Genomic DNA, 57671 nt, shown 5'->3' with positions numbered 1-57671 from the left:
CGGCGATCAGGTGGTGGCGGGCTGCGGGGACGCGGCGAGGACGCAGCGGTTGCGGCCGGCCGCCTTCGCGGCGTACAGGGCTTCGTCGGCGGCGTGCATGAGGGACTCCGGGTCCGGGTGGGTGGTGGTGGCGGCACCGACCGAGACGGTCACCGACAGAAGGTGACCGCCGGCGTCGACGGGAAGACCGGCCACCTCGGTGCGGAGGCGTTCGGCGAGAGCGTGCAGGTCTCCGGGGCCGGTGTGCGGGGCCAGCACGACGAACTCCTCGCCGCCGTAGCGGGCCACCACGCCGCCGGCCCGGCTGGCGGTGGCGAGCCGGCGGGCCACCTCGCGGAGGACCTGGTCGCCGGCCGGGTGGCCGTAGCCGTCGTTCACCTTCTTGAAGTGGTCCACGTCGATGACCAGCAGTCCGACGCCGTGGCCGGCGCGGGCGGCGCGCCGGCATTCGACGGCCAGCGCCTGGGTGAAGTGGCGGCGGGTGTGCAGGCCGGTGAGGCTGTCCGTGACGGCGGCCCGCCGCTGGGCCGCGACCAGGCCGTACATCCGGGCCAGCACGAGCAGGAACATGATCGCGCAGGCCGCGCTGATCAGGGGCACGCTGACCGGGTCGCCGCGCAGCCATTCGATGAACTGGACGCCGGGCGCCATCAGCACGGCGACGGCGAGGACGCCGAGCCGGGCCGGGGACGCGTCCGGCAGGGCGGTCTCGCTGCGCTGGTCGAACCGGCGGATGCCGGGGTGCAGCGCGGCCGCGCCCAGCAGGCCGAGCGAGATCATCCACATGGCGTCCAGGTAGGCCTCGAAGACGGCGCCGCCGTCGGCGATGCCCTCGACCGCGTAGGCGGCGTCGACCGCCAGCATCGTGGTCAGGCTGCCGAGGACCAGGTAGAGGACCGGGCCGCGGGTGCCGGTGCCCATCACGAGGCGGACCGCCAGGATCAGCACCATCAGATCGAGGACCGGGTACGCCGACTGCGTGAGTTTCGCGTTGAGTGGCAGCTCCGAGTCGGCGGTCAGCGGCTGGAGCACGTAGATCCAGCTGAGCAGGCCGGCGCTGATGGCCACGACGAGCGCGTCGACGGCGCTGGGCATGTCCCAGCCGGGGGTGCGGCGGCGGATGAACATCAGCACGGCCGCGGAGAGCAGCAGGTAGTACGCGAAGTACATGAGGTCGGCCGGCGTGGGTTCGAGGAAGTCGCCGAGCCAGCTGTCCCGGACGGTCATGCCGTCCGCGATCGCGTAGAAGACCTGGGCGGCGGCCAGCAGGAACCAGCCGGACCGGTGTGGTGGCCGGTGCCGCATCGTGCCGATCAGCACGGCGACCGGGGTGCCGGCGCTGACCAGCATGTACGGCGCGACGGTCACCAGGTAGGAGGAGTCCGCCGCGCCGAGGCCCACACGCAGGGCGACGCAGATCGTCAGCACACCCAGCCAGGCGAGGCCGGCCCAGAGATCACGTCGCACTCCTGGAGCGTGCCGGGCCCCGGTTGCCGTCCGGGTGCGGATCGAGGGCTCCCGGGGTGCCGGTCCGGCCGTCACCGGATCGGGAGCCCTGTGTCTCAGATCGCGGGACGCCGGGTGGGGTCCGGCGACGATCAGATGTCCGTGGCGCTCGCGGGTTCGCGGTTCGCGGACGGTTCCCACACGGTGCCCGCCGGCACGTCGGGCACCGGCCGCTTCCGGGGAGTGCGGGCGGTCGGGTGAGGACCGAAAGCGATCATGATCATGATGAAGCCCGTGGATCGGTACGGCCTTACACACTTGACACATCAGCGTGACAGTCTCAGTGTGATCGACTCCGGAAGCTGATGTCGGGTTATGGGGGTGGGACGGACGTGTCGGAACGCGTACGCCTCTCGCAGGCCGATTCCGGGGAACGGCCGTGGCGCGCGTGGGGCCCATACCTCGCCGAACGCGCCTGGGGCACGGTCCGCGAGGACTACAGCGAGCACGGCACCGCGTGGGACTACTTTCCGCACGACCACGCGCGCTCCCGGGCGTACCGGTGGAACGAGGACGGCATGGCCGGGCTCTGCGACGACCGGCAGACGTTCGCCTTCGCGCTCGCCCTGTGGAACGGCAGGGACCCGATCCTCAAGGAGCGGATGTTCGGCCTCGGCGGGGACGGCGGCAACCACGGCGAGGACGCCAAGGACTACTGGTGGTACCAGGACTCCACGCCCACCCACTCGTGGATGCGCTGGCGCTACCACTACCCGCAGGACGAGTTCCCCTACGACGAGCTGGTCCGGGTGAACGGGCGGCGCACGCGCGAGGAGGGCGAGTACGAGCTGGTCGACACCGGCGTCTTCGACGGCGACCGGTTCTGGGCGGTCACCGTCGACTACGCCAAGGCCGGCACCCACGACGTCTGCATCGCGGTCACCGTCGCCAACCGCGGTCCGGAGACGGCCACCCTGCACGTGCTGCCCACCCTGTGGTTCCGCAACACGTGGTCGTGGGGGCTGCCCGGCCGCCAGGCCCCGAAGATCATCGGTACGGCGGGGCGGCTGGCCGGCCGGCACCGCTCACTCGGCCACCTCACCCTCGACGGGCAGGGCACACCGCGCCCGCTGATGTGCGACAACGAGACGAACGCGCAGCGGCTGTGGGGCCTGCCGGGGCGCAGCCCGTTCCCGAAGGACGGCATCAACGACCACCTGGTGCTCGGCATGCCGACGGTGAACCCGGCCGGGACCGGCACCAAGGGGGCGCTGCACTACCGGGTCACGCTGGGGGCGGGGGAGAGCCGTACGATCCGGCTCCGGCTCACCCAGAGCGACCGGCCGCTGCCGCCGGCCGACCTCGGCGACGGCTGGGCCGCGGTGATGCGCGACCGGCTGGCCGAGGCCGACGAGTTCTTCGCCGAGGTGCTGCCGGAGACGGCCACCGACGACGAGAAGGCCGTGGCCCGGCAGGCCGTCGCCGGTCTGATGTGGGGCAAGCAGTTCTACCACTTCGACGTCAAGCAGTGGCTGCACGGCGATCCGGGCAACGCGCCACCGCCACCGGGCCGGCGCCACGGGCGCAACAACGGCTGGTGGCACATGAACAGCTTCGACGTCATCAGCATGCCCGACCCGTGGGAGTACCCCTGGTACGCCGCCTGGGACCTGGCCTTCCACTGTGTCAGCATCGCCCGTGTCGACCCGGGGTTCGCCAAGTCGCAGCTCCTGCTGCTGCTGCGCGAGTGGTACATGCATCCCAACGGGCAGATCCCGGCGTACGAATGGTCGTTCTCGGACGTCAATCCGCCGGTGCACGCCTGGGCGGCGCTGCAGGTGTTCCGCATCGACGGCTCCCGCGACTTCGACTTCCTCTCCCGGATCATCCACAAGCTGCTGCTCAACTTCACCTGGTGGGTCAACCGCAAGGACGTCGGCGGCAACAACGTCTTCGAGGGCGGCTTCCTCGGCCTGGACAACGTCGGCCCGTTCGACCGGTCCGCCGCGCTGCCGGTCGCCGGTGTGCTGGAGCAGTCCGACGGCACCGGCTGGATGGCGATGTACGCGCTCAACCTGCTGGACATGGCGATCCTGCTGTCCAGGCACGACCGGGCCTACGCGGACATGGCCACCAAGTTCTTCGAACATTTCACCTACATCGCCGAGGCCGCCTACCGGCAGGGGCTCTGGGACGACGAGGACAGCTTCTTCTACGACGTGCTGCGGCTGCCGGACGGTCACAAGGTTCCGCTCAAGGCGCGCTCCATCGTCGGCCTGCTGCCGCTGGCCGCCACCACCCGGCTCACGTCGGAGACCCTCAACCGGCTTCCCGAGATCAACGCCCGGGTCCGCTGGATGCTCCACCACCAGGGCGAGTTCGGCGACGTCATCGGCGCGCGGCGTCTCGGCGGCGCCGAGCGGCGCCAGCAGCGCCTGCTCAGCATGGTCGGCCAGGACCAGCTGCTGCGGATCCTGCCGCGGCTGCTGGACCCCGAGGAGTTCCTTTCACCGTACGGGCTGCGCACACTGTCCCGGGCCCACCTGGAGAAGCCGTTCACCGTCTCGCTCGGCGGCTCGGACTTCACCGTCGGCTACGAGCCGGCCGAGAGCACCAGCGGCCTCTTCGGCGGCAACTCGAACTGGCGCGGTCCGGTGTGGATGCCGGTCAACTATCTGCTGATCCAGGCGTTGCGCGAGTTCGCCGAGTTCTACGGCGAGGACCTGAAGGCGGAGTACCCGACCGGCTCCCAGCGCAAGGCCGGGCTCACCGAGATCGCCGACGACCTGTCCCGCCGCCTGATCGGGCTGTTCGTGCCGGACGCCGACGGACGCCGGCCGATCTACGGCGCGACCGAGTTGTTCCAGACCCACCCGGACTGGAAGGACCTGGTCGCCTTCCCGGAGTATTTCAACGGTGACGACGGGGCCGGGCTCGGCGCCTGGCACCAGACCGGCTGGACCGCCCTGGTCCTCGATCTGATCTTCAACCTCCGCGGCCGGCCCGCCTCGCCGTAGATCGCTCAGTGTGCCTGGGCGACGATCACCTCGGCCACGTGGCGCAGTTGCCCGTGGTCGGGGTGGAAGCCGGCGGCGATGTCCGGGTGCAGGCCCGCCCTGGCCTGCTCCAGCAGCATGCTGGTGACCTGTTCGACGCTCTCCCCGGCGTAGTGCTGGCGCACCTTCACGGTCGCGGCCTGCAGGGCGGAGCTGAGCTGGTCCTCCAGCGGACCGCGCAGTTTCTCCTCCACCGGGTTGAGCGTTCGCGGGTCCAGGGTCACGTGCGGCTCGGACAAGGTTTCCTCCGGAGGTCAGCTACGCCGGCCGGATACCCCTACCTCCGGCGACGGTAAACCCGGCGAGGCCGGCTCCGCCCGCGATTCACCTCCGAGAAGTAATCGATCTCGGCGGTGGGCCGCACGTTGAGCGATCCCCGGGACGGGTCGGTGGTCCAAGGTGAGGCTCTCGATCACCTTGGACCACCGACACCTGTTCGCTACCCCGGTACGGCCGGGCTAACCACGTCGGACAGAAGCGGCGGAAGAAGTTCCCGGAGCACGTCGACGCCGTCGCGGCTGAGGACCGACTCGGGGTGGAACTGGACGCCCGCGAATCCCGTCCCGCGCAGCGCGTGGACCGTGTGATCGGCCGGGTCGACGGCCAGCTCCACCGGACCGTACGGCGACGGCGTCACGGGCCGTGCCGACACCGCCGAGAAGCTGGAGTAGAAGCCCACCCGCCGGACCGTCCCGAACAGCTCGACCTCCCGGGCCAGCCCCTGATAGGGCGAGTCGCGCCGGGCCAGTGACAGCCCGAGCAGCGACGCCAGGATCTGCTGCCCGAGACAGACCGCGAACAGTGGCCGCCGCTCGGCCAGCGCCGCGCCGGCGAGACGGCGCAGCGCCGCCATCTTGGGATCGCCGGGATTCGACGGGTCGCCCGGGCCCGGCCCGAACACCAGCAGGTCGGCCTCCGGGAGCGTGGCCACCTCGGTCCACGGCAGCAGGCCGACCCGCAGGCCGAGCGCCTTGAGCTGGTGGGCCAGCATCGCCGTGAACGTGTCCTCGGCGTCGATGATCACCGCGTGCCGCCCGTCCAGCTCCGGCACGGTCAGCGCGCCGGGCGCCCGGGAGTCGAGCCAGAACCGGGCGAGTTCGTCGTTGCGGGCCGCCAGCAGGGTGGCTACCTCCGGTGTCTGCGCCGTTCCGCGTACCCGGAAGGGCTGGGAATCGACCGCGCCCAGCGCGGACAGCAGGCCGGCCGCCTTGGTGTGGGTCTCCGCCACCTCGCCCGCCGCCGTCGAATGGCGGACCAGCGTGGCCCCGACCGGGACGCGTAGGTCACCGTCGGGGGAGATCTCCGCGGTCCGGATGAGGATCGGCGCGTCCAGGGTCTGCCGGCCGGCCTCGTCGTGGTCGAGCAGCGCGAGCACGCCGGCGTAGTAGCGGCGGCCGCGGCGCTCGTGGCGGGCGATGACCCGGCAGGCGTTCTCGATCGGGCTGCCGGTGACGGTGGGCGCGAACATGGTCTCCCGCAGCACCTCGCGGACGTCCAGTGAACCGTGCCCGGCCAGCAGGTACTCGGTGTGGGTGAGGCGGGCCATCTCCTTGAGGTAGGGGCCCGCCACCTGGCCGCCGTGCTCGGCGACCGTGGCCATCATCTTGAGCTCCTCGTCGAGGACCATGTAGAGCTCCTCGATCTCCTTCGGGTCGCGCAGGAAGCCGAGCAGCCCGTCGTAGCCGCCGTCGTTACGGTAGGTGCCGCTGATCGGGTTCATCATGGTGATCCCGTCGGCGACGCTGACGTGCCGTTCCGGGGTGGCGCCGACCAGGATCCGGTTGCCGGTGTCGACCAGGAACGTCCAGTAGGTGCCCTGCTCGCCGGTGAGCAGCCGGCCGAAGGCGGCCCGCGCCGCGTCCAGCGGATCGCCCGCCACGGTCGCCCGGTACGTCCGGTGGATGACGAAGTTGGCGCCCTCGCCGTGCCCGATCTCGTCGCGCAGGACCTCCTCGACGACGCGGCCGTACTCGTCGTCGGACAGGTCGAAACCGCCGTCGCGCAGCGTCAGCGGCCCGGGCGGGAACGCGCTCAGCGGCTCCCGTCTCGTCGACCGCACCAGCAGGCATTCCAGCGGGGCGCCGTCGTCGACGCAGTCGAAGCCGCGTTCGCTGATCTGCCGGTAGGGGATCACGGCCAGCACCGGCGTGCCGGGCCGCAGCGGGATGTCGGCGAGCGTGGGGACGGTGACGACGTCCCCGGCCAGCACCTCGACGTGGTCGGCGCCGTCACGGTGCAGCAGGGCGAAGGGCATCTCGGGTCCTCTTTACGGTCGAGGACCGCCGGCCGAGGACCGGCCCGACGAGAAACGGCCGCCTCGGGGAGGCGGCCGCGGTGGTTACGCGCGGGAAGTGGGCCGCCGGTCAGGCGGGCCACCACATGGTCATTCTCGCGCGCATGCCGGGAAGCTTACGGCCGGGCGGACGGCCGCGCCAGCCCCTCACGCGTACGGCGTACGCGTGAGGGTCGGCGTTCACGCGGCGAAGGCGAGGCGTACGGCGTCGCGGGCCCAGTTCATCCGCCCGATGGCACAGTCCGGGTGCTCGCCGTACTCCTGAGCGACGAGTTCGGCGCAACCGGTCTCTCCGAACCGGTCGACCATGGCCCAGACCGCCCTCCGGATCACTTCCGCAGTGGGCTCCTGGGAGCGCTGCAGGTCCGAGGCGAAAAGCGCTTCACTGCGTACGTCGTCGATCAGTGCGTTCATCGGATCCTCCCAGCCTTGGGGTTGCGGGGTGGTTGTCTTGTGAACCAGCACACCGCTCTCCGGATGCATCGCGGGCGCGTCCCGGTTGCGGGAGGGTTGCGCCGCATTCCCGCGAGCCCGCCACGAACACCGGGTCATCGGGATATGGTCCGAGCACAGACCGAGGATCGGGGGAGCCACGTGACGACCGTCCTGGTGGCCGACGACGACGCCGACATCCGCGACCTGGTGGCCTTCAAACTGGAACAGGCCGGGCTGGAGGTGCTCGCGGTCGGCGACGGTCAGGCGGCCGTGGAGACGGCACGGACCCGGAATCCCACACTGGCCGTGCTGGACGTGTCGATGCCGGGGCTCTCGGGCATCGACGTCTGCCGGATGCTGCGGGCCGACCCGGCGACCGCCGGCATGCTGATCATCATGCTCACCGCCCGGGTGCAGGAGCAGGACGTCGAGGGCGGATTCAGCGCGGGCGCGGACGACTACGTGACCAAGCCGTTCAGCCCGCGCGAGCTGGTCTCCCGGATCCAGGCGCTGCTGACCCGGGCGCGTACCTGACCCGCCGATGCCGGGCCTCCTCGCGATCACCGTCGCCGTCCTGGCCGGCGTGGTCGCTGTCATCGCGTCCGCCATCGTCGCCGTCCGGGTGCGCCGAGGCTTCCGGCGCCGCCGCCGGGACCGGATCGGGGCAGCCCCGCGCCGGGCGCTGCTCGCCTTCGTCGCCGACAACGGCGAGCGGGGCGCCGACGAGCTGATCGCCGTGCCCGAGCCGGCCTGGCGGGCCGCCCTGCCCAGCGCCCTCGGCCTGCTCGGCAAGCTGCGCGGTGACGCCCACCGGGCTCTCGTCATGGTCTTCCTGCGGCGCGGCATGGCCAGCCGGGCGCTCGCCGACCTGACGGCGCGCGGCTCGGTGCGCCGGGCGTCGGCCGCCCAGCTGCTCGGCGACCTGGAGTTGCGCCCTGCCGTGCCCGGCCTCTGCGGGCTGCTCACCGACCACAACCACGAGGTACGGGTGGTGGCGGTGCGCGCCCTGGGCCGGATCGGCGACCCGGCCGCCGCCTGGCGGCTGATCGCGAGCCTGGACCGGCCCGACCCGGTGCCGTCGCTGCTGGCCACCCACACTCTCGTGCAGATGGGGCCGGACGCCGAGGTGACCCTGTCGGCGGCGCTGGACCATCCGGAGGCCCGGGTCCGGGCGGTCTGCGTGGACGCGCTCGGCCTGCTCGGCGCGACCGCCTCGGCCGGCCGGATCGCCCGGGTGCTGCACGAGGACCGGAATCCGGACGTACGCGTGGCGGCCGCCGCCGCCCTGGGCCGGCTGAGCACCCGGACCGCCCTGGACCCGCTGATCGCCGAGCTGGCACCGGACCGCCCGGCCGGGCTGCGGGCCGCGGCCGCCCGCGCGCTCGGCGACCTGGGCTCCCCGGCCGCCGTCCCGCACCTGGTCACCGTGCTGCGCGACGGCGAGTTCTGGGTGGCGCACGAGGCCGCGCACAGCCTGCGCCGGCTGGGCCCGGCCGGGCTGACCGCGCTGCGGGAGACCCTGGAGGTGGCCGGCGTGGACACGGCCGGGCACTGCCACGAGGCCCTGGCCCTGGCCGCGATCCTGGAAGCGGCCTAGCCTTGCCTGTCCTCGTCGACGTCCTGCACTGGGCCGACCTGGCCGTCTTCGCCTACTTCATCGCCCTGAACTCGAGCTACCTGGTGCTCATCCTGATGGCCGGGATCGAGTTCGCGAAGCATTTGCGGCGGGCCCCGTTCGCCGGCTCCGACGACATGTTCCGCAGCCCGCTCACCCTGCCGGTGTCGGTGATCGTGCCGGCCTACAACGAGGGCGCCGGCATCGTCACCGCGGTGCAGGCGATGACCGCGCTGCGCTACCCCCGGTACGAGGTGGTGGTCGTCGACGACGGCTCCACCGACGACACCTTCGCCAAGCTGCGGGAACGGTTCGACCTGGTACAGGTGCCGCGGGTGGTGCCGGGCGAGGTGCCGTACCGGTCGACGGTCCTGGGGGTGTGGGTGGCCCGCGGTGACCCGGAGACGCTGACCGTGGTCCGCAAGACCAACGGCGGCAAGTCGGACGCCCTCAACGTCGGCATCAACCTGGCCCGGCATCCGCTGATCTGCATGGTCGACGCGGACTCGGTGCTCGACCCGGACGCGCTGCTCTCGGTGGCCAAGCCGTTCGGCGACGACCCGCTGCGGGTGGCCGCGTGCGGCGGGGTGGTCCGGATCGCCAACGGCTGCAAGGTCGTCGGCGGGCGCGTGGTGGACGTCCGGATGCCGAGGCGGTGGCTGGTCCGGATCCAGATCGTCGAATACCTGCGGGCCTTCCTGATGGGCCGGACCGGCTGGTCCCGGCTGGGCGGCCTGGTGGTGATCAGCGGCGCGTTCGGGATCTTCCGGCGGGACCTGGTGGTACGCGTCGGCGGGATGTCCCACGACACCATCGGTGAGGACGCCGAACTCGTCGTACGCCTGCACCACTACCTGCGTGACCTGCGCCAGGACTACCGGGTGATCTTCGTGGCCGAGCCGGTGAGCTGGAGCGAGGCGCCGGCCCGGCTGCGCACCCTGGGCCACCAGCGGCGGCGCTGGCACCGGGGGATCGCCGAGATCCTGTCCAAGCACCGGCACATGATCGGCAACCCCCGGTACGGCCGGATCGGGCTGCTGGCCCTGCCGTACTACCTGGTGTTCGAACTGCTCGCCCCGTTCGTCGAGCTGGCCGCCCTGGTGCTGGTCCCGCTCGGGGTGTGGCTGGACGCCATCGACTACGGCTTCGCCCTGCGGTTCGCCCTCGCGGCGTACGGCTACGGTCTGCTGGTCAGCCTGGTGTCGCTGCTGATCGAGGAGATCTCGTTCCACCGCTACCCACGCTGGGACGACCTGCTGCGCGGGGTGACGGCCGCGGTCCTGGAGAACTTCGGCTACCGGCAGGTGCTCGCGATCTGGCAGGTCCGCGGCGCGCTGAGCGCCTGGCACGGGCGGCAGGCGGTCTGGGGCACCATGCACCGCGAGGGCTTCGACACCCACGAGGGCGCGCCGCGGATGGAGACCGTCGGCGCGCCCCGCGGGAATCCCTAGCCGTTCGCCGCCTCGACCAGCTTCTCCAGGTCGCCGGCGTTCAGCGGGCTGCCCGGGAACGCCGCCATCCGGCTCAGCGGCAGGCTGCCCAGCATCATCAGCACCTCCGGGTTGGCGGCCATCCCCGACATCGGGCCGTCGCCCGCCGCCTGCGCGAACGCCGCGCCCAGCACCTCGGCGCCGCGCGGGTCGGCGAACCACTCGCCGACGCTGGACTCGGTGGTCAGCGGCACCCGGTCCGGGTCGCCGGCCACGTGCACGGTCACCGACGCCCGCACGTCCCGCGACGAGGAGCCCACCTCGACCAGGTACTCGCCGCCCTCGACGATCCACCGGCCCAGCCGGATGTCCCAGTAGGCCAGGTCGTCGCGGTCGACGGTGAGGACGGCCTCGGTGGTCTCACCGACCGCGACCGGCACACTCGCGAACGCCTTCAGCTCCCGCGGCGCCCGGCGCACCCGCGAACCGGGCAGGCTCACGTACACCTGAACCACCTCGCGACCGTCGCGCCCGCCGGTGTTGGTCACCGGCACGCGGACCTCGACACCGGTCGCCGTAGCGGTCGCGCGTGCCGCGCCGTAGCCGAAGGTGGTGTACGACAGCCCGAACCCGAACGGGTAGGCCACCTCCTGCCCGCGCGCGTCGAAGCCCCGGTAGCCGACGTGCAGGCCCTCGCCGTACCGGACGTGGCCGTGCTCGCCCGGGAAGTCCAGGTACGACGGGTGGTCGGCGAGCTTCACCGGGATCGTCTCGGCGAGCCGGCCGGACGGGTTGACCCGCCCGAACAGCACGTCGGCGATCGCGCTGCCACCGGCCTGGCCGAGCAGCCAGCCCTCCACCAGGGCGGGCACCGTCTCGTCCCACGGCTTGGTGGCGATCACCGCGCCGTTGGAGAGCACCACGACCGTTCTCGGGTTGGCCGCCGCGACCCGCTCGATCAGCGTCACCTGCACTTCCGGCAGGTCGATCGACGTGCGGTCGGCGCCCTCGGTCTCGTGCACGCTGCCCACGAAGACGATCGCCACGTCGGCCTCCCGCGCCGCCGCGACGGCCTCGGCGAGCAGGCCCTCGTCGGACTCGCCCCGCACCGTGTACCCGGCCGCGAACCGCACCTCGCCATCGGCCGCCGCGGTGATCTCGGTGAGCGCGTCGTCGAGCCGGGTCGGCGTGATCTGCGAGCTGCCGCCGCCCTGGTAGCGCGGCGTCCGCGCGAACTCGCCGATCACCGCGAGACGGCCCGTGCCCGGGGTCAGCGGCAGCAGACCGCCGTCGTTCTTCAACAGGACGATCGCCCGTCCGGCGATCTCCCGGGCCAGCGCGTGGTGCGCTTCGGCGTCATAGCCGCCGGCCGGTCGCTTCCCGGCCTTCACGATCATCTCGCGTACGCGTTCCGCGCTCTGCCGCAGCAGAGCCGGATCGAGCTCGCCCGCCTCGACCGCGGCGACCAGGGCGGCGTCGCCGTCCGCGTCCGGCCCCGGCATGGTCAGGTCGAGCCCGGCCGCGACCGACCGTACCCGGTCCACCACGGCGCCCCAGTCCGACACGACCAGGCCCTCGAAGCCCCACTCGCCGCGCAGCACCTCGGTGAGCAGCCAGTGGTGTTCGCTCGCGAACACCCCGTTGATCCGGTTGTAGGCGCACATCACGGTCCACGGCTGGGCCCGGGTGACCACCCGCTGGAAGGCCCGCAGGTACATCTCCCGCAGCGTGCGCTCGTCGACGTCGGCGCTGATCCGCATCCGGTCGGTCTCCTGGCTGTTCACCGCGAAGTGCTTCAGCGACGCGCCGACGCCCCGGCTCTGCAGGCCGCGCACCCACTCGGTGGCCAGCACCCCGGTCAGGAGCGGGTCCTCGGAGAAGTACTCGAAGTTGCGGCCGCCGAGCGGGGTGCGCTTGAGGTTGACGCCCGGCCCGAGCAGCACCGCCACGTCCTGCGCCCGGCACTCGTCGCCGAGCGCCTCGCCCATCCGGCGCAGCAGCTCCGGATCCCAGGTGGAGGCGCTGGCCACAGCCGGCGGGAAGCAGGTGGCGGGCACCCCGGCCAGCATGTCCTCATCGGAGGCCTGCATCCGCACCCCGTGCGGGCCGTCGGTGACGGTGATCGCGGGGAGGCCCGCGGACTCGACCGGCGACGTGTGCCAGGAGTCGCCACCGGAGGTGATCGCCGCCTGTTCCGAGGTGCTGAGGTCCATCGAGCCCGCCTTCACTGATCCATTGCTTACTGAGTACCTACTAGGTATTAACTACTCCGTAACATAGCCAGGTCAGAGGCGGTCCGGCAAGAGGCTGCTGGTAGGAAAGACCTGTGCAGACCTCCTCACCGTTCCGGCGTGACCGCGCCCGGTTGCCCGCCGCCGAACGGCGCCGGCAGATCCTCGAGATGACCACGCGACTGATCGCCGAACGTGGCTTCTGGGGGCTCTCCATGCAGGACGTCGCGGACGGCTGCGGGCTCACCGTGCCCGGCATGCTGCACCACGTCGGCTCCAAGGACAGCCTGCTCGTGGCCGTCCTGGAATACCGCGACGAGGAGGACGCCCGCTCACTCGCCGAGAAACTCGGCCTGCCGGTGCACCAACTGTGGGCCGAGGGGCCGCGTCGCGTCACCCTGCCCGAGGTCTGCTCGGCACTGGTCCGCCGCAACGCCGAACAACCCGAGATCGTCCGGCTCTTCGCGGTGCTGGAGGCCGAGTCGCTGGCCCCCGGGCACCCGGCACACGCCTACTTCAAAGCCCGGCAGCGGCGCACCCTGGACCAGTTCACCGCCCTGTCCGACGGCGACGTGGCCGACCCGCGCGAGCTGGCCGTCCAGGTGGCCGCCCTGATGGACGGCCTGCAGATCCAGTGGCTGCGCGAACCGGAGACGATCGACCTGGTCACCGCCTGGGAGGCGGCCGCCGCGCGCCTGTTCCGCGTGCCGGGCTGAGGCGCGACCCGCGCCGCAACTCAACACGCTGCCCAGCTTCCGCCATTTTCGTGTGTTGAGTTGGGGTGCGATTCGGGCCGTTACTCCACACGCTGAGTCCGGCCTTCCGGATCGCCCGCCTTTTCGGTGTGTTGAGTTGGGGTGCGATTCGGGCCGTTACTCCACACGCTGAGTCCGGCCTTCCGGATCGCCCGTCTTTTCGGTGTGTTGAGTTGGGGTGTGTTTCGGGCCGTTACTCAACACGCTGAGTCCGGCCTTCCGGATCGCCCGCTTTTTTGGTGTGTTGGGTTGGGGTGCGATTCGGGCCGTTACTCAACACGGTGGGTTCAGGCTTTCGGGTCGGGCGCGCCGAGCCAGGAACGGACCTCGGCGCACTCCTCGTCGGTCAACGCGATGGCGGCCGCCTCGGCCCGGTTCAGCACGTTGTCGGCGAACGCCGTCGCGATCTCCTCGGCGTCCGGCGGCGGCTGCCGGTAGAGCGGGGCACCACCGAACGCCGTGCCCCGGGTGACGAACGCGATCGCCGACCGGCTCACGTCCACCCCCTGCCCGGCCAGCGCGTCCCGTGCCCAGCGGGTCGCCTCGGTCAGGTTGAAGTGGTGGCTGGCGGCGTAGTCGGCCAGCGCCCGGTAGACCGGCGGCCACATGTCCCGCGGCAGCCGGGGCAGGCCCAGCGGCGCGCTGAGCCGAACCACCGGCTCGGGCGCCGAGGCGGCCCCGCCCGCGGTCTCCGGCGGCCCGTGCCGGCTGTCGTCCCACACGAAATGGTTGGAGAACCGGGCGTGCGGCAGCCGCAGGCTCTCCAGCGCCCGGACGAAGCCCCCGAAACCGAACCAGTTCGACTCGTCCACCCCGGTGCCCAGCTGACGGCGCAGGTCGTGGGCGAGCGAGGCCAGGTTGAGCGGGCCCGGCGCGGCCGTGAACCGCCAGGTGACCAGGTCCCGGAACTGGTCGAACGAGGCCGGCGACTCGGGTTCGCCGGGCGTCGACACCACCGGCTCCTCCTCGCTCTCCACCGGCTCGCCCTGCACCAGCTCCAGCAGCTCCTGGCTGGTGATCAGCCGGTCGGCGACCGAGGTGAAGGCGAGCGCCGCGTCCGCCGGGGAGACGATCGTGGTCCGCCGGTCGGCCCGCCGCAGCCGCACCAGCAGCGGCGTCATGTCCGAGTCGCCGGACGCGATCACGAACTCGTCGTGCTGCACCGGGTCGCCGAGCGCGTCCACCGCGTCGACCACCATCCGGATGTCGGCGGCGTTCTTCGTGTGGGTCAGCCGCGGGCAGTCGATCACCTCGAAGCCGGCGTTCACGAAGTACGGCCGGAAGCGCGAGTAGTAGAGCCGCTGTGTCCCGGCGCCCGGATCGGGATGCGGCACCCAGCCGCCCGGATTCATGTAGCACCGCAGAATCAGCCAGCGCCGGGGACCCTCCACGGTCAACGACGTGGTCAACCGGGACAGCCAGGCGCCCGGCTCCTCGGCGAACTGGATCGCGACATCCGGGTCCTGCCTGATGAGGGCGCTGAACACGTTGTCGAAGTCCAAATACAGTGCGGCACGTACGCGAGCCATGCCGGAAACCTACCGCGCGTCGCACAGCGCGGGCGGCGGGGCCGGTCCGAAAGGCGGTTGACTCCGGTCGAAGCCTTGACGATCGGAGCACTCCGTTGCAGCTCGCCCAGGTCCTCGACGTTTTCGAGGCGCTGTTCCGGGCCGCCGCCCACCCGGAGATCGAGGCGGTGGAACGCTTCGGCTCGGACACCGCCCCCGGCGGCCCGTCACCGGCCGGCGTCCGGATCCGGTACGCCGACGGCGCTCTCGCGTACCTCTGGGGCGCGGTGTGGCCGGGAGAGACCGACCTGCCCGTGCCCGGCGTGCCGCCCCCGCCGGCGCGACGGCGGCCGGACCGGGCCCTGGTCCTGGCCGTGCGGCTGCTGGAGGCCGCCCGCCCGGCCGCCTTCCGCTCCTGGCAGCTCGTCGCGCTGGCGAACCTCGGCCCGGACGGCGAGCGCGGCAAGGCGCCCCGGGGCATCCGTGTCGTCGCCACCGACGGCACCTCCCTGCTGCTGCGGGCCACCGCGGCCGGTGGCCCCGAGCGGGCCCCCGAAGTGGAGCCCTACCCGGACTACCGGATCCCGGACGGCCTCAGCGCAGACTGAAGACCTCGCCGCGCGGAGTGAACGGCAGCCGGGCGCCGTGCGGCATCAGGTAGGCGTGCGGGCGGCGGATCCGCAGCACGTCGCACTCCCCGTCGGTGATCACCAGGATCGGCCCCTCGCGGGGGAAGTCCTCGGCGCGTTCCAGCAGGTTGATCGCGGGCTGGAGGACGGTGCCGCCACGGCCGCGCACCCGCACCCGGCCGGCGATCCCGTCGACCGGCAGGTAACCGGCGTCGTAGGCGGCCGCGTCGCAGAACACCACACGTGCGGCCGGCACGTCGCGGGCGGTGGCGTACGACGCGATCGCACCCAGCGCCTTGCTCAGCGACCGGTGGCTCATCGAGCCGGAGGTGTCCACCACCACCCCGAACGTGTGCCTCCGCAGCAGCTCCTCGGGGTAGCGGCGGCCCGGGCGCGGGATGTCCGGAGTGGCCGCCTGACGACGGGACGGGCGGGCGTACGTGCGGACCGGCTCGACGGCCGGCACGTGCTCGTCGAACCACCGCGCCAGCCGCACGTCCCACGGCAGCGGCGGCTGCTCCAGCACCCGGATCTCGGCGACCAGCCCGGACGGCAACTCCCCACGGCCGCTGCTCTGGTGGTACGCGAACCCGGTCAACAGCGCGCGACGGCAGTACTCGTCCAGGTCCACGCCGCCGGCGCGCCGCCCGGCCCAGGGCAGCGGCTCGCCCAGCATGTCCCCGGCGCCCGGCCCGCGCAGCGTACCCAGCCGGCGCATCCGGCGCAGGTCCCCGGCGATCCGGTCGTACACCGCCTCGGCGGAGGCGCCGGCGAACCCGGGGTCGTGAAGCGCCCCGTCCGGCAGCACCCCGACACCCATCTCCACGAGCCAGCCGTTGATCACGAAGTCGCAGGCCACATTCCACAGGTACGGGTCGCGGCCGCCCACCCGGTCGGCATGCCGGAGCGCGACGTGCAGCAGTTCGTGGGCCAGCACGAACCGCCACTCCGGCTCGCTCAGCGACCGCCACGGGTTCACGTAGATCTCGCCCGCCTCGGCCGACACCGCCGCGATCGAGATGCCCTGACTCTGTGCCAGCACACCGTCGGCGACCAGCGTGAAGCCGGCCGCCACCCCGCCGAGCAGCGGGTACGAACCGATGAACCAGCTCATCGCCCGCCCGTACGGCCCCCGGCTGACCGGGCTGTCGGTGATCGACTCGCGGGCGCCGCCGGCCACCTCCACCCCGGCCGTGGCGGCGGCCGACAGCCCCAGCGCGAACCGCTCCGGCCAGGACGGCTCCGTCCCGGGCCGGAACCGGACCGGGGTGCGGTCCAGATCCGGCGGCCCGGCCAGATCCGGCGGCACGCCCTCACGGCGCCAGCGGGCGGCCAGTGCGGCCTCCTCGGCCGACGGCAGCGGGTGCGGCAGCGGATCCGGCTCGCGGCCCAGCTTCACTGCACGCTGGAACCGGGCCACCGCCACGCAGGCCGCCGCCTGATGCGCGGCGTCGTCGCGAGCCTCCGGATCGAGGTGGCCGAAGCCGAGGTGGAGCAGGCAGTGGGCGAGCACCCAGCGCCACTCGTCCGCCTCCAGCCGCCGGGACCGGCTCGCCGTGATCCGGCCGTTCACCCCGACGCGGGCGATGCCCGGGACCGGCGCGCCGACCAGTTCGAGGCAGGCGTCCCGGCGCGGGTATCCGCCGCCGTGCGTCATCGGCGCGAACAGCGGATGCCCGGCCAGCTCCCGCCAGGCCTGGTGGCAGGCGAGCGTGTTCGGATCGGACTCCGGCTGCGGCGCGTGGCGGACCATCTCAGGCCCGGGCCGCGACCAGGCGCGGCAGATCGCGGCTCACCTCGACCAGGAACCAGCCGGGCAGCACCGGGTTGCCGTCCGGGTCCGGCGCGATCACCAGCCGGCCGCACTCCAGCGACAGTTCGGCCAGCTCGACGAGCATCGCCTTGGCCCGGTGGGCGAACTGGCGCACGTTGGCGGACGCGTGCGTCTTGCTCGCCGGCAGGTCCTTGACCAGCCGGGCGCGGAACGCCTCGGCGAGGAAGTACAGCAGGTCCCGGTCGGACGGCGCGGACGGCCAGCCGGCATCACCGCGGACGATCGCGTCCAGCCCGTACCGATGCCGGATGATCTTAACGTAGCCGCCGAAGGCGGTGGCGTGCGCCGGGCTGAGCGTGCCCGCCGCGAGCAGGGTGAGAATCTGTTCGCTGATGCCGTCGCCGTAGGAGGACAGCGCGTCGGAGAGCATGTGCCAGCTGCGCGGCGTGGAGAACGCCTCCTCCACCTTGGGCGGCGCGGACCACAGGTGATCCGGGCGCTCGGTCAGATAGCCGGTCACCCAGCGGTGGATGCCGGTGTCCGTGGCCCACTCCAGCCAGTCCGCCCAGGATGCTCGCAGGTGGACGTGAACCAGGCGGTTGACCAGCGCCGACGCCATCGGGCGGGCCAGCGCGTTGTCGCTGGAACGGTTGCCGGCGCCGATCACGATGGACCCGGCGGGCAGCTCGTAGTCGCCGATCCGGCGGTCCAGGATCAGCGAGTAGAACGCCTTCTGCACCTCCGGGCTCGACGCGTTCAGCTCGTCCAGGAACAGGCAGTACGGCTCGTCGCGGGCGATCGACTCGGGCGGCGCGAACCGGCTGCGCCCGTCCCGCAGCTCCGGGACTCCGATCAGGTCCTCGGCGGCCAGTTGGGTGCCGACGAGCGTGACGCACGGCAGCCCCAGCGAGGCGGCGAAGTCACGGACCAGCGAGCTCTTGCCGATCCCGGGCGCGCCCCACACGAAGACCGGCCGCACGACGGCCACGTGGAGCAGCAGGCCGGGCAGCTGGGCGGGGGTGACCGTGATCGCGGAGTGCATGCCGGACAGTGTGGCCGCGCCCCCGATCGAGGGCCATCCGTTTTAGGACCCCGCCATCGAGGCCCCGATCCCGTTCGACGTGGTCAGATAGTCGGTGCCGGGCAGCTCGGCGGACCCCGTCCGGGCGCCCTCGGCGACCCGCGGATCCACCGAACGGAACGACTCCTCGGCGAAGCCGGGCACCTGCCAGCTGTTGTTGTTCGGCTTGGCGGACGCGGACAGCCCCTGCTCCCCCTGGCCGTTGCCGATCGCCGCGTTGTTGCGCAGCACCGCCGGGGCGGTGGTGATCGCGAAGCCCAGGCCGGTGTTGCGGAACGCCGTGTTGTTGCCCAGCTCGATCGCCCCGGTGTTGCCCTCGTCGACGAAGCCGTGGCCGTTGTTGCCCCAGGCCGCGTTGTGCCGGACCTGGTGCGCCGCGCGCACCCCGGTCCCGCCGCCGACCGCGAGACCGTTCGCCCCGTTGGCGTACGACCAGTTGTACTGCACCGAGACCCGGCTCCGGAAATCGCCCAGGTTGATGCCGTCGCCACCGTTGCGGAACGCCCGGTTGCCGCGCAGCTGGTTGCCGTCGCCGGCACCGAACTGCACCGCCAGCCCGGAGCCCCGGTTGGCGTAGAAGTCGCTGTCCAGCACCCGGTTGGCGGCCGTCCCGTCGTCGCGCAGCATCAGCCCGGAACCGGCGTTGTCGTGCACCGACAGCCGCTGGTAGACGTTGTTCGTGCAGGCCCGGCAGGTGTAGGCGGCGTTGCGGGCGCCGGTGATCTCCAGATCGCGCAGTGTCCAGTAGGACGCCTGCTGAGTGATCGCCCACTGGTCGGCCGGGATCGCCGAGGCGTCGATGACGGCCCGCTCGCCGCCGTAGCCGCTGATCGTCACGCGCTGCCCGGCGGTGCCGCTCGTGGTGATCGAGATCGGACTTGTGGGGCGGTAGGTGCCGCCACGCAACGCGATCGTCTGACCCGGCCTCACCACCGCGGCGGCCTTCGCGATCGAGGCGTACGGGCGAGCCAGGCTGCCGTCGCCGTCGTCCGAGCCGCCCGGCGCCACGTAGATGTCCGCCTTCGCCACGCCCAGGCCGGTGACCGGGCGCGCGGTGGCGCTCGCCTTCGCCGACGGCGCGGCGCTCGCGGGGCCGGCGCCGCCGGTGGGCCGGGCCGGGACGGAGACCGGCGGGGAGGCGGTGATGGTCAGCGCCGGGCCGACCGCGGCGGGACGCTCCGGCTCGTACACCACGGCGTAGGTCATGCCGCCACCCACCGCGACCGTCGCGGCGACCGCGGCCGCCACCAGGCCCTTGTGCGAGGCGAGCGACTGCACGTGCGCGACCAGCGAGACGCCGGACAGCGCGGACGGCGCGACCGCCGCCCCGCCGGTGGCCGCGGCCTGGATCCCGGCCCACAGCGCGACCGGCACCGGCAGCGCCGCGACACCCAGCAGCAGCCGCTCCGGCGAGACCATGCCGGCCTGGTGGACGCGGCAGTTCGGGCAGTCCCGCACGTGCCGGGCCAGTCGCTTGCGCCACACCGAGTCGGCGCCACCGTCCCAGAACCGGATGGTCTGCCGCAGCTCGGGACACATCGGCTTGGCCCGCAACGCGCGAACCACCCCGCGGGACAGGTCCAGCTGCGCCTTCATCCGCTGCACCTTGACCGCGGCGTGCTTCGGGCTCAGGTCCAGGGCGGCGGCCAGCTCGGCCCGGGACAGATCGCCACGGGCCTCCTGCCACCAGAGCCCGAGCAGCTCCCGGTCCCGGTCCTCCAGCCAGCGTGTCGCCTCGGCCAGCTCCCGCCGCTGCTCGGCCACGACCAGCTCGGCGGTGGTGCGCTCGGCGAAGTCACCGACCGGGTCCGGCACGTCCACCGGCTCCGGATGGTGGCGCATCAGGGTCATCTTGCGCGAGCGCAGATGCATCTGGACCCGGCGGTACGCGATCGCCACCAGCCATGACCGGAAACGGTCAGGATCGCGGAGGGAACCCAGGCCGTTGATGGCCTGGAGCATGGTGTCCTGCACCAGATCGTCGACGTCCGGATGACCGTTCAGCGCCCGGCCGATGATGTTGTAGATCAGCGAGAGATGCCCGGTGATCAGCTGATCCCGGGCGGCGGCACGGCCGCGCTGGGCTTCGCGAACGAGGTCCGCTATGTCGTGCGCGAATGCAGTATCACTCTCCGTCACCGTCTCGCTTCTCTCTTCGCAGTGGTGCCCGGCATGCCGGCGGATATCGGAGTTCGTGCCTACCCTTGATCGAGTTCGTGCCCGCTAGCTGCGGCGATGTGCGACTGCTCGTGATCGAGCCGTATCGTGACACAGGCTTTTGAAAGCTGTAAAGCCGACCTTCGCGAGTTTTTGTTATCGCTCCCATGCCGCGGCATCTACTCTCCGCCACCTTCCGTGAGAGGAGATCCCCATGTCCGGAGAGAGCCGGCGCCCGCTCGTCTCGGCGGTCGCCGTGGCGGTTCCCGGCGACCTGATCGCGTCCCGAAGTCCCGGCGTTTCCGGGCCGCGTGATCGTGTCCCGTGTCCCGCCGTTTCGGGGCCGCGTGATCGCGTCCCGGCCTCCCGGCCTCCCGGCGTCCCGGCGTCCCGGCCTACTCGGTCCCGTGATCGCGTCCTGTGTCCTGCCGTTTTCGGGCCGCGTGATCGCGTCCCGCCGTTCCCGGCCGCCGCCGGCCCGTTTCCCCGGGACCGGCGGGGATGTCGTACCCGGCGCATAGTCTGCGACCGTGAGGGCGGAGCCGAGCATCCTGCACGTCGACCTCGACGCGATGTTCGCCGCGGTCGAGCAGCGCGACAAGGTCTCGCTGCGCGGAAAGCCGGTGATCGTCGGCGGCGTGGCCGGCCGCGGCGTGGTGTCCACCGCCTCCTACGAGGCTCGCGCCTACGGCGCCCGCTCAGCCATGCCGATGGCCCAGGCCCGGCGGCTCTGCCCACCCGGCACCGCCTATCTGTCGCCACGGTTCGCGGCGTACAAGAGGACCAGCACCGTCGTCATGGAGCTGCTGCACGGCGTGTCCCCGCTGGTCGAGCAGGTCTCCATCGACGAGGCGTTCGTCGACCTTGCCGCCGGTGACCACGACCTCAGCCCGCCCGCCGTCACCGAGCTCGCCCTCCGGCTCAAGGCGGAGATCGCCGAGGCCACCGGCGGTGTCACCGGCTCCATCGGCGCGGCCTCCAGCAAACTCCTCGCCAAGATCGGCTCCGACCTGCACAAACCGGACGGGCTCACCGTCGTCGCCCCCGGCGAGGAGCTGGCCTTCCTGCACCCGCTGCCGGTCAAATGGCTCGGCGGTGTCGGCCCCGCCACCGAGCAGCGCCTGCACCGATCCGGCGTCCGCACCGTCGGCGACCTGGCCGCCGTCCCGCTGGACGACCTCGTCGACTGGTTCGGCACCGCCCACGGCACCGGCCTCCACCGGCTCGCCCGCGCCGACGACAGCCGCCCCGTCATCAGCGAGCGCGAGGCCAAGTCGGTGTCGGCCGAGGAGACCTTCGACGTCGACCTCACCGATCCGGTCCGGCTCAACCGCGAGCTCGACCTGCTGTCCGCCCGCGTCGCCGGACGCCTCCGCAGCAGCGGCCTCACCGGCCGGACCGTCAACATCAAGGTCCGCTCCCCGGATTTCACGACGGTGACCCGTGCGTTCACCCGCGACCAGCCCACCGATGACGGCCGCCTGCTGGCCCAGCTGGCCCGCCGCCTCCTGGCCGAGGTCAACACCTCCGGCGGCGTGCGACTGCTCGGCGTGGGCGTCTCCACCCTGGCCGACTTCGCCCAGGACGACCTGTTCTCCACGGCGGACCTGTTCTCCACGGCGGACCTGTTCTCCGCGGCGGACCGCTTGTCCGCGGCCGACCTTTCCTCCGCGGCGGACCTCCGTACCGCCCCGACCGGTCCGGCAGCCGCCCCGGCGACCCGCTCTCTCGCCGACGCCGACGCCGACGCCCAGCCGCCCGCCGCTTCGTCCGATGGCGCCCTGGACCTCACCTCGCCCACTACTGTCGGCCGCACCGATTCCCCACCCCCGCCCGCCGCTGATCTGGCCGTGTCCGGGGATTTGGCTTCCCGTTCCACTGATCTGGCCGTGCCCGGGAGGTTCGCCTCCCGTCCTGTTGACCTGATCGGCAAGGACCCGTCCGCGACCGATGACCTCGTCATCGGCCCGGGCGAGACGGTGAACCCGGCGCCGCTCTGGCGGCCCGGGCAGGACGTCCGGCATGACGATCACGGCGCCGGCTGGGTGTGGGGGAGCGGGCTGGGCCGGGTCACTGTCCGTTTCGAAGGCCCACACACCCCTCCGGGCCCGGTCCGGACCTTCGCCGTCGACGATCCGCACCTGCATCCCGCCGACCCGCCCGACTGGACCGCGCCGTCCGCTGATGGCCGGTCGCCCTGACGGTCTGCTGGGCCGGGGTTCGCCGGCCGGTCTTGTTCGGCTGGTTGTGGGTGCTGACCCTGCTGGCCAGATCACCCGGCCCGCCCGCCCGCCTGCACGCCCGCCGGGCAGCGCACAGCGCACCGACGGTGTGCCCCGAGTACCGCTGTGACGCTCGTGAGCGGCCGCGCAGGGCCCTGCGTGCGTGCCGAATTGCTCGGCCCGGTCTGCCCGCCGGGCAGGCGCCCACAGCGCACCGACTGCGCGCCCTGTCGCCCTGTCGCCTTATCGTCCTGGCGTCCTGGCGTCCTGGCGTCCTGGCGTCCTGGCGTCCTGGCGTCCTGGCGTCCTGGCGTCCTGGTGTCCTGGCGTTCTGGCGTCCGGTGGGCGGAGGGCCGGCGTGCGGGGCGATGTGCGCTCGGAGAACGTGACACCCGTAGTGGGTGTGACGACACCCGTTGCGGGTGTCACGTCTGCGGAACACAGATAGCCGAGATCCGTGTCCCGCGTCTCCCCGGACGGGGATCCGTTCCTGCGTGCGCTGCCAACCGGTGAACGTGGCGGTGGTTCTGAGTAGCGGCCGGCCGATGCCACACGCTGGAGTCCACGGGGCAGCGTCAGCGGCGGTCGCCGGGAGCCATCACCGGCCGGCCGGGTCGCTTCGCCGGTCCTGCCCAGCGACGAGCACACCGTTCACGCCATGCCGTCTACATGCGCAACCACCGCAACGGACGAGTCTTCACCGGCCTTAGCCCGCCGATCGCCGTCGGCGTCGCCGGTCATCGAATCCCTGATCCAGGTCCGGTTTTCGCTACCCGGCACCCGCGTCGTGAGGCATGGCAAAGCAGGGCCGGATCGGATATGCCCTGGTAGCGAGCCTTCATTGACAAGCCAGCAGGGTCGGTGCTGTTGGGGTGGCGCCCAGCGCCAGCCGTACGGTCCCGGGGCGGTTGTGGCTGGTCGTGGGTGCTGCCTCGAGCGCTCGGAGAGGATGCCCCACGACCAGCCGGACACGCATCGCCGCCTGAGAACGGATACACCCGCAGGCGGCGCACCGTGGGCGGGTCAGCAGAGGGTGGCGACGGTGAGCCAGTCCGCCGAGCGGGGCCGGTAGCCGTACCTGATCAGGCCGTGGACGATGGCGGGCACGTGGCCCGCGCCGTAGACGACGGCGACCTCGATCTGCTCGTCGCACCGTTCCTCGTGGAGGCGGTAGAGGGCTTGCAGCAGCATCGCGTCGCGGTCGCCGACGAGGGCGTCGTGCAGGTGCGGTTGCTGTTCGGCGAACGCCTCGTCGAGCGGCGTGGGCAGGTCGTTGAGTTCCAGGGCGCGGGACCAGACGGTACGGGCGCCGCCGAACAGCCGCACCACCATCACGACGGGCAGCGCCATCCAGACGTACAGCCGCTGTTTGAGGGGTGCCCGCCGCCAGCCGGCCGTGAACTCGGCCGTCGTCGCGTCCGGGCGCACGATGTCGGCGCCCGACGACCCGTAATCGATCTCCTGCCGGACCAGCCCGGCCCGCCGGTTGAACCGCAGCACCGCATAGCTGAGTGTCAGGGCGCGTCCCAGGAGCGAGAACCCGCCGTCACCGCCGATCCCCTCGGTGACGATCACGTCAGCGGTCCGGAGCCGCCGGGACACCGCGGCGAAGAACGCCGGCTCCGCCATATGGATCATGGGATAGACGACGAAGCACATCGGTGTGCCGGTGCGCCGCAGCCGTACCACCGCGGATCGCACCCCGAAATCGCTGACTTCGATGATTTGCATGACGGCCCCCGAAACCGCGCATCCACATCCTGGCCGTCAGGGTGGCACTCCCGCTCAACCGGCCGCTGCCAGGCGAATGTCACCGGCGGGTGTGGAACGAGGATCGATGGGTAAGCCGCCCGGGCGATGGCGGCCGCCGGGATGTGCGGATGGTGCACGGCCCGGGGGTTGATCCGTGTTGATGGATGTGACCCGGGTTGGCAACCCGGTCGCCGGGGAGTACGAACGGTCCAGGGAGGGCATCCACATGACCGCTGTTTCCCCGCGTCCCGTGCAGACGCGGCCGTGGCCGGCGCGGCGTCAGGTCAGAGGTTCCTGGCTGGCCCGGACCATCCGCACCACCGACGCCAAACAGATCGGCATCATGTATCTGGCCACCGCGTTCGCGTGGTTCGTGCTCGGTGGCCTGATGGCGCTGCTGATGCGCGCCGAGCTCGGTCGCCCGGGCATGCAGATGCTGTCGCCGGAGCAGTACAACCAGCTGTTCACCATGCACGGCACGATCATGCTGTTGTTCTTCGCGACGCCGATCGTGTTCGCCTTCGCCAACTTCGTGGTGCCGATCCAGATCGGGGCGCCGGACGTGGCGTTCCCACGGCTCAACTCGTTCGCGTACTGGCTGTACTTCTTCGGCGGCATGATCGCGTTCGCGGGTTTCCTGTTTCCCGGTGGCGCCGCGGATTTCGGGTGGACCGCCTACACGCCGCTGAGCACCGCCGACCACTCCCCGGGTCTGGGCGGCAACGCCTGGGTGGTCGGGCTGGCGATCTCCGGTGTCGGCACGATCCTCGGCGCGGTCAACATGATCACCACGATCCTGTGCCTGCGCGCGCCCGGGATGACCATGTTCCGCATGCCGATCATGACGTGGAACATCCTGCTCACGAGCGTACTGGTGGTGCTGGTCTTCCCGTTCCTGGCGGCCGCCCTCTTCGCGCTCGCCGCCGACCGGGTGCTGGGCGCGCAGGTCTTCAACGTCAGCACCGGTGGGCCGATGCTGTGGCAGCACCTGTTCTGGTTCTTCGGCCATCCCGAGGTCTACATCATCGCGCTGCCGTTCTTCGGGATCATCACCGAGGTGGTGCCGGTCTTCAGCCGCAAGCCGGTGTTCGGGTACAAGACGCTGGTCGCCGCCACGATCCTGATCACCATGCTGTCGATGAGCGTGTGGGCACACCACATGTTCGCCACCGGCCAGGTCCTCCTGCCGTTCTTCAGCCTGCTCAGCTACCTGATCGCGATCCCGACCGGGATGAAGTTCTTCGTCTGGATCGGGACGATGTGGCGCGGTCAGCTGACCTTCGAGTCGCCGATGCTGTTCGCCGTCGGGTTCATGGTGACGTTCCTGCTCGGCGGCCTGACCGGGGTGCTGCTCGCCTCGCCGCCGGTCGACTTCCACGTGACCGACAGCTACTTCGTGGTGGCGCACTTCCACTACGTACTGTTCGGGACGATCGTGTTCGCGGTCTTCTCCGGCATCTATTTCTGGTTCCCGAAGATGTTCGGCCGGATGCTCGACGAGCGGCTGGCGAAGGTGCACTTCTGGCTCACCTTCATCGGCTTCCACGCCACCTTCCTGGTGCAGCACTGGGTCGGCAACGAGGGCATGCCCCGGCGGTACGCGGACTATCTGCCCGGCGACGGCTTCACCACGCTGAACATGATCTCGACGGTGGGCTCGTTCGTGCTGGGGGCGGCCACCCTGCCGTTCATCTACAACGTGTGGAAGTCGTACCGGGTGGGCCGGGTGGTGACAGCCGACGACCCGTGGGGGCACGGGAACTCGCTGGAGTGGGCGACGTCGAGCCCGCCGCCGTTGCGCAACTTCGACCGGATGCCGCGGATCCGTTCCGAGCGGCCGGCCTTCGATCACAAGTTCCCCGAGCTGGCGGCCGGTGGGCAGTCGGCGGCCGGACCGCCGGAGGGCGGGGCGAGACCGCTCACCGAGGAATCCTCCGGGGGTGCGACCTATCCGGAGGACCGCACCGATCGTTGAGATACACAAGTTAACAACCATCTTTCCGGAAATTTCGGATAAGACGGTGCGTGCGGATGGTGCGGAGTGCTCTAGAGCCCCGTAGCCCGCAAACCGCCCCAGGCGATGAGAGATCGGACAACTCCCCCCACCCGGAAGGGTTCTCATGCCGATCGCCCGCCGCCGCACCGCAGTCATCCCCGCCGCCCGCAACGGCCGGGTGACGGCCACCGCCGGGGCCGTCTCGCTGGCCGCCGCGCTCGCCCTCCCGGCAGTGCCCGCGACAGCCGCCGCCCCGGCGTCCCCGGCCCGCGGCTGCACCGTCGGCGGCCTCACCGTCGGCGACTTCACCGCCCGCGCCGAGGCCGGGCTCGTCAGGATCGCGGTGCTCGACCCCGGTCCACTGGTGAAAGGCATGCCCGCGCTCGCCGACGTCCGGCTCGCCGTCGCCGACGGCACCGCGAACAGCGCGGGCCGGCCGTTCAAGACGGTCGCCGGTGGGCGGCACGCCGACGCCCGGCTCCTCGGCATCCCGGGCGACAGCACCGGGGCACGGCACCTGGCGCCCAGCGGGCAGACCGGACCGGTCACCGCCGAACTCGCCCAACTCCAGGCGGCCGGGCTGGCGACCGTGAAACTCGGCAAAGCCACTGCCGAGGCGACCTGGGACGAGGCGTACCGGTGCGGAAAGACCGGACCGCTCACCCGGTCGGCCACCATGCTCGGCGGCCTGTCCCTCCTCGACGGAACCGGGCCGGTCCCCGCCATGCACGCGGACCGTCGCCGGACCGGGCTGCTGCGGGTCGGCCCCAGCGGATCCGCCCAGACCGCCACGGATCTCGTCCGCGTCGGAAAGGGCCGCATCGGCGTACGCTCCGCGGCCGGCGCCGCCCTCAGCGACCTGAGCCTCTTCGCCGGCACCCCACAGGAGATCTCGATCAAGGTGGTGAACCAGCCGCGCCTCGAGGTGATCGCGGGCGGCGACCGGGCCCACTCCAAGGTCACCTACCGGCCCGCGGTGCTGTCGGTGACCATGGCCGGTCAGCCCGCGCACCTGCTCAAGAACGCCGGCGCCGGCGTCTCCCTCGACCTGCTGGGCGCCATCGGCAAACGGAACCCGGCCGCCCTCCGGGTCCGGGTCAGCCTCGGCGACCTCAAACAGCAGAACGGTGGCCGCCAGGTGCGCGCCGAGGCGGCCACCGTCCGCATCGAGGTCGAACTCGGGCACGCCCCCGTTCTCGACGTCGCGCTCGGCTACCTGTCGGCGGCGGCCTGCGCCCCGGCCCCGGCCCGCGACGGCAAACCCTACGGCGAGCACCCGCGCCCCCGTACCTCCAGCTCACCGGCCCCAGCCGTCCCCGCCGCCGAGGTCCCCGCCTCACCGCCGGCTCCCACGTCACCGTCCGCCTCGCCTTCGGCTTCGGCCCCGTCCTCCGGCGGTACGGGCGGAGGCGCGCTGGCCCTGACCGGTTCCGACGTGACGCCGTACGGCTTCGGCGGCGCGGCCCTGGTCCTGGGCGGTCTCCTGGCACTCCTGTTCGGCCGCCGCAGCCGCCGCCACTGACCCACCGGAACCGTTCGGCTGACTGGCGGCGGGTGTTGTCTCGAGTGTGTTGAGGCAGCCCAGACCCTGCTGGCTTATCAATAGAGGCTCGCTACCAGCGCATGTCCGGTCCGGCCCTGCTTTGCCAGGCCTCACGACGTGGGTGTCGGGTAGCGGAGACCGGACGTGGATCAGGGCTCCGATGACCGGCGGCGACGGCAACGGCGGCGGCGTTCGGCGGCGGCGTTCGGCGACGGCGATCGGCGGTCCAAGGCCGGTGAAGATCCGTCCGTTGCGGTGGTTGTGCATGTGGACGGCATTGCGTGGACGGTGTGCTCGTCGCTGGCCAAGACCGGCGAAGCGACCCGGCCGGCCCGCGATGGCTCCTCGGTGATCGCTGTTGACGCTGCCCAGTGAATTCCAGCGTGCGGCACCGGCCGGCCGTCGCACGCCATCACCGTCACGTTCACCGGCTGGCAGCGCACGCAGAGACGAGTCCCCGTTCGGGGAGGCGGGACACGGATTTCGGCTATCTGTGTTCGGCAGACGTGACACCCGCAACGGGTGTCGTCACACCCACTACGGGTGTCGTGTTCTCCGAGGACACATCGCTCTGCACGCCAGCCCTCCGCCCACCGCCCACCGGACGCCGGGACGCCAGGGTGCCGGGTCGCCGGGACGCCAGGGTGCCGGGACGCCAGGGCGCCGGGACGCCAGGGCGCCGGGACGCCAGGGCGCCGGGACGCCAGGGCGCCGGGACGCCAGGGCGCCGGGACGCCGGGACGCCGGGACGCCGGGACGCCAGCGTGCCAGCGTGCCAGCGTGCCAGCGTGCCAGGCGCACCGTTGGTGCGCTGTGTGTGCCCGCCCGGCGGGCAGACGGGGCCGAGCGATTCGGCACGCACGCAGGGCCCTGCGCGGTCGCTCACGAGTGTCACAGCGGTGCCCGGGGCACACCGTCGGTGCGCTGTGCGCTGTGCGCTGTGCGCTGTGCGCTGTGCGCTGTGCGCTGTGCGCTGTGCGCTGTGCGCTGTGCGCTCCCGCCCGCCCGGCCGGCGGGCGTGCAGGCAGGCGGGTGATTTGGTCGGCAGGGTCAGCCCTCCCGGCCAGCCGTACAAGACCGGGTGACTGAGCGGACTGCCTCGACGCCGGTGAACGAGGCGTTTGCCGCGGAGCCGGTCAGCTCGTCCTGGTTGAGCGGGTCTCGCTGAGGAAGTCCGTCAATGTGCGGCGGGGTGTCCAGCCCTGTGCGCGGGCCCGGCTGATGTCCAGGATCACGCCGCTGGTCAGTTGCTGTACGGCGTACCGAGAGAGGGTGGCCGGGAGTCCGGTGACGTGGGCGATGGCGGTCGCCAGGGTCGCCGCGGCGGTCGCCAGCGGGATCGGCAGGTGGCGCACCGGGACGCCGCAGACCGCCTCGACGACCTGATCGCGCTGGTACGGCTCGGCGTCCGCGATGTTGTAGGCGCCCGCCGGCCAGCCCATGGCTGTCTCGTCGGGGCGGCCCGCGTGGTTCTCGTGTCGCCGGCCCGGAGCCGCCGCGGCCGGCAGGCCCGCTTCGCTCGTTAGGCCCGCTTCGCTCGTTAGGCCCGCTTCGCTCGTTAGGCCCGCTTCGCTCGGCAAGCCCGCTTCGGCAGGCAGGCCGGCGGCGGCCAGGCACGCGTCGGCGAGGTTCTCCACCGCGGTCAGGCTGAGCGGGACGTCCGGGCCGGGCAGCAGAGCCCGCCCGCCGCGCACCGCCCGCCGCAGCCTCGGCAGCAGATGCGGGTCGCCGTGACCGTAGACGGCCCGTGGCCGCAGCACCACCGCTCCCGCCGCCAGGGCCAAGCGCTCCCCGGCGGCCTTGGTCCGGCCGTAGGCCGTCATCCCGGACAGTGGGTGATCTTCGCGAATCGGGTCGGGCCCGGCCGTGGCGTAGACGCTGGCGCTGCTCACCCACACCGTCTTCCGGCTTTCGGCGGCGGCGAGAAGGTGGGCGGCGCCGTCCACGTTGACCGCCCGGAAGGCGGCTTCCGCGGCGCGGCCGGGCGGTGGGTCACCCACGGCCGCGGCGAGATGCAGCACGATGTCGGTCCCGGTCAGATCCGGCGGGGTACGGGCGGCCGCATCCCAATACCGAAACTCCCCGACCGGGCCGGGCCGCCGTCCGAGGCAGATCACGTGGGCCCCGGCCGAGGCGGCGGCGAGTGCCGTCACGCCCCCGCAGAATCCGCTCGCCCCGGTGACCGCTATCCGTACCGTCATCGGGCTGCCGCGATGTGTGTCACCTGGCTGGGCTGGGTGTGGTTTGTCCGGGTCACCGTCGTTCGTGGCGTCGTCGGGTTGCCGGGATGGGTTGTGCGGCTGGGGTGGGCACGGTTTGTCCGGGTCACCGCGGTTCGTGGCGTCATCGGGCTGCCATGAGGAGGGCCGCCCAGCCGGGCAGGGCACTGCGCCGGTCGGGGCGGGCTTTCCGCACTTCGGGGCGGTGTGGGGCCAGCGCCGTTAGGGTGTCGGTCAGCTGGGCTCGGGCGAGTCGCGCGCCTGGGCAGGCGTGCGGCCCGGCGCCGAAGACGAGCTGGGAGATCTGGGGCGGCGCCGGGTCGGCCGGATCCGGATCCCGGTGGTGTGCCCCGGCGGCGTGGCGTGCCACCAGGATCAGCCGGTCACCGGTTCGCACCGGGCAGCCGTCGACGCTGCCGGGAGCCGCCGCGACCCGGGGTAGCAGCGGGGTGGGCGCGGTCACCCGGAGCAGTTCGGCGGTCAGGGCTTCCGGCGCCTGCCCGGCGTGGTCCCACAGGTCCGCGTCGGCACACCAGGCCACGGCCCGCGGCAGCCCGGCGACCGTCGTGTTGATCGCGGCCACCGCGAGCATCGCCGCCAGCCCGTCGCCGTCCGGGCCGCTGCCGAGGAGGACGTTCAGCCGGGCGGCGGCGTGGCGGGCGGCCCGGCGGTGGTGGGGGAGCGTCACGCCGGGCAGGTGTTCGCGGGCGGCGGCTGCCGCGGCGGTGCGTGCGGCCGTGGCGAGCGCGCGGCCGTCGACGTCGGCGCCGAGCAGGGCGGCGGCTGTGGCGCCGGAGAGTTCGGCGGCCACGTCCACCACGTCGATCGTGCGGCCGGCGGCGAGTGGGGCGAGGCGGCGGTCGAGGACGGCGCGCCAGATCGGGCGCAGCCGGGCGACCCCGTCCGCGCCGAGGGACTCGGCGAGGGCACGGCGTGAACCCCGGTGGGCGTCGCCCTCCTGATCGAAGAGGAGGCCGCCACCGGCCAGCCGGCCGGCCGCGCCGCCGGTGGTGCCCTCCGCGGTCCGGTCCAGGGGGACGCGGGTGAGACCGTCCAGGTAGGCGGCGGGGGAGTGGGCGATCACGGTTCCGCCGAGCCGGAGCACCGGACGCCGCCGGGTGGCCGCGAGCAGCGCGAACAGCACCGGGTGACTGCGCAGGTAGACCCGCCGGTCGCGGCGCCGCGCCAGATCATGGTTCACCGGACGTGGACCTCGGCGGAGGTGGGCGGGCGCCAGCGGCGGTCCCAGTACCAGAGGAGCGTGCGGCGGGCGCCCCACGCGCGGAGGCGGCGCAGGCTGGCCTCGACGACCAGGTCTTCGGCCCGGACGATGCGGCTGGTCTCCCGGCGGGCGCGGTTCAGCATGGTGACGTCCTCGGAGCCGTCCTCGAGGCGTTCGCGGGCGGTGCCGCCGCAGCGCTGGTACAGGTCGGCGGTCAGGGCCAGGTTGTGGCCGTGGACCAGGACGTACGGGGTGCGATAGACCGGGTTCCGGTGTTCTTTGCGGTAGCGGCCGTACAGTGCGGCCAGCCGGACCGCCGCCGGGAAGACGTGGCGTTCCGGCCAGGTGGGGTTCTCGTCGCGGCGGGGGACGCTGCGGCCGCAGACCATCTCGGCGCCGCCGGTCAGGTGGGCGCGGGCGGTCGCCACCCAGTCGGGGGCGGGGCGGCAGTCGGCGTCGGTGCGGGCCAGCAGGGTGGCGCCGGTCGCGACGGCGTGCCGGAAACCGGTGTCGGCGGCGGTGCCCGCGCCCGGCGACGGCTCGGGGACCACCTCCACCGGGAACGGCGCGGCCGCCGCGAACCGGCGCACCACCGCGGCGGTGCCGTCGGTGGAGGCGTTGTCGACCACGACCAGCCGGAAGTCCCGGTCGGTCTGCGCGGCGAGCGCCTCCAGCACGACATCGACGGTCCCGGCCTCGTCGAAGGCGGGAACGATCACCGCAAGCCCGCTCACCGGGTTGTCTCCGAGTTGCGGGTGGGGGTGGTCGCCGTGGGTCCGTTCATCGGGTTGTCTCCGAGTTGCGGGTGGGGGGTGGTCGCCGTGGGTCCGTTCATCGGGTCGTTTCCGAGTTGCGGGTGGGGGTGGTCGCCGCGGGTCCGTTCATCGGGTCGTTTCCGAGTTGCGGGCGGGGACGGTCGCCGTGAGTCCGCTCATTGTGCCGTCTCCGGATCGAGAGAGATCGCCGTGAGTCTGTTCATCGGATCGTCTCCGGGCCGAGATCCGGGACGGCCACCCGGGCGGCCCCACCCGGCGCCGGGCGCGGATCCGGGGCGGACTCCGGTGGATGGCAGGAATCGGGTGCTCATCCGCGTACCCCCGGGGGTTTTCTCTGATGTGGAATGCCGGCGGCGAGCGACGCGGCCGCACCCCGGTCGGGTTTGCGGGACCGGCCCGAAAGGGGGACCGGCGCGAAGAGCACGCGGTCCGGGCGGGCCGCGCCCATCCGCCGCAGCGGCTCGCGCAGAGCGGCCTCGACGGCGGGGCGGCTGGCGCCCGGCGCTGTTTCGACCACCGCGACCACGTGTTCGTCGCCGTCACCGGCGGGCACGCCGACCAGGACGGCGAGGGCCACACCGGGTACGTGCAGGGCCGGTTCGTAGAGGCCGGGATAGATGTTCTCGGCACGCCGCAGGATCATGTCCTTGCAGCGGCCGGCCAGTACGACGCGACGGCCGTCCACGGCCGCCACATCACCGGTGGCGACCCACTCGTGCGGGTCGGCGCCCAGGTAGCGGTCGCAGACGCCGGCTCCGGCGAGCAGCAGTTGGCCGGTGTCGTCGAGGCGGGCGCGGACGCCGGGCAGCAGGTCGCCGACCAGGTCGCCGTCCCCGTCGAAGGCGGATTTCTCGGCGGCGGAGACGGCGGCCGCCGGGAACACCTCGGTGAGCGCGTAGACGCCCCACGCCTCGTCGGCACCGGCCGCGACGACCCGGTGGAGCAGGTTCGCCGAGACCGGGGCGGATCCGCTGTAGACCCGGCCGGTGAACGGGACGCCGGCGTCCAGGGCGGCCCGGATCTGCGGCGGCGTCAGGTAGGTGGCCTGCGGGCGCAGGGTGGTGACCTGCTTGGCGAGGGCGCGCGGGCGGCGGGCGGGCGCGGCGACGGGTGCGCCGGCGGCCAGCGACGGAACCATGACGAAGAAGGTGCCGCCGAGCACCGGGACGCCGGGGCGGGGCCGGACCAGGTCGTGCACGGCGTGCAGTCCGGTGTCCAGACCCGCGCGGGTGTGCACGACGGCCCGGGGGCTGCTGGTCGTGCCGGAGGTGAAGATGACGACCGCGTCGCCGTCGCCGTCGTACGCCCGGGGGACGGGACCCGTTCTCAGGGAAAGCGAGGGGGCGTTGCCGGGCAGCCGGGGACCCACCGTGACCGTTTCGGATATGTCAGGAAAATTAGGGAGCGCCAAGCCGATTCGCCGTGCCAAAGGAGCCGCCCAGCCCGCGACCGCCTGCGCCGGGGCGTCCGCGATGATCAAAGAAGGGCGCGCGAGCGACAGCCGCGCCCGCAGCACGTCCGGTCCCGCGGTCGGATCCAGAAGAGCCACCCGGACCCCGAGACGGTACGCCGCGAGCACCACGGCCAGGGCGCGCGGCCCGGGGCGGATCGCGATCCCGAGCGTGTCCCCCACGGTCAGGCCACGTGCGTGCAGAGCGGTGGCGTACCGGTCCCGCAGCACGGCCAGATCGCCACGGCTCACCCGGTCCACGATCGCCGGCCGGTCGTCGCCGGCCCGCAGACCCGCGTTCAGCTCATCGAGCAAGTGGGCTCCTCAACGTGGATCGGGGGTGTGCGGGCCGCTGCCACGGTCGAGGTACCAGCGGGCGGTCCGCAGCACCCCGTACGCGCGCAGCCGCCGGGTCGAGTTCTCCACCACCATCGACCGGCAGTGAACGATCGATGAGGTGGTCCGGCGTACCCGATTGAGAAACAGCCGGTCGGTCGGTGACGGCCGGCGCGGCATCCCACCGCACGCCTGGTAGAGCGCGGCCGTGATCGCCATGTTGTTCCCGGCGTGCATCCGGTACGGCGCCAGGAACCCGTCCTCGCGGTGCGCCGGCCGGAGTCGCCCGAACGCCGCGGCCAGCGCCACGAGCAGCGCGAACACCGCCCGCCCGGCCGGGCCGTGCTCGTCGTGCCGGGCCGTGATCCGGCCGCACACCATCGCGGCGCCGCCGTCCAGGGCGGCCCGGGCCGCCGCCACCCAGCCGGGCCGGGGCAGGCAGTCCGCGTCGGTACGCGCGAGCAGGACGGCCCCGGCCCCGATGGCGTGCCGGAACCCGGTGTCGACCGCGCAGCCGACCCCCTTCTCCGGTTCGGTGATCACGTGCACCGGGAACGGGGCGCACGCCGCGAACGCCCGGGCCGCGTCCGCCGTCGTGTCGGTGGAGCCGTTGTCGACCACGAGCAGGGTGAAGGCGGTGTCGGTCTGGGCGGCCAGGGCGTACAGGGTGGCGCTGATCCGAGCCGCCTCGTTGTAGGCGGGCACCACGACCCAGAGGCGGGTCACGATCGTTCCCACACCATCGTCATGATGCTGACGCCGCCGCCGAGGCCCATGAACAGCACCCGATCCCCGGGTACCAGATCCGGAAATATCCTGGCGAGCTGGACGCCGAGCGTGGCGCTCGCCATGTTGCCCAGATCCGTGACGGTGATCTCCAGCCGATCCCGCGGCACCCCGGTCACCTCGATGAACCGTTCCAGGTACGGCAATGTCACCTGATGCACCAGAATCCTGGCGTAGTCGGTGAACTCGAACCCGGTCCGCGCCCGCACCCGGTCCAGGATGCTGGCCCCGATCTTCTCGAACACCCCGCGCAGCTTGTGCCCGTCCCCGGTGAAATAGGAGAACTCGTCCCCCCGCGGATGCCGCGACCCGCCGCCCGGGATGCCGCCGACCGTCCAGTGCTCGGAGAACGTCTCGGTGTCGATGTCCAGGATCCCGCCGCGCCCCACCGGCTCCACCACCACGGCCGCGCCCGCGTCACCGAACGTGAATCCGGCGAACGACCGTCGCGCCTCCGCCATGCTCGCCACCCGGGGCCGCATCACCCGGGTCGGCGTCTCCCCGGTCACCACCAGCGCCCGCCGCGCCCGCCCGGCCAGGATCATCGACCGGGCCAGGTCGATGCCGTTGACGAAACTGTTGCAGGCGTTCGTGACGTCCAGCGCGTGCGCCCGGCTGCCGAGCGAGTCCTGGAGGATGTGCGCGGTGGCCGGTTCCACCATGTCCCGGCTGGCCGAGGCGAACAGCAGCAGGTCGACGTCGAGCGGGTCCAGCTCGGCGGCGCCGAGAGCGGCGCGGGCCGCGTGCAGTCCGAGGGTGGAGGCGTACTCGCCGTCGGCCGCGATCCGCCGCCGCTCGATGCCGGTGAGCCGGGCGAGCAGGCCGCGGGGCAGCCGGCCGATCCGGTCCTGCAGCTCAGCCGTGCCGACCTCACGCTCCGGCAGGTGAGCGCCCACCCCGGTGATCCCTACCCGCACTATCCCCCCACAGACGTCGCCGGACCTCAGCATGACGGTTCAGTGTCCGGCAGGACGACCACGCCGGAACAGCTCTTCCTGCCAGGCAACCCGCCACCATGATCACCTATGCGGCCGTCGCGGCGCCCGCCGGAGTTCTCTTCTCCCGGTACGCGTGACGCCGCCCCGCCCGATTCCGACGGTCCCGTCCGTGCCGCGCGCCCTTCACCCGTAACCCGGCCCGTGCCACGCCCGCAGACGTTTCGGCACTCACTGGCGTCAATGAAATGAATCACCACCTCGAAAAGCTCAGACCGAAGCCTGGAATGAGCTTGAAGAGAAGAGGATCGCGAACTGATTCACCTCATTTGACGGTCCCTCTCGCATCGCCGACGGTCCGGCCGGCGACGCGAGAGGGTCGGATTCTGTAGTACCGTCCGCACGGACTTCGGCCGGTTGGATCATCGAAGAGCTTAGGTTGAGCATCATGTCGGTGTTGCGCTCCTGGTTCTGGAACATGCTGTTGGTCGCCGCCATGGCGGTGATGGGTTTCATCTCAACCTCCGTCGCCGTGTCGGGTATCGACTCGGGCAGCCACATCACAGTGGTGATCTTCGGTGGGATGGCGATCGCGTTCTGGGCAGCCGTGGTCCGGGGCGCGATGCTCGGCGTCATCTTCCATCCAGACAGGATCGTGGCGCGTGGACTGGGGCGTACCACGGTGATTCGCTGGGAGCAGATGGAGCGGGTTGAGGCCGACGGGCTTGTCGGCGGTGCCGCCGCGTTCGGCAGGGCCATCACCCCGGTGGTGTATTGGAAGCGCCCAGGGGACTCCGATATCCGGCGGACCGAGCTGAGCATGCTTGGCGGATACGTTTTCGGATTCCGCCGCCCGACCCGTATGGAACGCAACGCGACCGAGATCAACGAACAGCTGACTCGATGGCGCGAACAACATGTCCGAAAGGCGAACGGGGACTGAAAAACAATCGGATGGTGGGCGTACCCATCACCATGCGCGCTATCCAGGGCGTGTCTCCTGGATCCTGGGTTGCCGATTCGATGGATAGACCAGCTCACCCAGGTAGGTTCCAAGTCGCCGAGAGGACACTGCTCGCTGGGTGAGGAGACCACAGCGGCGGAGGAGAGTTACGCCGGCGCTCTCAACCTCATCGAACAAGCTGTATATTCTGCTGCCGGGCTGAGGGCTTTCACCGATCTGCCGGCGGCGGTGGTGGGGCGCGCCGGTTCATCGGCTTCATCGCGTGGTGGGGCCGGCTGAGATGAGAGTGGGGCAATGATCGACGCGGATCGTTACCTGGCGGATCTGGAGAAGCGGCTCGTCGCGGACGGCTGCGAGGTGTCTCACGAGAAGTCGGGCATGGTCGGCTACAAGGCACAGCTCAAAGCCCTCACCCGGACCCACATCTTCCTGGTCGCGGCGAAGGCCGGCGCTGTCGACCGGAACCAGTTGGCAGACTTCTCCGCCGATGCCGTCGGACTGGCCGTCCAGCGCAAGGGCCGCTGGGGAGGGTTCCAATCCGGTGTGATCGTGCTGCCGGTCCTGGTGGCGGAGAGCGCCGATGCGGGTGCCGTGGCCATCACCCAGCGACCGCTCCGGCTCAACCAGGGCGGTTTCGCGGTGCTGGCGCAGCCGTCCCTCGTGGACCTGGCGGCGGCGAAGGCCCACTTCTTCCGTGGCACCCGCATCTGGGGTTACGCCTTCAACGCCCTCATCAAGAAGAAGCTGGCCGGCTACCTCCCCGACCCGGCGTGAGCGCCTGAATCGGGCCGCGGCCACCGCTGGGAAGCCTGCCGTCGGTGACGTAGCGTTCGACCGGCCAGACCGGCCAGACCGGCCTCCTGCCCCCTATGGAACGACGTCATCTACGGTCTCGGCGGCGACGACGTGTTCTACGGTGGCCGGCGGGCAGGCCGGTGACCATTGACCTCCCGCCGTTCGGGTGTCCGGTAGGAGTGATCGCGGTTCCGGAGCGTGGCGTGCGTGCTTCGTGAGGGCTCACCGCGGGGCACGTGCGGGCCGTGGTGCCGCGCGCGGGCGGTGGGCTGTCAGCGTTGGGGGGCGAAGGAGGCCAGCACCACGGTGAAGCGGGACAGTTCGGAGGCCCAGACGGAGCGGGGGGTTCGCCACTCGATCATGTAGGACCGGTTTCCGCTGCTGGTGATCCGGCGCAGGGCGCGCATGGCGGTGCCGTCCGGGCCGCGGAAGGTGTACTCCCAGACGGCGCTGAACGGCTCGGGCAGCGGCTGGAGGCGCAGGCGGCGGTAGTCGTCCAGGTCGGCGGCGCGTTCGGCGTCCTCCAGTGGGGCGACCACGTCGCTGGGTGGGCGGGGGAGCGGTGTGATGCCCAGGACGCTGCGGCCGCGTTTGCCGCCGGTGAAGGTCAGGCCGCCGGTGGCGGGAGCCGCCTGCCGCCAGGTCGCCGGGACCGCGATCTGGAAGCCGCTCGGGTCGATCCACCAGGTGAAGCCCTCGGGGGCCGGTGGTGTCGAGGACGCGACGGCGGGTGGGCTGGTGGTGACCGCGTACGGCGTACCCGAGCGCTCTCCGCCTTGAGCGTTGGCGGCGACGGCCGTGAGGGTGGCGGCCAGCGCGACCGCCGCGGCGATCGCCGGAACCCGGCGGCGGAACCGGGAACGCGGCCGGCGCCGGCCCGCCTCGGCGACGAGGATCCGGTCCAGGCGGGCCGCCACTTCGGACGCGGGCATCCGCCGGGACGGCTCGCGGTGCAGCAGCGCGGACAGCACCGGCGCGAGCGGGCCGGCGCGGCGGGCCGGAGCCGGGCGGTCGCCGCCGACCGCCCGCAGGATCTCGGTGGTGGTGTCCCGCTGGAAGGGTGGCCGTCCTTCGACCGCGTGGTAGAGGGTGGCGCCGAGGGACCACAGGTCGGACCGCTCGTCGGAGACGTGGTCGAAGACGCGTTCCGGGGCGATGTACTTGGGGGAGCCGAGGATGATCCCGGCGTCGGTGAGCCGCCGGACGCCGTCGGGGGTGACGGCCGGCCCGAAGTCGGTGAGGACCACCCGGCCGTCCGTGCCGATCAGCACGTTGCCGGGCTTGACGTCGAGGTGCAGCACCCCGGCCTGCCGGGCGGCGCGCAGGCCGGCCAGCACGGCGAGGCCGATGGCGGCGACCCGGGCGGGTGGCAGCGGACCCGACTCCTGGATCACCTGGTGCAGGGAGCGGGACGGAAGGTACTCCATGACCAGCCACGGCCCGTCCCAGGAGGCGATCACGTCGAGCACCCGGATGACGTTGGGGTGCCTGACCCGCGCGGCCGCCTCGGCCTCGGGCAGTGCGAGCCGGCGGAGGAGCTCGTGCTGCCCGGCCGGCAGCCCGGCCGGGACGACGCAGTGTTTGACGACGACCATCTCGGGGCGGCGCTCGGTGACGTGCTCGCCGGACGGACCGTAGGTGGCGCCGACGCGGCCGCCGGACTCGTCGGCGGCGAGCCAGACCCGGCTCATGCCGCCGGACGCCAGCGGGCGGACGAGACGGTAGCGCCCGGCAACGACCTCTCCCACCGTCGCCATGCAGTCACCTCGGAATGCGCCTGTTCGGAAGCAGTCTCGACGCTACCGCTGAGCCGCCACCCGAAAGCCCGTGACGTAACTCTCAGGAGTCGTCTGGTCATCTACTGTGACCAGGAGGGCGGTCTCCTTCCATGTGCCACGCGGGCGGGCGGAGACGGTGTTTACCCGCATCCCGGGTGATGGGGCGAAGCGGGCAACCGGCCGGCATCCCGAGTGATGGGGCGAAGCGGGCAACCGGCCGGTCGGCGACAACCGTCCCATGGAGAAATCGATCTACGGTACGGGCAGCAGCGTCCACTGGAGGTTGCCGGCCGCGTCCTTCCAGGTGATCGCCCCGGCGGTGGGCACCGCCGCCGGGTCCGGGCCGAAGTGCCGGATCCGGACCGCGTCGGCCGCGCCCCGGGCGGACAGCAGCAGATACCGCACACCGTGGGCGGCCGGGTCGGCCAGAACGGCGGCGAAGTCCCGGTCCGGGGTGATCACGAACTGCTTCGGGTCGTCGCTGGCCAGCACCACCCCGAACGCGTACGCCGCGTCGGTGAGGACCGCGCCGTCCGGCAGCCCCATGGCGTCCAGGTCGGCGGCCACCTGACGATTCACCAGAGCCAATCCTCGGGTACGGGCGGCGCCGTCCGCCGTGAGCCACTCCGACTCCTCGCGGGCCAGTTCCGGCCGGTTCAGCGTGACGAGCGCCGCCGGAACGGCCACCAGTGTGCACGCGAGCGCCGCCACCACGGTCGCCCGGCGCGGGAACGCGGCGATCAGATGCCCGGCCAGCAGCACCGACAGCGGGATCACCGTGATGTGGAACCGCAGCCAGCCGAACGACGTGCCGGACAGGAACGCCAGCGCGTCGAACGCCAGCACCGAGCCGAGCACGGTGACCGCCGCCAGCACCCGCGGATCGCGGCGCAGCCACGCCGCGGCCAGGGCGGCGACCAGCAGCACCAGGAACATCGGCGACAGCCCGGCCATCTGCTGAGCCCAGTAGCCGATCCGGGCGGGCAGGTCGTCGCCGGTCACCGAGCCGATCCCGGCGGCGTTCGCGGACACCTGGGCCGAGTTGCCGTACCGGCTGGAGAAGGTGGCGAACCACTGGCCGACGATCAGCTTCCCGGCCAGCGCCCACAGCAGCACCGCCAGGACACCGGGCAGGCCCGCGATCACCGCGTCGGTACGGGCGAGCGCCGTGCGCCTGGGGCGTGCTCCGGGCGTACGCAGAAGGGTGGTCAGGAAGACGAGAAGCGGAACCGCGGCGACCGGGGCGAGCGCCTCGTAGCGTGCGCCGTAGGCGAGCCCGATCGCCAGGCCGAGCGGCACCAGTGACTCGGTCCGGCCCTCGGCGAGCCAGATCATCAGCGCCCGCACCGCCAGCATGAGGCAGAGCAGGAAGCAGGCCTCGCTCATCCCGTTGCCGGAGTAGACGACGATCATCGGGTGCAGGGCCAGCGCCGCGGTCAGCACCAGCCGCGGGACGCGGGGCACGTCGGCGCGGCGCAGCACGTCGTGGGTCACCGCCACGGTCAGCGTCATCAGCGCCGCCGACACCAGCACCACGAGCAGCCCCTGCTGGGTGAACGCCGGGACGAGCAGGCCCAGCGGCAGCAACGGCAGCAGGATCAGCGACGGCAGCGGGTTCCAGACGAAACCGATCGCCGCGAGGTGCGGATCCCGGCTGAACAGCGTGTAGTAGGCGTTGGCGACCCGGCTCGTGGAGTCGCCGGGAACGAGATCGCTCTGCCAGAACCACACGGCGATCGCCAGATAGACGAGCCCGTAACCGAGGATCGCGCGGTTCCGGACGGAGACCGGGGGCGCGAGGACATCAACCGACATCGGCGGACTCCTTGGGAAGGTGCAGCCCGTGGGTGGTCTTCTCCCAATAGGACGGTTTGAACAGCAACTGCCACGCCGCCTTGGCCCCGGCCAGGCTCATCATGGCCCAGTACGCCGGCGACAACAGGGCCGTGCCGAGCAGGTCGGGCCGGTCCATGGTGCGGGCCGACAGCACGTTCAGGTAGATCACCGTGGCGTTGCCGAACACCAGGCAGATGACGCCCAGGTAGTAGAACGGCGGCACGAAGATCTCCTCCATGACCGGCGGCCGGTCCAGGAACCACAGGATCGTGGTGGCCCACAGCACCGCGTTGAGCAGCGCCGCGAGCGGGGTGCCACCGACGAACAGGTTGAGGCAGAGCAGACCGCGCCAGCCCAGCTGCCGGACCGTGGCCCGCGGCGAGCGCAGGTGCACCAGCCAGGTCATCAGATAGCCCTTGTACCAGCGGCTGCGCTGCTTGATCCAGTTGATGAAGTCGGAGTTCGCCTCCTCCAGGGTCACCGAGCGCAGCACCCCGACCCGGTGACCGGAGCGGGCCAGCCGCATCCCCAGATCGGCGTCCTCGGTCACGTTGTACGGATCCCACGCCCCCAGCTCCCGCAGCTCCCGGGTCCGGAAGTGGTTGCTCGTGCCGCCCAGCGGGATCGGCATCCGCAGCGCCACCAGACCGGGCAGCAGCGAGCGGAACCAGGTGGCGTACTCCAGCGCGAACCACTTCGTGATCCGGTTCTGGTCGACGTTGAAGTAGCCGAGTTCGGCCTGGAGGCAGACGTACTCCGTACCGAGCCGGCGCAACGCCACCACGGCCCGGCGCAGCTGCAACGGATCCGGGATGTCCTCGGCGTCGTAGATGGTGACGAACTCGCCGGTCGCCTGCTCCAGACCGACGTTGCACGCCTTCGGCTTGGTCTTCGGCTGCGACTCGGGAACCACCAGGATGCGTACGTGCGACTCGGCGCCCACCTGGGAAGCGGCCTCGATGGTCTCCCGGTCGTCCTCCTCCAGCAGCAGGATCACCTCGAGCCGGTCACGCGGGTACTCCAGCGCACCGAGATGCGACATGAGCAGCCCGATGACGCTCGGCTCCCGGTACGCCGGGACGAGCACCGTGTACACCGGCAGCTCCTCCCCCGGAACCGCGCGGGCCTCCTCGTCGGACACCGTGACCAGGTGCTCGCCGCGGGACGCCGCCCACACCAGCACCACCCGGAAGACGATGGCCGCGCCGTACGCCACGGTCACGATCGCCACCACCGTCTGCACCACCGTCATCGGCCGCAGCACCGCCCACACGGCGATCAGGACGAGCGCCACGATCAGGCCGGCCCGCTGCGCCCGGGACAGCACGGTACGCGCGGAGAACTCGTTCACCGGGCACCGCCCGCGGAGATCCACTCGACCTGCGGCAGCGTCTGCGCGCTCAGCAGCACGGCCACGGCCAGCAGCGCGACCAGGACGAACCGCCCGCGCGGCAGGTGCTGCCGTCCGGCCCGGGCCGGGACCGGCGCCCGATCCGGCGACCAGCGGGCCACCGTGACCGCGACCACGCCGGCCAGCAGCAGGTCGGTGAAGACCGGCAGCGCGGCGATCCGGAACGCCCCCGGCCCGAAGAGCCGGCCCACCAGCAGCACCACCAGGACCGCGCCGACCGTGGCCGCCGCCAGCACCGCGACGGCCGTGGCGGCCCGCGACAGCGCCCGCCACCGTCGGCCGAAGATCACCAGAGCGCTGATCACCAGGCAGGCCGCCCCGCCGGCCAGCGCGAGGCCGGGCAACTGGGATGCGGGCAGCAGCAGCTCGGTGCCCCGATAGTCGGTGACCAGGCCACCGTCGCTGCTGGTCGGCCCGGCCGGGCGGCCCAGCAGGGTGACGACCTCGCGCAGCCCGGAATCGACGACGGCCGGTGACACGCCACCGATCGCCAGCAGCGGCAACAGCAGCGCCCATCGCAGCCGGGCCACCGTACGGGTGCCGGCCAGCAGGATCGCCGCACCACCGAGGAAGGCGAGCGCCGCCGGGACCAGCCAGCCGGGCGACGGCTTGAGGGCGAGCAGCGTCCCGGACACGGTCAGCAGGACCGCGGCGAGCAGCCCGTCCACCTGCCGGTCGTGCACGTCCGGTTCGGAGTGGCCGGGCCGGATCCGCCGGGCGGCCAGCGCGGCCCCGGCGGCCACCGGGATCAGCAGCGGCACCGCCTCGCCGCGGGTCCACAGCTCGTTCCAGGCGATCGCGACGAGAGCCGGGAACGCCACCGCGGTGAGCAGCGCCGCCAGCAGCAGCCGCGTCGGCACGGCCCGGCGCAGCGTGCCGGCCACGCCACTGGGCGGGGCGCCGTAGACCCAGCGGCTGGTCACCGCGTACCGGAGGGTGAACACCACCACGATCGCCAGCACGTTCGCCGGCAGGTAATGCAGGCCGCCCCACTGCACGAGGGCGAACAGCAGACCCAGATGAACCGGGGTGAGACTGTTGTTGAGCAGCAGGAACCGGCCGAACCGGCGGCGCCGCGGATGCGCGCCCGGCGGCATCACCAGGTTGTCGATGACCGCGAAGTTCCAGACGATCGCCACCTGTACGGCCAGGAACGCGGCGAGCAGATAGGGCAGCCCGGCCACCTCGCCGAGCGCCCACAGCGCCGCCGAGTTGACCGCCGTCCCGGCCGCCCCGGCCAGCGCGAACCCGGCCATCCGGCCCGCCGGCGAACCGGGATGCCGGGTCGCGGCCAGCCGCAGCACACTCAGATGACGCAGGTAGCGCAGCCCCTCCCGCAGCGACGCCTTGCTCTCTCCGGCCCGCCGGGGCGCGAACGTGTAGGGCACCTCGGCGATGTTCCGCATCCGGCCGCGGACCAGCACCTCCAGCAGGATCTTGTAGCCGTACGGGCGCAGTGCCGCGGTGTCCAGCGCGTCCCGGCGTACCGCGAAGAACCCGCTCATCGGATCGGTGACCGCGCGCAGGCGTACCGGAAAGAAGATCTTGGCGAGGGTGCCGGAGGCGCGCGAGACGAGCCGCCGGAACGTGCCGCTCAGCCCGTCGGCCCGGCCGCGACCGCGGTAGCGGCTGGCCACCACCGCGTCGGCCCGGTCCACCTCACCGGCGGTGAGCAGCTCCGGCACCGTGCCGGGCGGATGCTGCAGGTCGCCGTCCATCACGACGACCCACGGCGCGCGGGCCGTCGCCAGCCCGGCGGTCACCGCGCCACCCAGGCCACCGGTCCGCTCACCCACGGCGCGATGCACCAGGCGTACGCCCTCCGGGTCCTGTTCGGACAAGGCGGTGACGGCCGCCGGGGTGCCGTCGTCGCTGTCGTCGACGAAGACGATCTCGCTGGGGGTTCCGCCGAGCGCGTCCTTGAGCTGCTCGACCAGTGGCTGTACGTTCTCCGCCTCGTTGCGGGTGGGCACCACGACGGTGACCGCCGGCGGTGCTTTGAGCCGAACTGGGGCTACGTCCGCCATTAAAGGGACTCCCTCTCGGATGTGAATCGTGCGACTGCTCCGCCGCCGGCCTCGTAGTACTCGACGACGACGGTGTGCTCACCGCCGGCGACCTCGACGTCGGCGGTGAAAGTGGTGGGCCCGTGGTCGGACCAGCCGTCGACGACCGTGACGCCGTCGAGCAGTACCCGGATCCCGTCGTCGCCGGTGGCCGCGAACCGGTACGTGCCGGCCTCGTAGGTGGCCGTCCTGGTCCAGCGGGCGGAGAACCCGTCCGCCGGGACGCCGGGGGCCGGGCCGCCGTCACCCCAGTCGAAGGCGACCGCGTCGTCGGCGCGGGTCACCGCGGGCGTGCCGGCCAGGTCGCGGTTCGCGAAGTACTCGGCGTTCCAGGCGTCGACCGGGCCGACGTCGCCGACCCGCTGATAGCCGAAGCGGGCGATCGCGCCGCCGCCGTTCTCGAAGTACTCGACCCGGATGGTGTGCGGGCCGGCCAGGACCAGCCGGTCGGTGCTGAACGTCTCGTTCTGGTTGACCCACCGGTCGACGATCGGAACCCCGTCCAGGTGGACGCGGACCCCGTCGTCGCTCTGCCCGGCGAACCGGTAGACGCCTGCCGGGAGAGTGTCGGTGCGGGTCCACCGGGCCGAGAACCCGTCGGCCGGAAGCTGCGGGCCGGGCGAGCCGCCACCCCAGTCGAACCCGATCGTGGTGTCCCGCCGGGTCAGTGCCGGCTCGCCGGCCAGATCCATGCCGGTGAAGTACTCGGCGTCCCAGTCCGGCGGATCCGGCGCCTCGGCGGTCTGCCGGTAGGAGAGCTTCGCGACCGCGTCGCCGCCGTTCTCGTAGTACTCCATCACCACCGTGTGCGGGCCGCCGCCGAGCAGCGTCGTCGCGGTGTGCGCGGTGACGCCCGAATCGGCCCAGGCGTCGATGATCCGCAGACCGTCCACGGTGACCCGGACACCGTCGTCGGCGGTCGCGGTGAACTCGTACTCGCCGGGGGCCAGGCTCAGCGTCCGGGTGTACCGGGCCGCGAAATGGTCCGGGGTGATCGCCGGGTCAGGGGAGCCGAGCGCCCAGTCGTTGTCGACGTTCGGCTCGGCCCGGGTCAGCGTGGGCGCCGACGCCGGCACGGTCGGGGCGGACCCGGCGCCGGGGGTGTTCCAGTACTCGGCCGTCCACTCGCCGGACGGCTGGTCGAGAGCGGCCGCCCAGTCCAGCTTGGCCATGGCGTCGCCGCCGGCGTCGAAGTACTCGAGGGTGACGGTGTGCACGCCCTCGCCGAGGTCGCCGATCCAGTCGTACGCGGCGCCGGACTGCCCCTGCCACCTGTCGAGCACCAGCTGCCGGTCGACATAGAGGCGGACGCCGTCGTCGGAGACCGTGGTGAACCGGTAGCGCCCGGCCGGGAAGTGCTGCTTCTTGGTCCAGCGGGCGGAGAACCCGTTCGCCGGCACCGCCGGATCCGGCGCCGCCTCGCCCCAGACGAAGTCGATCCGCGGGTCGGAGCGGGTCAGCACCGGCGTCCCGGCCAGATTCGTGTTGTCGTAGAAGGTGGCGGTGAAAGCCGGCGACGGCACATAGGTGGCGGTGTAGGTGGTGTCCGCCTCCGGTGTGGTGACGGTGTGCCGGATCGCCTTCCCGTCGGACCAGCCCTGGAACCGGTGAACGATGCCGTCGGCGGCGACCGCGGTGGGCGGGGCGTACAGCTCCCGCCGGAAGCCCTCGACGCCGAGCACCTCGTGCGGGGTCTCCACCGGCACACCGTCCAGATAGGCGGTCAGCCCGGGCGGGCTGGTCGCGACCGTGAACGTGGTGGTGACCGGCCGGATCTCGATCGACTTCGAGGTGCTCAGCCCGTTGGCGTCGGTGGCCGTCACCTTGATCTCGTACCAGGTGTCGGCCGAGGACTCTCCGGTGTCCGGGATGGTGAACTGGCCGGCCCGGCCGGTGAGCGGCCCGGCGAACGGGTGGATGTGCGTGTGATGGTGCAGGATCACCGAGGTCCGGATGCCGTTGTCGTCCAGGTCGAACCCGGCCGCGTCCTGTGCGAACGCGTTGTAGGTGATGACGTCCCCGGCCCGGTAGCCGGACCCGTCCGCCGGCACCGCGATGGTCACCGTCGGCGCGATCCCCACCTGGATGATCAACGGTACGGCGGTGTCGCTGTTGCCCTCGCCGTCGGTGACGGTCAGGGTCGCGGTGTAGACCCCCACCTCGTCGTACGTGTGCGCCGGGTTCGCCTCGGCGCTGCTGTCGCCGTCGCCGAAGTCCCAGGCGTAGGACAGTTCGTCGCCGTCCGGGTCGCTGCTGCCGGCGCTGGAGAAGCCGACCGTGAGCGGGCTCAGTCCCTTGTCGACGTCGGAGCCGGCGTTCGCGGTCGGGGAGTGGTTGCCCAGACTGTAGGTGACCCGGTAGAGCCGCCCCGGGATGTAGGTCAGGTAGTAGAGGTCGCCGTCCGGGCCCACTTTCAGATCGACGACCGCCCCGGCCCGCGCGTCGAAGTCGTGCACGGCCGTGGCGTTGCCGTCCGCGTCCAGCACGGCCCGGCGGATGAACCCCTTGGCGTAGTCGGCGAAGAACAGGTTGCCCTGGTACTCCGGCGGGAACAGTTCGCCCCGGTAGACCGGTCCGCCGGTGGCGGCCGCGCTCTCGCCGTCGTGGGCGTACACGTGGATCGGGTCGACGAAGCCCGCACAGTTCGCGGTGCACATGCCCTCTTTGAGCGGCCATCCGTAGTTGCCGCCCTTGACGATGTGGTTGACCTCCTCCCAGGAGTAGTCGCCCACGTCGCCGCCGTACAGCTTCCCGGTGCTGGAGTCGAACTGGAACCGCCACGGGTTGCGGAACCCGTACGCCCAGATCGCCTGCTCCTTGCCGGCCTGCCCGTAGAAGGGGTTGTCGGTGGGGATGGAGCCGTCCGGATTGATCCGCAGGATCTTGCCGTGCGGATTGGAGAGGATCTGCGCGTTGCTGGAATAGCCGTTGTCGCCGACCGCGAAATAGAGCTTGCCGTCCGGACCGAACCGGACGCTGCCGCCGACGTGCAGATGCTGGGAGAGCGACTCGGTGCGGAAGATCGTGTACGGCCCGTCGGTGCCGACATCCCCGGACGCGTCGAATCGGACCAGGCGATTGTGCAGGTCGAGGCCGGTGTAATAGAAGTAGACGAAGTGGTTGGCGACGCCGAATCCGGGGTCGAAGGCGATGCCGATCAGCCCGCGGTCACCGGTCGGCTCGGAGGGGAGCACGGCGAACGGCTTGGCCAGCAGATGACCGTTCTTGAAGATCTTGACGGTTCCGGCCCGCTCCAGGATGAAGATCCGGCCGTCCGGGGCGATCTCGAAACCGGACGGCTCGTCGAGATCGCCGCCGACCACGAGCGAGGTCTGGAAGTCCGGTGGCGGGGCGGCGGCCGCCGGTGGCGGCGCCAGAAGCGCCGCCACCAGGACAGCCGAAAGCAACAAGATCAATCGCGATTTCACATGGACTCCCCAGATCGTCCGCGAATCCGAACCTAGGGTCCGATCGTTGCCAGACGAGAGCCCCCGGCTAAAACCGCAATGACGCTCGTGATTCCACTGTGTTTCCCAGTCCGGCCAACGGTTCCTAAGCGGACGGTGGCATGGGAATGGCTTCCGTGAAATCGAGGATGATGACATTCTCGTTACCGACTAGTAACGTGACTCGTCGGTAGCAAGGGGGCGCGAGTGATCTACGGAACCCCGGCAGCACGTCGCCGTGACGCCCAGCGCAACCGCGCGGCCATCCTCGAAGCAGCGAGCGAGGTGCTGGCCCGCGACGAGCCCGGCCCCCTGATGCCCGAGATCGCCCGCCGGGCCGGCGTCGGCCAGGCCACCCTCTACCGGCACTTCCCCGACCGCACCGCGCTCACCGTCGCCGTCCTCGGCCACCAGCTCGAACTGCTGGAGAACCGGATCGCCACCCACGCCACCGAACCGGCCGGATTCCGCCACCAACTGCGCGAGGTGCTGCACTCGCTGATCGGGATGCGGCGCCTCGTCCGGCTGGCCCGCCGCTTCGACACCGCGACCCAGGAACGCTACATGCGGCGACTGGTCACCGCCTTCGCCGGACCGCTGCGCCGGGCCCGCGACCACGGCCACGTCCGCGCCGACCTCACCCCCGAAGACCTGGTGCTGCTCTTCACCATGGTCCAGAGCGTCTCCGAGGCCACCGCCGACGTCGCGGACGCCCGTGCCGCCGCGGACCGCGCCGTCGACCTGGTGCTCGACGGCGTGTTCCGGTCCGCTCAAGTCCCCGCCGGAGGCGCCGACCCGGCCTAGAAGACCACCGTCCAGCCCTCGCGCCGGCCCTGATCGGCGGTCCACGCCACCCCGTCCACCTTCAGCCCGCGGGCGTCCAGCAAGGTGAGCGTGCCGCCCCGGTTACCGAGTTGGGCCGGCGGAGCGACCCGCACCTGCGTCACCCCGCCCGGCGCCAGCCGGCCGGTCAGCGGATGCCGGCCGCCGGCCCGGTCGGCCAGCGACCAGCCGGTCAGATCCAACTCCAGCGGGGTGGTGTTCAACAGCGTCACACTCTCCGCCTCGGGCGCCGGACCGGGCGGGTTCACCAGCGCCGCCACGATCCGGACCAGATGATCGGGCTCCCCCGGGGCCGGGGTGGGCGCCGGGCCCGGCGACGGGATCCCCGGCAGCCGGTGACCGGTGATGTCATCGGTGTGCCACGCCTGCGACTGGAAAGCCAGGAAGATCGCCACCCAATCGTCCGACGCCGGGAAGTGCAGCAGCAGCGCGCCGTCCTGAAAAACGCCGTCGTCACCGGTGAACCGGCCGTCGTTGCCCTGATTCATGTGTACGTCGTGGATGCCGTTCCCGGGACGGAAGCCGAAGATCTTGTCAGGCTTCGGCTCCGGGCCCCAGGCCTCACCGAAGACGTACGCACGGGCGTCGAGATCACCGAGCGCCCGCCGCACATGATGATCGAGGAAATCGCCGAGATCGTTCTCCGGTCCCGGCGCCGCGGCCGGCACCGGGCGCATCAGCGTCCGGTCGAAGAGATTTCCGCGAATGAAATCGATCGCCGCGGTGCCGGGCCGGCTCTCGATCTCGGTGAAACCGTCGGAGAATGCGCGCACCCGGTCCAGGATCGGGTGCCGGAAGTCGTTGATCCCCAGGTAGAGCAGGTCCGGCGGGTTCAGCTGGGAACGCACGTTGACAGCCGCCCGAAAATCGGTCCCGGCCGCCCGCAGATGAATTTGATAATGAGGCGTGTCGGTGGTCTCCACGCGGCGATCGACGACAGCGGCGCGCAACACCCCGTATCTCTTCAGCGGCATGGACCGGATTCGACACCCGCGGTTGCCGGGAGTCAATGAAAAGTACCGGACAGTGTCGGCTCGCTGTCCGGCATGGATCACGATCTACCTGGGAAAGCACTCAGGCGTCCCCGGTAGCCTGGGACCTTCGCCTCTTCGTGAAGGAGTTGATGTCCGCCGTGGGCGGATACGGCTGGCAAGTTGTCCTCGTCGTGGTGCTGGTGCTGCTCAACGCGGCGTTCTCGGGCAGTGAGATGGCGCTCATCTCCCTGCGGGAGAGCCAGTTGCAGCGTCTCGAGAAGCAGTCACGCACCGGAAGGACCCTCGCCAAGCTGGCGCGGGACCCGAACCGGTTCCTCGCCACCATTCAGATCGGCATCACCCTGGCGGGCTTCCTCGCCTCCGCGGCCGCGGCCGTGTCGCTGGCGCAACCGCTGATCGAACCGCTCGGCTTCCTCGGCAGCGCCGCCGAACCGGTGTCGATCATCCTCGTCACCATCGTCCTGACATTCTTCACCCTGGTCGTCGGCGAACTCGCGCCCAAACGGATCGCCATGCAGCGCGCCGAGGGCTGGGCGCTGCTGGTCGCCCGGCCGCTCGACATCCTGGCCACCCTGTCCCGGCCGATCGTCTGGCTGCTCGGCAAATCCACCGACCTGGTCGTCCGCCTCACCGGCGGCGACCCGGACGCCGGCCGCGAGGAGGTGAGCACCGAGGAGATCCGCGACATGGTCGCCGCCCAGCAGGACATCACCGCCGAACAGCGCACCATCATCAGCGGCGCCTTCGAGATCGCCGACCGGATCCTCCGCGAGATCCTCGTCCCCCGCCGCGACGTGCTGATCCTCCCCGCCGACCTGCCCGCCCCCGAGGCCCTCGCCCGCCTCGTCAAAGCCGGGCACTCACGCGCGCCGGTGACCGGCCCGATGGGCCTCGACGACGTCCTCGGCGTCGTCCACCTGCGTGACCTGATCGCCGCCGACGGCTCGGTCAGCGACCACACGTTCACCCCGCTGTTCCTCCCCGAGACGCTCAAGGTGTCCGACGCCATGCGCCAGCTGCGCCTCCAGCGCCAGCAGTTCGCCCTGGTCGTCGACGAACGCGGCGCCATCGACGGCATCGTCACCATGGAGGACCTGGTCGAGGAGGTGGTCGGCGAGATCTACGACGAGACCGACCGCGACGTGCAGTCGGTCATCCACGAGGACGACGGCGCCATGCTCCTGCCCGGCACCTTCCCGATCCACGACCTGCCCGACATCGGCGTCGAGATCGAGGAGACCGACGCCGGCGACTACACCACGGTGGCAGGCATGGTCCTGGCCCGGCTCGGCCACATCCCCACCGTCCCCGGCGAGATCGTCACCATCGACGGCCACACCGCCGAAGTCGTCGAGATCACCGGCCGCGCGATCACCAAACTGCGTCTGCGGCCCCTCGCCGGCCCTCCCCCCGAGCAAGAGGAAACCCAGATCTGACCGGTGGGGCCGGATCCTTGGTCCGGCCCCACCGGAATGGGTTGCGGGTCGTGCTCCCCGCCCACGCTTTACACCTGTTCGCCGAGGCCCGGACCGGCGAGTGCTTCCCGCCCGCGCGGGATGATCCCGCATCCATCAGCGAGCGGCCACCGCAGAGCCGTGCTCCCCGCCCACGGGGATGTTCCGGCCTGCGGCTTCGCCGGCGCGTTCGCCCGCATCGTCGACGTCCTCGAACTCGAGAACCATCAACTCCGCACCGGCACTGGTAGAACCGGCCGTTTCGTCGCCCTGACCGCCGCACGCGAACGCTGAGCCGTCCCTATAGGAGTGGCTCGGGCGGCCGGAGGTAGATTCGCCGCCACAACGGTCTCGACGGGAAGGTCAACGGGCAATGGACGCCAGGACCGAAGAACTGCGAGATGCGCATGACGTGCTCTCGGAGTGGTACGCCAAGAACCTGGTCGGGGTTCTCGAGAGCATGCCGATCGAGCGGGCGATGCTCGACCTGTTCGCCGAGATGACCTCGGCTGTGGGCGCGCAGATCGCGGACGTGGGCTGCGGCACCGGACGCCTACTTCCCTACCTGGCGAGCCGGGGCCTGTCGCCTCGCGGCGTGGATCTCTCGCCCAAGATGATCGAGGTGGCACAACGGGAGAACCCCGACTTCACATACGAGGTCGCCGACCTGCGCGACCTGCCGTTCGAGGACGCGTCGCTGGCGGGGGTGGTGTGTTGGTTCTCGCTGATCTACCTGGCGCCAGACGCCAGAGCTGCGGCCTTCGCCGAACTCGCTCGGGTAGTGAAGCCGGGCGGATATCTGGTGACCGCCTTCAAGCACGGCGATGGCACCTTGCACCGTAACGCCCCCGGCAGCCTCGTCGAGAGCTTCGGCGTCGACTTCGACCGGCACTGGCTCTCCGCCCGTGAAATGGAGGAACGCTTCGCCGCCGCCGGATTCGTCTTGGTCTTCCAGGGCAGCACACCACCCGAAGAACGGGAACTTGCATACGGGTACATGCTGGTCCGCAAGACCGAATCCGGAAGCGCGTAGCCGCAGCTCCTGATGACCTGGGCAACCATTGCCGCCACCAGCCTCAAGTCGAACTGGCTGCCTGCTCGATCGGGCACATGGTGCGGATGCCGCGGCTGAACGTCGCCGTGATGGCTGAGGCCGGGGAGACGGGCCACGGATCACGGGCCATCGGTGTTCCGCAGACGTGACACCCGCAACGGGTGTCGTCACACCCACTACGGGTGTCGCGTTCTCCGAGCACACATCGCCCCGCACGCCGGCCCTCCGCCCACCGGATGCCAGGGCGCCAGGGCGCCAGGGCGCCGGCCCTCCGCCCACCGGGTGCCAGGACGCCAGGGCGCCGGCCCTCCGCCCATCGGGCGCTGTGGGCGCCCGCCCGGCGGGCAGATGGGGCCGAGCGATTCGGCGCGCGCGCAGGGCCCTGCGTGGTCGCTTACGAGTGTTACATCGGTGCTCGGGGGCACACCGTCGGTGCGCTGTGCGCCCGCCCCGCCTGCCCGCCCGCCCGGCGGGCAGGCGGGCGGGGCGGGCGGGCGATTTCACCCACGAGATCGTGGATCTCGGGTGGGCAGTTCGCACGCTCCCCGCGCAGGCGGGCATGAACCCCGTGATCGTCGACCTTGGTTACGGCCGCTGTTACGCTCCCCGCGCACGCGGGGATGAACCGTACAACTCGTCCGCCGGCCTGGTCGGCCCGGCACGCTCCCCGCGCACGCGGGGGTGAACCGAACAAGATGCTGGTGCTCGACCCCTCGTTCGAACGCTCCCCACGCACGCGGGGACGGATCGAGGGTCTGCTCGATGTGGGTGCTGCGTAGCGCGTACCGGTGCTGGGAATGGATGTGGGCCGGTCCGCTCGCAGACGTGCCGGCAAGGGCGAGGATCGATCACGCTCGGCGGGTGGGTGGGACGATGGGAGCGTGTCGTTGCCTCACTGGCGTTACCTCCGAAGGTGGTCGCACCCATGACCGTGGAGTTCCTGGGTATGCGGCGGTCCATGCGGCTGGGTGTGCTGGACGTCGGCTCGAACACGGTCAACCTGGTGGTGGCCGACGCGGAGTCGGGGCTGCCGCTGCCGGTGCACACGTGGGAGCGTCGGCCGCGGCTGTCGCACCGGCTGCCCGCCGACGGCACGATCGGTGACGAGGCGCTGCAGCGGATGATCATCGTGGTGGGTCAGGCGGCCGCGGAGGCGCGGCGGGCCGGGGTGAACCGGATGTTCGCCTACGCCACGGCGGTGGTGCGGGACGCGCCCAACCGGGACGAGGTGCTGACCGCGGTCGAGAAGGCCACCGGGGTACGCCTCGGCACGCTCTCCGGTATCGAGGACGCCCGGCTCACCTTCCTGGCGGCCCGGCGCTGGCTGGGCTGGCAGGCCGGGCCGATGCTGATGGTGGACATCGGCGGCGGCTGCCTGGAGGTGGCTTTCGGGCGGGACCGGCTGCCCGAGTCGGCCATGTCGCTGCCGCTCGGCGCCGGCCGGCTGACTCGCGAGTTCCTCCGCGACGGTGACCCGCCGTCGCCGCGGGCGGTGAAGCGGCTGCGGCGGCACGTGCGTGATCGGTTCTCGGAGGTCGCGGCGCGTACGTCGTGGGAGTCGCCGCGCACCTCGGTGGCCGCGTCGAAGACCTTCCAGCAGCTGGCCCGGCTGGCCGGGGCGCCGCCGATGCGGCTCGGCCCGTTCGTGCCGCGGGAGTTGCGGGCCCGGGCGCTGCAACCGTGGATCAAGCGGCTGGCCGCGATGCCCAGCCCCAAGCGGGCCCGGCTGCCCGGAGTGTCGCCGCACCGGGCCCGGCAGATCCTGGCCGGGGCGATCGTGGCGCACGAGGTGATGCGCCGGCTGGGTGTCGACTCGCTGCGGATCTGCCCGTGGGGTCTGCGTGAGGGCATTCTGCTGCGCGAGCTGGAGGCCCGTCAGGTTCCGCTGGTCAACGCCGCCTGGGTGCCGTGGGAGTGAGCGGAGACGGTGGCCGACGGGACCGGCTGGCCGGAATCGCCCGCACGCTTCCGGGATGACCCCGATCGGTCGAACATTCGTCCTAGACTCCCCAGGGTGATGTGACGCGCACCATCAAAAGCTTCCCGAGGGGACTGTCGCCTTCAGGCGGCAGGTGAATCGGATAGCTCGCGTAGCGGGACAGGGAAAGGCTGCGTGGCAGCGCAGCCATGATCGCACCACCAGTGCGACTGATAGACGCAACAACTCATAATGCTCGATTCATGGCTCGCGAAGTGCAGGTTTGCGCCGGGGCGGCGGACGGCCTCGGATACCACGTGGTGTGGTGTCCGAAGTACCGCCGTCCCGTGCTGACCCCGCCTGTCACGGCCTGCTGTGATGAGCTGATCCGCGTCAAGTGCGCCGCCGACGGGTGGCGGGTGATCGTGCTGGAGGTGATGCCCGGCCACGTGCGCCTGTTCGTCACGGCCCACCCGGCGGACTCTCCGGCGCACGTCGCGAACCAGGTCAAGGGCTTCACCTCACGGGTACTGCGGGCCGAGTTCGCCGAACTGCGCTCGAAGCTGCCGACCCTGTGGTCCCGGTCGTACCTTGCTGCGACCGTGCAGCGGTACATCGACACCCAGTACGGACGTCCGTGGCGTAAGCGGCGTGCCCGGTGAGGCGCGCCTACAAGTTCCTGCTGCGGCCGACCGTGGGTCAGCAGGCCGCCCTGACCGCCTGTCTGGATGATCACCGGCAGCTGTACAACGCCGCGTTGCAGGAACGCCGCGACGCCTACCGCAAACGGAAGGTGTCGATCCGCTACGGTGACCAGTCCGCCCAGCTCAAAGACATCCGCCGCGACGACCCGGACGGTCAGGGGCGCTGGTCGTTCTCCTCCCAGCAGGCCACCCTTCGGCGTCTCGACAAGGCGTTCCAGGCGTTCTTCCGCCGACTCAAGGCCGGACAGACCCCGGGCTTCCCCCGGTTCAAGGGGGCCGGCTGGTTCGACACCGTCGACTGGCCCAAGGACCGCGACGGCTGCCGCTGGAACTCCACCCCCGACAGCGGGCAAACCCGCGTCTACCTGCAAGGCATCGGCCACATCCGGGTCCACGCCCACCGCACGGTCGAAGGTATCGTCAAGACGATCAGCGTCAAACGCGAAGGCCGCCGCTGGTACCTGGTGCTGTCCTGCGACGACGTGCCCGCCCTCGACCTGCCCGAAACCGGCCGGGCCACTGGCATCGACATGGGCATCGCCTCGTTCCTCACCACCGCAGACGGCGAGCAGATCATCAACCCCCGGCACGGCCGCCGCACCGCCGAACGGCTCGCAGCGGCCCAGCGTCACGCCGCCTCCTTCGGCCGTAAGAAGGCCGCCGACCGCAGCCGCCGCCACCGGCAAGCCGTGGCCCGCGTGGCCGCCCTGCACGCCAAGGTCCGCCGCCGCCGCCTCGACCACGCCCACAAGACCGCCCGCCGGCTGGTCGCCACCTACGACGTCATCGCCTGCGAAGCCCTGCGCATCACCAACATGACCCGCTCCGCCTCCGGCACCGCGGAGCAGCCGGGCACCAACGTCGCCCAGAAGACCGGCCTGAACCGGTCGATCCTCGACGCGGGCTGGGGGGTGTTCCTCACCGTACTGCGAGCCAAGGCTGAAAGCGCCGGACGCGTGATCGTCGAGGTCGACCCCGCCAACACCTCCCGCACCTGCCCACAACCGGAATGCGGGCACGTGGCGAAGGAGAACCGCCCCACCCAAGCCGACTTCCGGTGCGTGTCGTGCGGCTACGCCGACCACGCCGACGTCGTCGGTGCTACGAACATACTCAGGGCCGGGCTGGCCCTTCTGACATCCTGAACGGACGTCAGCGAAGCCGCTCCGTTTAAGGGGCGGAGGAGTCACCATGCGTCTATGGGCCAACAGGAGGGGAGTGGAACGTGAGTGGTGTTCGATTGCTCGTCGGCACCCGCAAGGGTCTGTTCATCCTGACCTCGGACGGAAAGCGCGAAGACTGGAAGGTGGACGGTCCGCATTTCGCCGGATGGGAGATCTACCATGCCAACGGTTCGCCGGTGGACACCGACCGGCTCTACGTGTCGCAGTCCGGTGGCTGGTTCGGTCAGATCATCCAGCGCTCCGACGACGGCGGCGCCAACTGGGAGACGGTCGACAACGATTTCACCTACAACGGCGACGTCGGCGACCATCTCTGGTACGACGGGACGCCGCGCCCGTGGGAGTTCAAACGCGTCTGGCATCTGGAGCCGTCCCGCACCGACCCCGACACGGTGTATGCCGGGGTCGAGGACGCGGCCCTCTACAAGAGCACCGACGGCGGCCAGAAGTGGGTGGAGCTGACCGGGCTGCGCACCCACCCGTCGGCGCCCAAGTGGCAGCCCGGCGCGGGCGGCATGTGCCTGCACACCATCCTGCTCGACCCGGTGAACCCGGACCGCATCTTCGTGGCGATCTCCGCGGCCGGGGTGTTCCGCACCGACGACGGCGGCATCACCTGGCAGCCGGTCAACCGCGGTCTCCAGAGCCAGATGGAGCTGCCCGACCCGGACGCCGAGGTGGGCCACTGCGTGCACCGGCTCGCCATGCATCCGTCCCGCCCGGACACGCTGTTCATGCAGAAACACTGGGACGTGATGCGTTCCGACGACGCCGGCGCCAACTGGCGTGAGGTCAGCGGCGACCTGCCGACCGACTTCGGCTTCCCGATCGCGGTGCACGCGCACGAGCCGGAGACCATCTACGTGGTGCCGGTCACCAGCGATCAGCAGCACTTCGTGATGGACGGCAAGCTGCGTGTCTACCGCAGCCGCACCGGGGGCGAGCACTGGGAGGCGCTCACCGCCGGCCTGCCGCAGGAGCACTGCTACGTCAACGTGCTCCGCGACGCCATGGCGGTCGACACGCTCGACTCCTGCGGCATCTACTTCGGCACCAGCGGCGGCCAGGTGTACGCGTCCGCCGACAGCGGCGACACGTGGCGGGCCGTGGTCCGGGACCTGCCGCCGGTGCTGTCCGTGGAAGTGCAGGTGCTGCCGTGATCCGAGTCGTCCTCCCGCCTCACCTGCGCAATCTCGCGCAGGTGACCGGGGAGGTGCGGGTCGAGGTGCCCGGTGAGGTCACCCAGCGGCACGTGCTCGACGCGGTCGAGGAGCGCTATCCGATGCTGCGCGGCACCATGCGCGACCGGGTGACCGGCAAGCGGCGGGCGCTGGTGCGGTTCTTCGCCTGTGAGGAGGACCTGTCCAACGAGTCGCCGGACGATCCGCTGCCGGACCGGGTCGTCAAGGGCGAGGAGCCGTTCCTGGTGGTCGGCGCGATGGCCGGCGGCTGAACCGGTACGGCGAGACGGCGGCCGGAGTGCAGCCGGCCGCCGCCCGTTCCGGGCTCAGCGAGCACTTCCGCCGCCTGCCCCGATCATGGTGATCCGGCCGCGCCGCCGGTTGTTCCGGTGCCG

The 57671-nt window shown here is 71.7% G+C and carries 44 protein-coding genes (1 of these 44 cut by a window edge); 21 read left to right on the top strand and 23 right to left on the bottom strand.

The window, feature by feature from the left end:
* Nucleotides 1-6: 6 nt before the first annotated feature.
* Entirely contained in the window at nucleotides 7-1467 is a 1461-nt protein-coding gene (locus tag AB0I88_RS17200; RefSeq protein ID WP_361024618.1) for a GGDEF domain-containing protein, read from the bottom strand.
* A gap of 344 nt (nucleotides 1468-1811) precedes the next feature.
* Here AB0I88_RS17200 and AB0I88_RS17195 point away from each other — a divergent pair, with 344 nt between their 5' ends.
* Nucleotides 1812-4463 carry a glucosidase gene (locus AB0I88_RS17195; RefSeq protein ID WP_361024615.1) on the top strand — a complete coding sequence of 884 codons (2652 nt, stop codon included), beginning with the start codon at nucleotides 1812-1814 and terminating at the stop codon, nucleotides 4461-4463.
* Nucleotides 4464-4468: 5 nt separating this feature from the next.
* Here AB0I88_RS17195 and AB0I88_RS17190 read toward each other — a convergent pair whose 3' ends face one another.
* The 3 genes from AB0I88_RS17190 to AB0I88_RS17180 form a co-directional block, all read right to left on the bottom strand.
* Nucleotides 4469-4741, bottom strand: coding sequence for a hypothetical protein (locus AB0I88_RS17190; protein ID WP_361024612.1), 273 nt, complete (start codon nucleotides 4739-4741; stop codon nucleotides 4469-4471).
* A 200-nt stretch (nucleotides 4742-4941) separates the two neighbouring features.
* A complete protein-coding gene (locus AB0I88_RS17185) occupies nucleotides 4942-6756 on the bottom strand; it encodes an anthranilate synthase family protein (RefSeq protein WP_361024609.1) in 1815 nt (604 codons plus the stop codon).
* 219 nt (nucleotides 6757-6975) lie between these two features.
* Entirely contained in the window at nucleotides 6976-7209 is a 234-nt protein-coding gene (locus AB0I88_RS17180; protein WP_361024606.1) for a hypothetical protein, read from the bottom strand.
* 180 nt (nucleotides 7210-7389) lie between these two features.
* On the opposite strand from AB0I88_RS17180, the gene AB0I88_RS17175 reads away from it, so the two are divergent.
* The 3 genes from AB0I88_RS17175 to AB0I88_RS17165 are packed head-to-tail and all read left to right on the top strand — an operon-like array spanning nucleotide 7390 to nucleotide 10296.
* Nucleotides 7390-7764, top strand: a complete 375-nt coding sequence (locus AB0I88_RS17175) for a response regulator (protein ID WP_361024603.1) — start codon at nucleotides 7390-7392, stop codon at nucleotides 7762-7764.
* A gap of 7 nt (nucleotides 7765-7771) precedes the next feature.
* Complete coding sequence (locus AB0I88_RS17170) at nucleotides 7772-8827, top strand: HEAT repeat domain-containing protein (protein WP_361024600.1); 1056 nt, start codon at nucleotides 7772-7774, stop codon at nucleotides 8825-8827.
* 2 nt (nucleotides 8828-8829) lie between these two features.
* The gene (locus AB0I88_RS17165; RefSeq protein WP_361024597.1) at nucleotides 8830-10296 is read left to right on the top strand and encodes a glycosyltransferase; all 1467 of its coding nucleotides are present in this window, start codon (nucleotides 8830-8832) and stop codon (nucleotides 10294-10296) included.
* On the opposite strand, the gene AB0I88_RS17160 is transcribed toward AB0I88_RS17165, so the two are convergent.
* Nucleotides 10293-12488 (bottom strand): glycoside hydrolase family 3 C-terminal domain-containing protein, encoded by a 2196-nt coding sequence (locus tag AB0I88_RS17160; protein WP_361024595.1) that lies wholly within the window; start codon nucleotides 12486-12488, stop codon nucleotides 10293-10295. The genes AB0I88_RS17165 and AB0I88_RS17160 overlap by 4 nt on opposite strands.
* A gap of 113 nt (nucleotides 12489-12601) precedes the next feature.
* Here AB0I88_RS17160 and AB0I88_RS17155 point away from each other — a divergent pair, with 113 nt between their 5' ends.
* Nucleotides 12602-13222 carry a helix-turn-helix domain-containing protein gene (locus tag AB0I88_RS17155; RefSeq protein WP_361024592.1) on the top strand — a complete coding sequence of 207 codons (621 nt, stop codon included), beginning with the start codon at nucleotides 12602-12604 and terminating at the stop codon, nucleotides 13220-13222.
* Nucleotides 13223-13548: 326 nt separating this feature from the next.
* Here the strand turns inward: AB0I88_RS17155 and AB0I88_RS17150 are convergent, their stop codons facing one another.
* The gene (locus AB0I88_RS17150) at nucleotides 13549-14790 is read right to left on the bottom strand and encodes an NYN domain-containing protein (RefSeq protein ID WP_361024589.1); all 1242 of its coding nucleotides are present in this window, start codon (nucleotides 14788-14790) and stop codon (nucleotides 13549-13551) included.
* Nucleotides 14791-14885: 95 nt separating this feature from the next.
* Here AB0I88_RS17150 and AB0I88_RS17145 point away from each other — a divergent pair, with 95 nt between their 5' ends.
* The gene (locus AB0I88_RS17145) at nucleotides 14886-15377 is read left to right on the top strand and encodes a hypothetical protein (protein WP_361024586.1); all 492 of its coding nucleotides are present in this window, start codon (nucleotides 14886-14888) and stop codon (nucleotides 15375-15377) included.
* On the opposite strand, the gene AB0I88_RS17140 is transcribed toward AB0I88_RS17145, so the two are convergent.
* The 3 genes from AB0I88_RS17140 to AB0I88_RS17130 are packed head-to-tail and all read right to left on the bottom strand — an operon-like array spanning nucleotide 15364 to nucleotide 20392.
* Nucleotides 15364-17151: a hypothetical protein gene (locus AB0I88_RS17140; RefSeq protein WP_361024583.1), complete on the bottom strand. Its 1788-nt coding sequence runs from the start codon at nucleotides 17149-17151 to the stop codon at nucleotides 15364-15366. The two genes, AB0I88_RS17145 and AB0I88_RS17140, sit on opposite strands and share 14 nt — an antisense overlap.
* A gap of 1 nt (nucleotide 17152) precedes the next feature.
* Nucleotides 17153-18214 (bottom strand): MoxR family ATPase, encoded by a 1062-nt coding sequence (locus tag AB0I88_RS17135; protein ID WP_361024580.1) that lies wholly within the window; start codon nucleotides 18212-18214, stop codon nucleotides 17153-17155.
* A 42-nt stretch (nucleotides 18215-18256) separates the two neighbouring features.
* Nucleotides 18257-20392 carry a sigma-70 family RNA polymerase sigma factor gene (locus AB0I88_RS17130; RefSeq protein WP_361024577.1) on the bottom strand — a complete coding sequence of 712 codons (2136 nt, stop codon included), beginning with the start codon at nucleotides 20390-20392 and terminating at the stop codon, nucleotides 18257-18259.
* A 548-nt stretch (nucleotides 20393-20940) separates the two neighbouring features.
* Here AB0I88_RS17130 and AB0I88_RS17125 point away from each other — a divergent pair.
* Nucleotides 20941-22611 (top strand): DNA polymerase IV, encoded by a 1671-nt coding sequence (locus tag AB0I88_RS17125; protein WP_361024574.1) that lies wholly within the window; start codon nucleotides 20941-20943, stop codon nucleotides 22609-22611.
* Nucleotides 22612-23655: 1044 nt separating this feature from the next.
* Here the strand turns inward: AB0I88_RS17125 and AB0I88_RS17120 are convergent.
* On the bottom strand, nucleotides 23656-24363 hold the full coding sequence (locus tag AB0I88_RS17120; protein ID WP_361024571.1) for a hypothetical protein: 708 nt from the start codon (nucleotides 24361-24363) through the stop codon (nucleotides 23656-23658).
* Nucleotides 24364-24610: 247 nt separating this feature from the next.
* On the opposite strand from AB0I88_RS17120, the gene ctaD reads away from it, so the two are divergent.
* The 3 genes from ctaD to AB0I88_RS17105 all read left to right on the top strand — a co-directional run bounded on the left by ctaD (nucleotide 24611) and on the right by AB0I88_RS17105 (nucleotide 28298).
* Entirely contained in the window at nucleotides 24611-26359 is a 1749-nt protein-coding gene (gene ctaD, locus AB0I88_RS17115; RefSeq protein WP_361024632.1) for a cytochrome c oxidase subunit I, read from the top strand.
* A 145-nt stretch (nucleotides 26360-26504) separates the two neighbouring features.
* Nucleotides 26505-27902: a hypothetical protein gene (locus AB0I88_RS17110; RefSeq protein ID WP_361024568.1), complete on the top strand. Its 1398-nt coding sequence runs from the start codon at nucleotides 26505-26507 to the stop codon at nucleotides 27900-27902.
* Between the two features lie 165 nt (nucleotides 27903-28067).
* A complete protein-coding gene (locus AB0I88_RS17105; protein ID WP_361024565.1) occupies nucleotides 28068-28298 on the top strand; it encodes a hypothetical protein in 231 nt (76 codons plus the stop codon).
* A gap of 761 nt (nucleotides 28299-29059) precedes the next feature.
* Here the strand turns inward: AB0I88_RS17105 and AB0I88_RS17100 are convergent.
* From AB0I88_RS17100 to AB0I88_RS17075, 6 genes are all read right to left on the bottom strand, one after another.
* Nucleotides 29060-30124: an NAD-dependent epimerase/dehydratase family protein gene (locus AB0I88_RS17100; protein ID WP_361024562.1), complete on the bottom strand. Its 1065-nt coding sequence runs from the start codon at nucleotides 30122-30124 to the stop codon at nucleotides 29060-29062.
* Nucleotides 30125-30266: 142 nt separating this feature from the next.
* Entirely contained in the window at nucleotides 30267-31343 is a 1077-nt protein-coding gene (locus AB0I88_RS17095) for a cytochrome P450 (RefSeq protein WP_361024559.1), read from the bottom strand.
* Entirely contained in the window at nucleotides 31340-32098 is a 759-nt protein-coding gene (locus AB0I88_RS17090; protein WP_361024556.1) for a glycosyltransferase family 2 protein, read from the bottom strand. The genes AB0I88_RS17095 and AB0I88_RS17090 overlap by 4 nt, the downstream gene beginning before the upstream one ends.
* 349 nt (nucleotides 32099-32447) lie before the next feature.
* Nucleotides 32448-33905, bottom strand: a complete 1458-nt coding sequence (locus AB0I88_RS17085) for a class I adenylate-forming enzyme family protein (RefSeq protein ID WP_361024553.1) — start codon at nucleotides 33903-33905, stop codon at nucleotides 32448-32450.
* Nucleotides 33906-33914: 9 nt separating this feature from the next.
* Complete coding sequence (locus AB0I88_RS17080; protein ID WP_361024550.1) at nucleotides 33915-34652, bottom strand: glycosyltransferase; 738 nt, start codon at nucleotides 34650-34652, stop codon at nucleotides 33915-33917.
* A complete protein-coding gene (locus AB0I88_RS17075) occupies nucleotides 34649-35608 on the bottom strand; it encodes a 3-oxoacyl-[acyl-carrier-protein] synthase III C-terminal domain-containing protein (protein ID WP_361024547.1) in 960 nt (319 codons plus the stop codon). The genes AB0I88_RS17080 and AB0I88_RS17075 overlap by 4 nt, the downstream gene beginning before the upstream one ends.
* 487 nt (nucleotides 35609-36095) lie before the next feature.
* On the opposite strand from AB0I88_RS17075, the gene AB0I88_RS17070 reads away from it, so the two are divergent.
* Nucleotides 36096-36590, top strand: a complete 495-nt coding sequence (locus AB0I88_RS17070; RefSeq protein ID WP_361024544.1) for a hypothetical protein — start codon at nucleotides 36096-36098, stop codon at nucleotides 36588-36590.
* A gap of 315 nt (nucleotides 36591-36905) precedes the next feature.
* Nucleotides 36906-37385 carry a hypothetical protein gene (locus AB0I88_RS17065; protein WP_361024541.1) on the top strand — a complete coding sequence of 160 codons (480 nt, stop codon included), beginning with the start codon at nucleotides 36906-36908 and terminating at the stop codon, nucleotides 37383-37385.
* 293 nt (nucleotides 37386-37678) lie between these two features.
* Here the strand turns inward: AB0I88_RS17065 and AB0I88_RS17060 are convergent, their stop codons facing one another.
* The 5 genes from AB0I88_RS17060 to AB0I88_RS17040 all read right to left on the bottom strand — a co-directional run bounded on the left by AB0I88_RS17060 (nucleotide 37679) and on the right by AB0I88_RS17040 (nucleotide 47886).
* On the bottom strand, nucleotides 37679-39163 hold the full coding sequence (locus AB0I88_RS17060; protein ID WP_361024538.1) for a serine/threonine-protein kinase: 1485 nt from the start codon (nucleotides 39161-39163) through the stop codon (nucleotides 37679-37681).
* A 273-nt stretch (nucleotides 39164-39436) separates the two neighbouring features.
* Entirely contained in the window at nucleotides 39437-40999 is a 1563-nt protein-coding gene (locus AB0I88_RS17055) for a hypothetical protein (RefSeq protein WP_361024535.1), read from the bottom strand.
* The gene (locus AB0I88_RS17050; protein ID WP_361024532.1) at nucleotides 40989-42371 is read right to left on the bottom strand and encodes a glycosyltransferase; all 1383 of its coding nucleotides are present in this window, start codon (nucleotides 42369-42371) and stop codon (nucleotides 40989-40991) included. The genes AB0I88_RS17055 and AB0I88_RS17050 overlap by 11 nt, the downstream gene beginning before the upstream one ends.
* Nucleotides 42368-44458, bottom strand: a complete 2091-nt coding sequence (locus AB0I88_RS17045; RefSeq protein ID WP_361024529.1) for a glycosyltransferase family 2 protein — start codon at nucleotides 44456-44458, stop codon at nucleotides 42368-42370. Before AB0I88_RS17045 ends, AB0I88_RS17050 begins: the two co-directional genes overlap by 4 nt.
* Complete coding sequence (locus tag AB0I88_RS17040; protein WP_361024526.1) at nucleotides 44458-47886, bottom strand: PA14 domain-containing protein; 3429 nt, start codon at nucleotides 47884-47886, stop codon at nucleotides 44458-44460. The genes AB0I88_RS17045 and AB0I88_RS17040 overlap by 1 nt, the downstream gene beginning before the upstream one ends.
* 264 nt (nucleotides 47887-48150) lie before the next feature.
* Here AB0I88_RS17040 and AB0I88_RS17035 point away from each other — a divergent pair, with 264 nt between their 5' ends.
* Nucleotides 48151-48747, top strand: a complete 597-nt coding sequence (locus tag AB0I88_RS17035; RefSeq protein WP_361024523.1) for a helix-turn-helix domain-containing protein — start codon at nucleotides 48151-48153, stop codon at nucleotides 48745-48747.
* Here AB0I88_RS17035 and AB0I88_RS17030 read toward each other — a convergent pair.
* A complete protein-coding gene (locus AB0I88_RS17030) occupies nucleotides 48744-49760 on the bottom strand; it encodes a DUF2278 family protein (RefSeq protein ID WP_361024520.1) in 1017 nt (338 codons plus the stop codon). The genes AB0I88_RS17035 and AB0I88_RS17030 overlap by 4 nt on opposite strands.
* Nucleotides 49761-49909: 149 nt before the next feature.
* Between AB0I88_RS17030 and AB0I88_RS17025 the strand changes: the two genes are divergently transcribed.
* The 8 genes from AB0I88_RS17025 (at nucleotide 49910) to AB0I88_RS16990 (ending at nucleotide 57548) form a co-directional block, all read left to right on the top strand.
* Nucleotides 49910-51217, top strand: coding sequence for a hemolysin family protein (locus tag AB0I88_RS17025; protein ID WP_361024517.1), 1308 nt, complete (start codon nucleotides 49910-49912; stop codon nucleotides 51215-51217).
* 159 nt (nucleotides 51218-51376) lie between these two features.
* Nucleotides 51377-51529, top strand: coding sequence for a hypothetical protein (locus AB0I88_RS17020; protein WP_361024514.1), 153 nt, complete (start codon nucleotides 51377-51379; stop codon nucleotides 51527-51529).
* Between the two features lie 79 nt (nucleotides 51530-51608).
* Nucleotides 51609-52268 (top strand): class I SAM-dependent methyltransferase, encoded by a 660-nt coding sequence (locus AB0I88_RS17015; RefSeq protein WP_361024511.1) that lies wholly within the window; start codon nucleotides 51609-51611, stop codon nucleotides 52266-52268.
* Nucleotides 52269-53214: 946 nt separating this feature from the next.
* Nucleotides 53215-54207, top strand: coding sequence for a Ppx/GppA phosphatase family protein (locus AB0I88_RS17010; protein WP_361024508.1), 993 nt, complete (start codon nucleotides 53215-53217; stop codon nucleotides 54205-54207).
* A 263-nt stretch (nucleotides 54208-54470) separates the two neighbouring features.
* Nucleotides 54471-54869 (top strand): IS200/IS605 family transposase, encoded by a 399-nt coding sequence (gene tnpA / locus AB0I88_RS17005; protein ID WP_361024505.1) that lies wholly within the window; start codon nucleotides 54471-54473, stop codon nucleotides 54867-54869.
* A complete protein-coding gene (locus AB0I88_RS17000) occupies nucleotides 54866-56056 on the top strand; it encodes a transposase (RefSeq protein ID WP_361024502.1) in 1191 nt (396 codons plus the stop codon). The genes tnpA and AB0I88_RS17000 overlap by 4 nt, the downstream gene beginning before the upstream one ends.
* An 80-nt stretch (nucleotides 56057-56136) precedes the next feature.
* Complete coding sequence (locus AB0I88_RS16995) at nucleotides 56137-57255, top strand: exo-alpha-sialidase (protein ID WP_361024500.1); 1119 nt, start codon at nucleotides 56137-56139, stop codon at nucleotides 57253-57255.
* On the top strand, nucleotides 57252-57548 hold the full coding sequence (locus AB0I88_RS16990) for a MoaD/ThiS family protein (RefSeq protein ID WP_361024497.1): 297 nt from the start codon (nucleotides 57252-57254) through the stop codon (nucleotides 57546-57548). The genes AB0I88_RS16995 and AB0I88_RS16990 overlap by 4 nt, the downstream gene beginning before the upstream one ends.
* Before the next feature lie 83 nt (nucleotides 57549-57631).
* On the opposite strand, the gene AB0I88_RS16985 is transcribed toward AB0I88_RS16990, so the two are convergent.
* On the bottom strand, nucleotides 57632-57671 hold the 3' end of the coding sequence (locus tag AB0I88_RS16985; RefSeq protein WP_361024494.1) for a hypothetical protein. The gene runs 767 nt beyond the window's last position; the window shows 40 of its 807 coding nt (coding positions 768-807); its start codon lies beyond the right edge, outside the window; it ends in the stop codon at nucleotides 57632-57634.

Source organism: Actinoplanes sp. NPDC049802, from assembly GCF_040656595.1.
Taxonomy (GTDB): Bacteria; Actinomycetota; Actinomycetes; order Mycobacteriales; family Micromonosporaceae; genus Actinoplanes.
This window is presented reverse-complemented; position numbering and strand designations above follow the sequence as displayed.

Coding starts and splice junctions, on each gene's coding strand:
- AB0I88_RS17150 (WP_361024589.1), bottom strand. CDS start 14,790: ATGGCTCGCGTACGTGCCGCACTGTATTTGGACTTCGACAACGTGTTC.
- AB0I88_RS17195 (WP_361024615.1), top strand. CDS start 1,812: ATGTCGGGTTATGGGGGTGGGACGGACGTGTCGGAACGCGTACGCCTC.
- AB0I88_RS17160 (WP_361024595.1), bottom strand. CDS start 12,488: ATGGACCTCAGCACCTCGGAACAGGCGGCGATCACCTCCGGTGGCGAC.
- AB0I88_RS17140 (WP_361024583.1), bottom strand. CDS start 17,151: ATGGTCCGCCACGCGCCGCAGCCGGAGTCCGATCCGAACACGCTCGCC.
- AB0I88_RS17110 (WP_361024568.1), top strand. CDS start 26,505: ATGCCGATCGCCCGCCGCCGCACCGCAGTCATCCCCGCCGCCCGCAAC.
- AB0I88_RS17120 (WP_361024571.1), bottom strand. CDS start 24,363: ATGCAAATCATCGAAGTCAGCGATTTCGGGGTGCGATCCGCGGTGGTA.
- AB0I88_RS17135 (WP_361024580.1), bottom strand. CDS start 18,214: ATGCACTCCGCGATCACGGTCACCCCCGCCCAGCTGCCCGGCCTGCTG.
- AB0I88_RS17060 (WP_361024538.1), bottom strand. CDS start 39,163: ATGGCGACGGTGGGAGAGGTCGTTGCCGGGCGCTACCGTCTCGTCCGC.
- AB0I88_RS17025 (WP_361024517.1), top strand. CDS start 49,910: ATGTCCGCCGTGGGCGGATACGGCTGGCAAGTTGTCCTCGTCGTGGTG.
- AB0I88_RS17010 (WP_361024508.1), top strand. CDS start 53,215: ATGACCGTGGAGTTCCTGGGTATGCGGCGGTCCATGCGGCTGGGTGTG.
- AB0I88_RS17015 (WP_361024511.1), top strand. CDS start 51,609: ATGGACGCCAGGACCGAAGAACTGCGAGATGCGCATGACGTGCTCTCG.
- AB0I88_RS17065 (WP_361024541.1), top strand. CDS start 36,906: ATGATCGACGCGGATCGTTACCTGGCGGATCTGGAGAAGCGGCTCGTC.
- AB0I88_RS17030 (WP_361024520.1), bottom strand. CDS start 49,760: ATGCCGCTGAAGAGATACGGGGTGTTGCGCGCCGCTGTCGTCGATCGC.
- AB0I88_RS17100 (WP_361024562.1), bottom strand. CDS start 30,124: ATGACGGTACGGATAGCGGTCACCGGGGCGAGCGGATTCTGCGGGGGC.
- AB0I88_RS17170 (WP_361024600.1), top strand. CDS start 7,772: ATGCCGGGCCTCCTCGCGATCACCGTCGCCGTCCTGGCCGGCGTGGTC.
- AB0I88_RS17180 (WP_361024606.1), bottom strand. CDS start 7,209: ATGAACGCACTGATCGACGACGTACGCAGTGAAGCGCTTTTCGCCTCG.
- AB0I88_RS17185 (WP_361024609.1), bottom strand. CDS start 6,756: ATGCCCTTCGCCCTGCTGCACCGTGACGGCGCCGACCACGTCGAGGTG.
- ctaD (WP_361024632.1), top strand. CDS start 24,611: ATGACCGCTGTTTCCCCGCGTCCCGTGCAGACGCGGCCGTGGCCGGCG.
- tnpA (WP_361024505.1), top strand. CDS start 54,471: ATGGCTCGCGAAGTGCAGGTTTGCGCCGGGGCGGCGGACGGCCTCGGA.
- AB0I88_RS17045 (WP_361024529.1), bottom strand. CDS start 44,458: ATGGCGGACGTAGCCCCAGTTCGGCTCAAAGCACCGCCGGCGGTCACC.
- AB0I88_RS17070 (WP_361024544.1), top strand. CDS start 36,096: ATGTCGGTGTTGCGCTCCTGGTTCTGGAACATGCTGTTGGTCGCCGCC.
- AB0I88_RS17055 (WP_361024535.1), bottom strand. CDS start 40,999: ATGTCGGTTGATGTCCTCGCGCCCCCGGTCTCCGTCCGGAACCGCGCG.